This window comes from Lysobacter sp. N42 (assembly GCF_004344885.1).
Window position 1 is genome coordinate 56,038 of the sequence record NZ_SKFB01000009.1, and the last position, 55,952, is coordinate 111,989.

Consider the following 55,952-nt stretch of genomic DNA (forward strand, 5'->3'; position numbering starts at 1 on the left):
GCGCGGTGGCCAGCGACCAGGTGTCGCCGATGACCGGCGTGAGCGCCTGCGCGGCCGCGTCGTCATCGGCCGCCTGCAGCGCGTAGATCGTGGCCAGGGACGAGACGGCCACCTCGCGCGCGGCCAGGCCGGGGATCAGCGCGACGGAGATCTGCCAGTTGAAGCCCAGCGGGGCGAAGACCACGGCCATGGCCTCGCCGATGCGGGCGGCGAGGCTGTAGTCGATCGGATTGCCCGTGGCGCCCTCCGGCGGTGCCGGGAAGTTGAGCAGGAACCACAGCAGGATCGTGAGCGCGAGGATGATGCCGCCCACCCGGCGCAGGAAGACCCATGCCCGTTCCCAGAGCCCGATCAGCAGGTCGCGCACGTGCGGCACGCGGTAGCTCGGGAGCTCCAGCATCAGCGGGTGCTCGCCCTTGTCGCGGCGCCACTTCTTCATGACCCACGACACCGCGAGCGCGCTGAGGATGCCCGCGGCATACAGCGCGAACAGCACGAGGCCCTGCAGGTTGAGCACGCCGGCCACCTGCCGCTGCGGGATGAACGCACCGATCAGCAGCGCGTAGACCGGCAGCCGTGCCGAACAGGTCATCAGCGGCGCGACCAGGATCGTCGCGAGCCGATCGCGCGGATCCTGGATCGAGCGCGTGGCCATGATGCCCGGGATCGCGCAGGCGAAGCTCGACAGCAGCGGAATGAAGGACCGCCCCGACAGGCCCGCGGCGGCCATGGTGCGGTCCAGCAGGAAGGCGGCACGGGGCAGGTAGCCCGATTCCTCGAGGGCGAGGATGAAGGCGAACAGGATCAGGATCTGCGGCAGGAACACCACTACGCCACCCAGGCCGGCGATCACGCCGTCGACCAGCAGGCTCGCGAGCGGGCCCTCCGGCAATGCCGCGGCCGTGGACTCGCCGAGCCAGGCGGTGCCGGCCTCGATCAGGTCCATCATCGGCGTCGCCCAGGCATAGACGGCCTGGAAGATCAGGAACATCACCACGCCCAGCGCGAGCAGGCCGAACACCGGGTGCAGCAGCCAGCGGTCGAGGGCGTCGTCGACCGCCGCCGTGCGCCGCGGCATGCGAACGGCGGCCTCGAGGATGGCGCGCGTGCGCGCATGCAGCGCGTCCACGTCCTGCGCCATCGGTGCGACATGCGGCTGCACGGCGCCATTGGCGTCGAGCACGCGCACCAGCTCGGCCGCGCCGCCGCGCCGCACGGCCACTGTCGGCACCACCGGCACGCCGAGCTCGCGCTGCAGCGCGTCGATGTCGATCTCGATGCCGCGACGGCGCGCGGCGTCCATCATGTTCAGCGCGACCACCATCGGCCGGCCGAGCTCGCGCACCTCGAGGGCGAAGCGCAGGTGCAGGCGCAGGTTGGTGGCGTCGACGACGCAGACGATCACGTCCGGGGCCGGCTCGCCCGGGTAGAAGCCGCGACAGAGGTCGCGGGTCACCGCCTCGTCGAGGCTGGCGGCATGGAAGCTGTAGGCGCCGGGAAGGTCGAGCACCACGTACTCGCGGCCCGACGGCGCCGCGAAGCGGCCTTCCTTGCGTTCGACCGTGACCCCGGCGTAGTTCGCCACCTTCTGGCGGCTGCCGGTGAGGCGGTTGAACAGCGCGGTCTTGCCGCAGTTCGGGTTGCCGACGAGGGCCAGGCGCAGGGTCGTCTCCATCGCCGCCTCAGGCCACGGCCGTGTCGCGCACGGCCTCCGCCACGACGGGCGGCATGCCCACGGCCGCCTGCACGCGGACGCGCGCGGCCTCCTGCCGCCGCAGCGCGAAGCGGGTGAAGCCGATCTGCACCAGCAGCGGCTCCGCGCCGACCGGACCCGCGGCCAGCACTTCGACCGGCTCGCCGCCGACAAAGCCCAGCTCGCGCAGGCGGCGCGCGATCGGGTCCTGGGGCGCGGCATCCTCCACGCGGGTAACGGTGGCGGGCGTACGGTAGGGCAGCTCGGACAGTCGCACGGCGGAGCGTCGTCCAAATGGGAATCGTTCTCGATTCTAGCACCGGGCGCGACGCCGCAGCCGCTATGATCGCGGGCTTTCCCCGGGCGTCCGTTCATGAGCCATCCCCTCCTCCACCTGCGCGACGGGGCGGTCGCCCGCCTGCGGCTCAACCGCCCCGAACTGCACAACGCCTTCGACGCGACGGTGATCGCCGCGCTGACCGGCGCCCTCGACGCCGTGGCCCGCGACCCGGACGTGCGCGTGGTGGTGCTCGAGGCCGAGGGTGCATCGTTCTCCGCAGGCGCCGATCTGAACTGGATGCGCGGCATGGCCGCCGCCAGCGAGGAGGAGAACCGCCGCGATTCGCTGGCGCTGGCCCGCCTGATGCGCACGCTCGACGAACTGCCCAAGCCGACGATCGCCCGCGTGCATGGCGCGGCCTTCGGCGGCGGCGTCGGGCTGGTGGCCTGCTGCGACATCGCGCTGGCCACGCCCAATGCCCGGTTCGGCCTGACCGAAAGCCGCCTCGGCCTGCTGCCGGCGGTGATCTCGCCTTACGTCATCGCCGCCATCGGTCCGCGCGAGGCGCGACGCTGGTTCGCCACCGCCGAGATGTTCGACGCCGCCACGGCGCAGCGCATCGGCCTCGTGCACGAGATCGCCGCCGACGAGGCCGCGCTGGATGCGGCCGTGGCCCGCCAGGTCGACCTGCTGCTCAAGGCCGGTCCGATCGCCGCCGCCTCGGCCAAGGCCCTGGTGCGCCGCGTCGCCGCCGAAACCGACCGCGACCGCCTGGATGCCGACAACGCGGCCCTGATCGCCGGCCTGCGGGTGTCGGACGAGGGCCAGGAAGGTCTGGCGGCATTCCTCGACAAGCGCCACGCGCGCTGGATCGGCTGAACGAAGGAATCGAGGCACCGCATGTTCGACACCGTCCTCATCGCCAACCGCGGCGAAATCGCCTGCCGGGTCATCCGCACCTGCCGTGCCCTGGGCATCCGCACCGTGGCCGTGTACTCCGAGGCCGATGCCGACGCACAGCACGTGCGCCAGGCGGACGAGGCGCACTGCATCGGCGGCCCGCGCCCGCAGGACTCCTATCTGCGCGGCGAGGCCATCATCGAGGTCGCGCTCAGGACCGGCGCACAGGCCATCCACCCGGGCTACGGCTTCCTCAGCGAGAACGCCGACTTCGCCGACGCGGTGGAAGCGGCGGGGCTCGTCTTCATCGGCCCGTCCGCCGCGTCCATGCGGAAGATGGGCAGCAAGGCCGGCGCCAAGGAGCTGATGCAGGCCGCCGGCGTGCCGGTGGTGCCGGGCTATACCGGCGAGGACCAGTCCCCTGACGTGCTGCAGCGCGAAGCCGACCGCATCGGCTATCCGCTGATGATCAAGGCCGCGCACGGCGGCGGCGGCAAGGGGATGCGCATCGTGCGGTCGCACGATGAATTCCTGCCGAACCTCGAGAGCTGCCAGCGCGAGGCGCGCAATGCCTTCGGCCGCGACCGCGTGCTGCTCGAGCGCTACATCGAGAAGCCGCGACACATCGAGATCCAGGTCTTCGCCGATCGCCACGGCAACACGATCCACCTGTTCGAGCGCGAATGCTCGGCGCAGCGCCGCTACCAGAAGGTGCTGGAGGAATCGCCCTCCCCCTTCCTCACGCCCGCATTGCGCGCCGCCATGGGCGATGCCGCGGTACTGGCCGCGCGCGCGATCGACTACGCCAACGCCGGCACGGTCGAGTTCATCGTCGGCCAGGACGGCGCCTTCTATTTCATGGAGATCAACACGCGCCTGCAGGTCGAGCATCCGGTCACCGAGATGGTGACGGGGCTGGACCTCGTCGAATGGCAGCTGCGCGTCGCCGCGGGCGAAGCACTGCCGCGGCGCATGGACGAACTGTCGCAGGCCGGCCATGCGATCGAGGTGCGCCTGTACGCCGAGGATCCCGACGCCGGCTTCCTGCCAGGCTCGGGCCGCCTGCAGCGCCTGCGCCTGCCCGATGCGGCGCCGAGCGTGCGCATCGACTCGGGCGTGGTCGAAGGCGACGTGGTGACCATCTTCTACGACCCGATGATCGCCAAGCTCATCGTGCACTGCGCCGACCGCGCGCAGGCGCTGGCCCGCCTGCGCGACGCGCTGGCAGGCTGCGAGGTCGTCGGCCCGAAGTCGAACGTGGAGTTCCTCGAGCGGCTGGTGCGGCATCCCGCGGTGGTCGACGGCAGCATCGACACGGGCTATCTCGACCGCCACCTCGACGAATTCCTCGCGGCGCCCGAGCGCGACGACGCCCTGCTGGCCGTCGCCATCGCCGCGCAGCACCTGCTCCGCGAGGAGGCCGCGCGCGGCTGCAATGCCGCATCGGCCGATCCGACCTCCCCCTGGGCCGCCACCGACGGCTGGCGCCTCGTTGCGCCGGCACATTCGCGACATGTCTACGACGTCGCCGGCGAACGCGTCGAGGCCGACGTGGTGGGCGCGGCAGGAACCTATGCCATCGAGATCGCGGCCCGCCGCTTCGCCGTGGACGGCGCGCGCCTGGAGGGCGACGCGCTGTCGCTGCGGGTGGACGGCGCCGCGCGCCGCGTGCGCGTGCTGGGCGACGCGCGCACGACGACGGTCCACGACGGCCGGCAGCGGCTCGCCGTCACCCGCCTGCCCCTGCACGCGCTCGAAGGCTCGGGCGCGGAAGGCGGCGCCGACCGCGTGGCCGCGCCGATGCCCGGCCGCGTGGTCGTCACCCGCGTGCAGGTCGGTGAATCCGTCTCCGCGGGGCAGGAAGTGATGGTGATCGAGGCCATGAAGATGGAACTGAGCCTCAAGGCCCCACGCGACGGCGTGGTGGGCGAGGTGCGCGCCGCCGCCGGCGACTTCGTCGACGCCGACGCCGTGCTGCTGACGCTGGAGGCCGCTGCATGAGCGATTTCGTCCGCATCGTCGAGGTCGGCCCGCGCGACGGCCTGCAGAACGAGAAGGCCATCGTGCCGACTGCCGCCAAGATCGAGCTGATCGACCGGCTCTCGGCGACCGGCCTGCGCGTGGTCGAGGTCACCAGTTTCGTGAGCCCGAAGTGGGTGCCGCAGCTGGCCGACGCCGCCGAGGTCTACGCGGGCATACGCCGCCACGCCGGCGTCGACTATCCGGTGCTGGTGCCGAACCTGCAGGGCTACGAGCGCGCACGCGAGGTCGGGGTCACCCACGTGGCGGCGTTCACCGCCGCCTCCGAGGAGTTCAACCGGCGCAACACCAATGCCGGCATCGAGGAATCGCTGCAGCGGTTCCTGCCGGTGATGGAGCGCGCCAAGGCCGATGGCGTGCGCGTGCGCGGCTACGTCTCGACGGTGCTCGGCTGCCCGTACCAGGGCGAGGTGCGCGTTTCCGACGTCGCCCGCGTGGCCGGCAGGCTGCATGCGATGGGCTGCGAGGAGGTCTCGCTGGGCGACACCATCGGCACCGGCACGCCGGCCAAGGCGCGGCGCATGCTGCGCGCGGTGGCCAACGAAGTGCCGATGGAGGCGCTGGCCGTGCACTTCCACGACACCTACGGCCAGGCACTGGCCAACATCCTCGCGTGCCTGGAGGAAGGGGTGCGGGTGGTCGACAGCGCGGTATCCGGCACCGGCGGCTGCCCGTATGCCAAGGGCGCGAGCGGCAACGTCGCGACCGAGGACGTGGTCTACATGCTGCACGGCATGGGGGTGCAGACCGGCATCGACCTGCCGGCGCTGGTCGCCACCGGCCACTGGCTGGCGGCGCTGCTCGGTCGCGAAACGGCGAGCAAGGTCGGCCGCGCGATGGGAGCCGGCGCATGAGTGCGCCCTATTCGATCCGGCCCATCGAGCCGCGCGACGATGCCGCCATCGCATCGATCATCCGCAGCGTGATGCCCGAGTTCGGCGCCAGTGGCGACGGCTTTGCGATCAACGACCCCGAGGTCGACTGGATGTCGCGCGCGTACGCGGCGCCGCGCCGGGCGTACTTCGTCGTCGAGGCCGGTGGCCGCGTCGTGGGCGGTGGCGGCGTGGCCCCGCTGGACGGCGGCGATGCGTACACCTGCGAGCTGCGGAAGATGTACTTCCTGCCCCAAGCCCGCGGGCTCGGCGCGGGCACGGCGCTCATGGCCCGCTGCCTGGACGCCGCCCGCGGCGCCGGCTTCCGGCGTTGCTACCTCGAGACGCTCACCGGCATGGACGCGGCGATGCGCCTTTACGAACGCAGCGGCTTCCATCGCATCGACGCGCCGATGGGCGACACCGGCCACGGCGGCTGCAACACCTTCTACCTGCGCGAACTCTGAGGCGGCGCGCCCGCTAGAATCGCGCCCTTCGCATTCCGGGAGCGTCCCATGCAGATTTCCAGCGTCCGTGCCGTCATCACTGGCGGCGTGTCCGGCCTCGGCTTCAGCGTCGCCCAGCGCTTCGTGCGCGAGGGCGGCCGCGTCGCGCTGTTCGACGTCAACGACGACAAGGGCGCCGCGGCGGTGGCCGAGCTGGGCGAGGCGAACGCGCGCTATTTCCGCACGGACGTCACCGACGAAGCCGGCGTGGCCGCCAACGTCGCGGCGGCACGCGACTTCCTCGGCGGGCTCAATGCAGTCGTCAACTGCGCGGGCATCCTCGGCTCCGGCCGCATGCTCGGCAAGGACGGCCCGATGCCGCTCTCGCAGTTCGCCTCGACCGTGATGGTCAACCTCGTCGGCAGTTTCAACGTGGCCAAGGCCGGTGCGGCCCTCATGCAGGGCAACGAGGCCGGTACGGACGGCGAGCGCGGCGTGATCATCAACACCGCCTCGGTGGCGGCCTACGAAGGGCAGATCGGCCAGGCGGCGTATTCGGCGTCCAAGGGTGGCGTGGTCGGCATGACCCTGCCGATGGCACGCGAGCTCGCGCGTTTCGGCATCCGCGTGGTCACCATCGCACCGGGCGTGTTCTGGACGCCGATGGTCGACGGCATGCCGGAGGCGGTGCAGCAGTCGCTCGCCGCGTCCATCCCCTTCCCCTCGCGGCTGGGCAGGCCCGAGGAATTCGCCGACCTCGCCGCCTACATCCTCGGTAACACCTACCTCAACGGCGAGACGATCCGCCTCGACGGCGCCACGCGGCTGGCGCCGAAGTAACGAGGTCGGGATTCGGGTTCGGGGATCCGGGATTCGCAAGCGCGGCCCGCGTCCCCCTACGGATCCCGCTCCAACCAATCCCGAATCCCGAATCCCGAATCCCGGCTCCCCATGAAGGCCTACGACATCAAGAAGGGCAACGTCGTCGAACACAACGGCGGCGTCTACCAGATCCGCGACATCGAGCGCAGCAGCCCGCAGGGCCGCGGCGGCAACGTGCGCTTCCGCTTCACCATGTACAGCGTCCCGGGCGGCAACAAGCTCGACGCCAGCTTCGACGGCGACGACGAGCTGCGCGAGGTCGACCTCGCCCGCCGCCAGGCCACGTTCTCGTACATGGACGGCGATGCCTTCGTGTTCCTCGACGACGAGGACTACACGCCCTACACGCTCGACGCCGACGTCGTCGGCGACATGGCCGGCTACATCGTGCCGGACCTGTCAGGCTGCTACGTGCAGATCATCGACGACGCCCCGGTGGGCCTGCAGCTGCCGCAGACGGTGACGCTCGAGGTGGTCGAGACGCCGCCGGAGCTCAAGGGCGGCACGGCGACCAAGCGCCCGAAGCCGGCGAAGCTGTCGACCGGCATCGAGATCATGGTCCCCGAGTACATCGCCAACGGCGAGCGCGTGCTGGTCAACACCACGACGGGCGAGTTCGCCGGCCGCGCGGACTGACCCGGCGCACCGCCCCGGCCTCGCGCGGCGCGGTGCGCCGCGCGGGCGCCGTCAGGCCGGCGTCCGCTCCAGCCACTTGCGCGCCATGCGCCGCACCGAGTCGTCGGCGCCGGGGTCGTCCACCAGCTCGGCGACCACGCGCCAGGCGAGGTCCAGCGATTCCTCGCCGACCACGAAGTCCTCGTGCTCGCCCGCGCGCACCACGAAGCGCGCGTCGTAGTGCCAGTGCGCGGGCACGTCGCCGCGCGCCGGGATCCAGTGGCGGTCGAGGTCGAACAGCCCGGGCTCGATCGACAACCCCGCCAGCCCCGACTCCTCCTCCGCCTCGCGCAGCGCCACGCGCGCGAGGTCGTCGTCGCCGTCGGCATGCCCTCCGAGCTGCAGCCAGCGCCCCAGCTTGCGGTGGTGCGTGAGCAGCACGCGCGCGCCGCTTCGGTCGACCAGCCAGGCCGAACCGGTGAAGTGGCCGGCCAGGCGCTCGCGCGCATAGGCCTGCGCGCCCTCGCCCAGCAGGGCGCGGAAGTGGTCCACCGACGCCTGTTCATCCGGCCAGCGCGCAGCGTAGGCGTCGAGCATCGCCGACAGTGCGGCGGGGAATTGATGCGATGCGGCGGATGCGGACATGCGCGTGACCGTCGGGCGGCGCGCGATTATCCGCCACGCTCGCGCCTTGTGCCTGTGCAGCGGCACGGGGTATGTTCCGCCGGCCCACGCAAAGCGTGGACCGGACGCGCTGCGTCCTCACCGAACAAGCCCCTGGGGAGATGGCAATGCTTTTCTGGCGCGTCAAGCCGCTCGACAAGATCCTGGAAACCGCGGAGAAGAAGTCGCTCAAGCGACAGCTCGGCGCCTTCCAACTCACGATGCTCGGCATCGGCGCGATCATCGGCACGGGCATCTTCGTGCTCACCGCGGAAGCCGGCCAGAAGGCGGGCCCGGCGATGATGGTCGCCTTCGTCATCGCCGCGATCGTCTGCGGACTGGCGGCGCTCGCGTATGCCGAGCTGGCGTCGATGGTTCCCGTCTCGGGCTCGGCCTATACGTACACCTACGGCGTGCTGGGCGAGGGCCTGGCCTGGACCGTCGGCTGGGCACTGGTGCTGGAGTACGCCATCGCGGCCGGTGCGGTGTCGGTGGGCTGGTCGGGCTACGTCAACGGGCTTCTCGAAAGCGCCGGCATGGGGCTACCTGACGCACTCAAGACCGGCCCGATGGATGGCGGCAGCTTCAACCTGCTGGCCTTCCTCGTCGCGCTGCTCGTGACCGGGCTGCTGGTGATCGGCACCTCGAAGTCGGCCAAGGTCAACGCGGTGCTCGTGCTCATCAAGGTCGCGGCGCTGACGGCATTCATCGCGATCGCCGTGCCAGCCGCGCAGGACGCGAACTTCCAGCCCTTCTTCCCCACCGGCTGGGGCAGCCCGCTGGGCGGCGTCGGCGTGCTCGGCGCCGCGGCGTCCATCTTCTTCGCCTACGTGGGCTTCGATGCGGTGTCGACCGCGGCGGAAGAGACCAAGAACCCGAACCGCAACATCCCGATCGGCCTGATCGGCTCGCTGGGCGTGTGCACGGTGTTCTACCTGCTGGTCGGCTACGGCGCCGTGGGCGCATCCGGTTCCGACCCGATCATGGTCAACGGCGTCGCCCTGCATCCGGGCAGCCCTGAACTGGCCGCGGCCTGCAAGGGCAGCGAGGAGCTGGTCTGCAGCAAGGAACCGCTCGCCCACGTGCTGCGCCAGCTCGGCTTCGCCGGCTGGGGCAATGCCATCGGCATCGCCGCGGGCCTCGCGCTGCCGTCGGTCATCCTGATGATGATCTATGGCCAGACGCGCATCTTCTTCACGATGGCCCGCGACGGCCTGCTGCCGGAGCGCCTGTCGAAGGTGCACCCGCGCTTCCACACCCCGCACGTGATCACCGTGATCACCGGCGTTTTCGTGGCGGCCTTCGCCGCGCTGTTCCCGGTGGGCGTGCTGGCCGACATCTCCAATTCCGGCACGCTGTTCGCGTTCGTGATGGTGGCCGCAGCGGTGATGGTGCTGCGCGTGCAGCAGCCGGACCGCCCGCGTCCCTTCCGCACGCCGATGGTCTGGCTGGTCTGCCCGCTCGCCATCGCCGGCTGCCTGCTGCTCTTCCTCAACCTCTCCATGTACACGCTGAGCATGTTCTTCGGCTGGGCGATCATCGGCCTGATCGTGTACGCGCTGTACGGCTATCGCCGCAGCCACCTCGCGCCGGGCTACCGTGGCCCGGACGGCGGCCCGACCATCCCGCCGGAACCGAAGTTCCACGAGGGTCCGCAGGCCTGACGGGCCCTGCCACCGACAGTGGGCACGACGGCGCGGGCAACCGCGCCGTCGTCGTTTCGGCAGCCGAACGGCACGCCGCGCATGCGGGTCCACCACGCGCCCTGCCCTAAACTGTGCACATGACCGCCCCCGCCCCCTACGACTCCGGACGCCTGGCCGAATGCGCCGGCGAGATCATCGCCAACGTGCGCGAGCTCGCCGCGCTCGGCTGGACGCCCGCGACCAGCAGCAACTTCTCGCGTCGCATGGACGCCCGGCATGTCGCGATCACGGTCTCCGGGCGCGACAAGGGGCGCCTGGTCGAGGCCGACATCATGGTCGTCGACCTCAAGGGCCGGCCGGTCGCCACCACGCAGAAGTCCTCGGCCGAGACGCTGCTGCACACGCAGCTGTACGCGCGTTTCCCCGAGGTGGGCTGCGTGCTGCATACGCATTCGCTCACCCAGACGGTCGCCTCGCGCCTGTACGCCGCCGAGGGCCGCGTTCGCCTGGAGGGTTACGAGCTGCTCAAGGCCTTCGCCGGCAACACCACGCACGAGACGGCACTCGACCTGCCCGTGCTGCCCAATTCGCAGGACATGCCCGAACTCGCCGCCCAGGTCGAGTCGCTGCTCGACGCCGGCCCGCTGTGGGGCTACCTGATCGAAGGGCATGGCCTCTACGCCTGGGGGCGCGACATGCCGGAGGCGCGCCGCCACCTGGAAGCCTTCGAGTTCCTGCTCGCCTGCGAGCTGGAGATGCGGCGCCTGGCGCCGCCCGCCGCGCCGGTCGACCCGGCGTTCTGACCCCATCGCACCGGAACCACGCACCATGAGCCGCCTGCGCATCTTCGACGAGTCCACACCGGACCAGCCGCTTTTCGTGTCCACGGATGTGGAGGCCATCACCCGCGAGCTGGCGCCGCTGGGCGTCGGCTTCGAGCGCTGGGAGGCCGCCCAGCCCGTGCAGGCCGGCGACCCGCCGGAGCGCATCATGGAGGCCTACCGCGCCGACATCGATCGCCTGGTCGCCGCGCGCGGCTTTCGCAGCGTGGACGTCGTGAGCATCTCGCCCGACCATCCCCAGCGCGAGGAGATGCGCAGGAAGTTCCTCGACGAGCACTTCCACAAGGAAGACGAGGTGCGCTTCTTCGTCGCAGGCTCCGGCCTGTTTACCCTGCACGTGGGCGGCAAGGTCTACGAGCTCAAGTGCGAGGCCGGCGACCTCGTCTCGGTGCCCGATTCCACGCACCACTGGTTCGACATGGGCCCGGAGCCGAGCTTCGTCGCCATCCGTTTCTTCACCGAACCCGACGGCTGGGTGGGCCACTTCACCGGCACGGACATCGCGCAGCGTTTCCCGCGCTACGAACCCGGCCAGGCCGGATAATCCACGCCACGCACCACCCGAGGCCCGGCCCCGCGCCGGGCCTCGCCATTTCGATCGAGCCCGACCATGCCCATCCGCGCCATCCTCACCGACATCGAAGGCACCACGAGCAGCATCTCCTTCGTCAAGGACGTGCTGTTCCCCTACGCGCGCCGCGCGCTGCCCGGGTTCGTTCGCGAGCACGGCCACGAGCCGGAGGTGCGCCGCTGGCTGGATGTCGTGGCCACGGAGAACGGTGCGGTCTGCAGCGACGACACCATCGTCGAGATCCTGCAGGGCTGGATCGACGAGGACCGCAAGCACACCGCGCTCAAGGCGCTGCAGGGGATGATCTGGCGCGCCGGCTACCGCAACGCGGACTTCACCGCGCACATCTATCCCGACGCGGCCGCGCAGCTGCGGGAGTGGCATGACGCCGGGATTCCGCTGTACGTGTATTCCTCCGGCAGCGTGCCGGCGCAGAAGCTGTTCTTCGGCCACAGCGATGCCGGGGACCTGACGCCCCTGGTCTCGAACTGGTTCGACACCGAGATCGGCGGCAAGCGCGAAGCCGCCAGTTATGCGCGCATCGCCGAGGCCCTCGCCGTCGCGCCGGGCGACGTGCTGTTTCTTTCTGACGTGGTCGAGGAGCTCGACGCCGCGCGCGAGGCCGGCATGCAGACGGTCCTGCTCGACCGCCGCGAGGACTATCCGCAGCCGCGCACCGGCGAGGCCACGCACGGGCATCGCCGCGTGGAGAGCTTCGCGGACGTGGGCATCTGAGAGGCGTCGCAGCCTGCCGGCGCCGGCCTGCGCGCAGCCGACGCCGCGGGCATCGCGCCCGCGCAGCCCCGCCCGGAATCGGCGCCGCCGTCAGCGCGCCACTTCGGCCAGCTCGTAAGCGGTTTCCGCGCGCTGCTCGCCACGCCAGGGATCGAACGCGCGCACCTCGACGCGATGCCGCCCGGGTGCCAGGTCCGTGGCCAGCGCACCGCGCCATAGATGGGTCGACGGCTCGGCTTCCGGCGAACGGTCGAAGCCACGCAACGCGCGCGCCTCGTCGTCGCGGACGTTCTCCGCCAGCAGCCGCGGGTCGGCACGTTCGACGCGCGTCATCGGCTTCCATTCTCCCGCGTCGATGCGGTACTCGACGCGGGTCGCGGCCGTGCCCATGAACACGTTGGCATAGACCGCCCACGCAGGGTACGCCCCGCGGCGCAGGACGCGTGGCGCATGCAGGGCCATTGCGCCGGTCGACGCGGGCGTTTCTTCCAGGCGTGCGGGCTGCCATGCCAGCCGATAGCTGCCGTCGGCGGCCACGTGCAGTCGTGCGTGACCATTGGGCGTTCCGTCGGCCATCGTCGCGTCGGGGATGCCCGCCGCATTGGCCACGCCGGACCAGAACGCGCCGCTGGCCGCGCCCACGTTGTACTCGTGCAGCGGCGTGGCACCCGGCCAGCCCGAGCGCGCATCGTGGAAGACGTGGCGCTGCACGTGACCATGGCCGCTCAGCACGAGCACGCGCGGAAAGCGCGCGAGCAGGCCGAAAAGCCGCGCGCGGTCGGCAGCGCGGAAGGTTTCGCGCCCGGGCTCGTCGAACATCGGGATATGCAGCGCCAGGACGAGCAGGCGCCGCGGATCGGCCGTCCGCAGGTAGCGCTCGAGAAAAGTGAACTGGTCGTCGCGGAGGCCGCCGATGTACGCCGGGCGCTGGCCGGGCCGGTAGACGACGTCGTCGAGCACGACGACGTTCGCCTCGCGCTCCTCCCAGGCGAGCGTGTCGGGGCCGAAGTGGTGACGGAACGTGCGCAGCGAGTCGTCGTCGGCCGCCGCGTCGAAATCGAGGTCGTGGTTGCCGGGCGCGTGCAGCCACGGGATGCGGATGCGGGTCGTGACGGCCTTCAGGTCCGGATACAGCGAGAGGTCGTCGTCCGCGACGTCGCCGAGCACCAGCCCCAGCCGGGCCGCCCCGCCGTCGCCGGCGCGCAGCGGCTCGACGATGTCGCGTGCGTAGTAGTCGAGCTGCGTGCGGTTCTTCGTCTGCGGGTCGGCGAACACGAGCACGTCGAGCCCGGGCGCGCGGCGCGGCTGCGGCCGAAGCAGGAACGTCGGGCAACCGGCGTCGGCGTTGCCGATGCCGCCGAAACGGAGCACGGGCGCCTGCGGCTCCGGCACGTGCCGCCAGAACACCGGCAGGCCGTCGGCCCCGGTGACGAACGCGTGGCCGGCGGGCTTGATGACGAACCACGTGCGGCCGGGCACCGGGGCGAGCCGGAAACGGCCCTCGCGATCGGTGGCCACGATGTCCACGCCATCGGAGACGCGCACGCCGGCCATGCCGGGTTCAGACCGGCCCGCCCGGCCGTCGCCGTCGAGATCGAGCACCACGCGCCCCTCGCCGCAGGGCGCGCGTGCCTGCGCGAGGGCGGGCATGAGCAGGAGGGCGGCCAACAGCGGGAGGAGGCGTGGCATGGTGCGGCTCCGATGGACCGCGCACAGCCTAGTGCGGATGGGCCTTCGGTGCAGCCGCCATGCGCGCAAACGCGGGCACGGGTTCACGTCGTCCGCAGTGGAGCGCATGTCGCACCTCGAGGCGAAGCCACGGCCCTTGGCGAGGAACCTGCCCGGACGCGCATCCGTTGCGCCGCACTCGAGACGTCGATGCGCGCCCGGGCGGGCATCGGCCAGGGCGCGTGACCCGGGATGGACTCAACCTGCGGCGTGGCGCCGGCGCAGCACGTCCAGCGCATCGTCCAGCGACATTCCCCGCGCATGCAGCAGCACGAGCAGGTGGAACAGCAGGTCGGCGGCCTCGCCCGCGAGCGCGGCCTCGTCCTGCACCACCGCGGCGAGCGCGGTTTCCACGCCCTCCTCGCCCACCTTCTGCGCGATGCGCCGCAAGCCGCCTTCGAACAGGCGCGTGGTGTAGCTGCCCACGGGTCGCTCGGCCGCACGCCGGGCGACGAGGCGGTCGAGCACGGCGAGGAAGTCGCCCGGCGCCGCGGGGAAGCAGCTTTCGCGCTCGAGATGGCACGTCGGGCCGCGCGGATGCGCGAGCACCAGCAGCGTGTCACCATCGCAGTCGAGCTGCATGTCGACCACGTCGAGCACGTTTCCGGACGATTCGCCCTTCGTCCAGAGCCGCCCGCGCGTGCGGCTGAAGAGCGTGGCCCGGCGCGTGTCCAGCGTGCGCGCCAGCGCATCGCGGTCCATCCAGCCGACCATGAGCACCCGCAGGGTGGCGGCGTCCTGCACCACCGCGGCCACGAGGCCGCCCTGCTTCTCCCAGTCGATTGCGGCTACGTCGAACGACGGTGCCAGCGGCATGGCCTCAGTCAAGGCGCACCTCGATGCCCGCGCCACGCAGCGAGCGCTTGAGTTCGGGGATGCGCACCGCACCGGAGTGGAAGACGCTGGCGGCGAGCGCGCCGTCGACATCGGCCCGGGCGAACACGTCGGCGAAGTGCGACGCATCGCCGGCGCCGCCCGAGGCGATCAGCGGCACGCTGCAGACCTCGCGCGCCGCACGCAGCTGTTCGATGTCGTAGCCGCCACGCACGCCGTCGCTGCCCATGCAGTTGAGCACCACCTCGCCCGCACCCAGGCGCTGCGCCTCGAGGATCCAGTCCAGCGTGCGCCGGGCGAGCGCGCGGGTGCGCGCGGGATCACCGGTGTACTGCCGCACGCGCCATTCGCCGTCGGCGTCGCGCAGGCTGTCGACGCCCACCACCACGCACTGCACGCCGAAGGCCTCGGCCAGCTCCGCGATCAGCGCGGGCCGCTCCAGCGCCGGCGTGTTCACCGACACCTTGTCGGCACCGGCATGCAGCACGCCGCGTGCGTCCTCCACCGACCGGATGCCGCCGGCCACGCAGAACGGGATGTCGATCAGCCTCGCCACCCGTTCCACCCAGCCGCGGTCCACGCTGCGTCCCTCGGGGCTTGCGGTGATGTCGTAGAACACGAGTTCGTCCGCGCCCGCGTCGCGATAGCGCAGCGCGAGCTCCACGATGTCGCCCATGTCGACGTGGTCGCGAAAGCGCACGCCCTTGACCACGCGGCCGTCCCGCACGTCCAGGCAGGGAATGATGCGGCGGCTCAGCATGCGACGCCCTCGCCGCCCAGCAGCGCGAATGCATCGGCCAATGCGAAGCGGCCTTCCAGCAGCGCCTTGCCCAGCACAATACCCGCGCAGCCTGCCGCACGCGCGGCGACCACGTCGCCCGGCTCGCGCGCGCCGCCCGAGGCCTGCAGCGCCACTTCGGGCGCGAGCGCGTGCAGACGGCGGTAGAGCCCGATGTTCGGGCCGCCGAGCATTCCGTCGCGGCCGATGTCGGTGCACAGCAGGTGGCGCAGGCCCGCGTCGCGATAGAGGTCCAGCACGTGCTCCAGGCGCGCGCCGCTGCCCTGCGTCCAGCCGGCGGTGGGAAGCGTCCACCGGCCGCGGGCATCGGCACGCGTGTCCAGCGCGATGGTGATGCGCTCCACGCCGTATCGCGCGAGCCAGGCGCTCACCAGGTCGGGCCGCCGGACCGCGAGCGAACCGATGACCACGCGATCGACACCCGCCCGCAGCAGGCGTTCGACGTCGGCCTCGCCGCGGATGCCGCCGCCGCTCTGGATGCGCAGCCCCGTCTCGGCACGCAGCCGCTCGAGCAGCGGCGCGAGCGTCCATCCTCCGTCGCGCGCGGCATCGAGGTCGACCAGGTGCAGCCAGCGCGCACCGTCGCGCTCGTAGTCCGAGGCCAACCGGACCGGATCCGCCGCGTAGCGCGTCTCCCGGTCGTAATGGCCCTGCACCAGCCGCACCACGCGCCCGCCACGCACGTCGATGGCGGGGTAGAGCTCGAAGCCGCTCATGCGCGCATCTCCAGGAAATTGGCGAGCAGCCGTGCACCCACGGCCGCGGAACGCTCGGGATGGAACTGTGCACCCATGCGGTTGCCTTGTCGGACGACGGCCGAGAACGCCTGGCCATGCGTGCAGGCCGCGAGCGTGTACTCGCCCACCGGCGCGGCATAGCCGTGCACGAAGTAGGCGCTGGCGCCGTCCTCGATGCCCTCGAGCAGCGGATCGCCATGCAGGATCGATAGCCCGTTCCAGCCCATGTGCGGCACGCGAAGGCCCGGCGCCGCCGGCATGCGCCGCACGCGGCCGGGCAGCAGGCCCAGGCAGTCGACGTCGCCTTCGTCGGAGCCCTCGAACAGCAGCTGCATGCCCAGGCAGACGCCCAGGACCGGCTGGCGCAGCGAACGCACCAGTTCGACCAGGCCCAGCTCGCGAAGGCGGGCCATGCCCGCCGCGGCCGCGCCCACGCCCGGCAGGACCACCCGGTCGGCGGCGGCGATCTCGGCCACATCGGCACTAATGCGCGCGTCCACTCCGAGCCGTTCGAAGGCGTAGCGCACCGAGCCGATGTTGGCGCCGCCCGCGTCGATCAGCACGACGTTCACAGCACGCCCTTCGTCGAAGGCAGCTCGCGCCCCTCGCGTGCGATGGCCTGTCGCAGCGCACGGGCCACCGCCTTGAAGCAGGCCTCGACCTTGTGGTGGTCGTTCTCGCCAACCACCTTGAGGTGCAGGTTCAGCGCGGCGGTCTCGCAGAGTGAGCGGAAGAAGTGGGCGACGAGTTCGGTCGGCAGGTCGCCTACCCGCTCGCGGCCGAAGGCGCCTTCGAAGACGAAATACGGGCGCCCGGAGAAGTCCAGCGCGGCGCTGGCCAGCGTTTCGTCCATCGGCAGGGTGAAGCCGTAGCGCCCGATGCCGCGCTTGTCGCCGAGGGCCTGGCGCAGGGCCTGGCCGAGCGCGAGCGCGCTGTCCTCGACGGTATGGTGCTCGTCGATGTGCAGGTCGCCCTCGCAGCGCAGCGACAGGGCGAAGCCGCCGTGCTTGCCGAGCTGCTCGAGCATGTGGTCGAAGAAGCCGAGCCCCGTACGCACCTGCGGCTCGGCGGCCCGGTCCAGGTCGATGTCCACTTCGATCCGTGTCTCGCGGGTCGCACGGGTGATGCGTGCCGTACGCGGCGCGTCCGCGAGCGCATGCGCGATCGCCGGCCAGTCCCAGTCGCCACCGAACTGCGGCGTGCGCAGCTGGAACGCGCGGATTCGCAGGTTCTCGGCGAAGCGGACGTCCGTCTCGCGGTCGCCCACCACGGCCGAGCGCGACCAGTCGATGGTGCGATCCTGCAGATAGGGCAGCGCGAGCCCGATCTGCGGCTTGCGCGTGGGGCTGTTGTCCTGCGGGAAGCTCCTGTCGATCAGCACGTCGCGGAAGACGATGCCCTGGCTCTCGAATACCTGCATCATCAGCTGGTGCGGGCCGAGGAAGCTCTCGTACGGATAGCTGTCGGTGCCCAGCCCGTCCTGGTTGGTGACCATCACGAACTCGTAGCCGGCGTCGCGCAACTTCAGCATCGCCGGGATCACGCCCCGCACGAAGCGCAGCTTGGAATAGGCGTCGATCTGGAAGTCGGCCGGCTCCTCGATGAGCGTGCCGTCGCGATCGACGAACAGGATGGGCCTGCTCATGCCGTCACCGCCGCTTCGGCGATGGCTTCGACCACGCGGTCGTTCTGCTCCGGCAACCCGATCGTGATGCGCAACGCGTCGCCGAGGCCCGGTGCGGCGCGCATGTCGCGCACCACGATGCCGGCGGCGAGCAGGCGCTCGAAGGCCGACTGTGCGTCGTCAAAGCGCACCAGCAGGAAGTTGGCGGACGACGGATACACGCGGCGCACGCCCGGCAGGCCGGCAAGCCGCGCAGCCAGCCGCGCGCGCTCGGCGACCACCACGGCGACGTTCGCCCGCGTGGCGGTGATCTCGGCCGCTCCCAACGCCTGCAGCGCCGCGTGCACGCAGGGCGCCGCCAGCGGGTACGGGGCCTGGCAGCGGCGTAGCGCGGCGATGAGCCCGGGATCGGCGATCACGCTGCCGATGCGCGCGCCCGCCAGCGCATGCGCCTTCGACAGGGTGCGCAGCACTGCAATGTTGGCGTGCGCCGCAAGCAGCGCCACGGCGGAAGGCGAATCGGCGTATTCCTGATAGGCCTCGTCGACGACGACCAGTGCCCGCCCGCGCAGGCGCTCGGCCAGGGCGGCGACGCGCTCCAGCGGCAGGGCCGTGCCGCCCGGGTTGCCGGGCGAGCAGAGGAAGACCAGCCGGGCGTCGCTTTCCAGCGCCGCACCGGCCACGGCGTGGAAGTCGCATTCCAGGCCGCCGGGCGTGTCGCGCAGCGGAGCCTCCACGACCTGCACGCCATGCAGCCGTGCGCTCACCGCGTACATGCCGAACGTGGGCGGCGTGACGACGACCGCGCCCTGCCCCGGCATGCACAGCGCACGCACCAGCAGGTCGATGGCCTCGTCGCTGCCGCGGCCGGCCAGCAACTGCGCGGGCGCGCAGCCGTACAGTTCGGCCAGGCGCGCGCGCAGCGCGTCGGGCTGCGGATCCGGATAGCGACGCAGCACCCCCGCGCTTTCGCCCGCGTTCGGCCAAGGCGATTCGTTCGCGTTGAGCCAGACGTCGCCCGCCACCGATTCGGTGCGCGCGGACCGGTAGCCGGCGAAGTCGCGCAGGTCCTCGCGCAGGAGGTCCGTAATGCTCATGCCGCCTCCAGCCGCAGCGCGACCGCACGAAGGTGCGCGTCGAGCCCTTCGGCGCGCGCCAGCTCGACCGCGCAGGGACCGATCGCCGCGATGCCTTCGCGCGCCACCTCCTGCACCGTCATCGCGATCTGGAAGCTCGCCACGCTCACGCCGCCGGTGAAACGCGCGGCGCCGCCGGTGGGCAGGACGTGGTTGGTGCCGCTGCAGTAGTCGCCCAGCGCCTCGGGCGCGAAATCGCCGAGGAAGACCGACCCTGCGGCTTCCACGCACGGCAGCCAGGCGCGCGGATTGCGCAGGGCGAGGATCAGGTGTTCCGGCGCGTACGCGTTGCTGATGTCGAAGGCGTCCTCGAGGCGCTCGACCTCGATGAGGCGGGAGGCAGCCAGCGCCCGCCGGGCGACGTCGGCGCGCGGCAGCGACGCGAGCTGGGCGTCGATCTCCCTCTGCACCGCATCCACGAACACCGCGGAATCCGACACCAGCAGCACCTGCGAGTCGGGCCCGTGTTCGGCCTGCGAGAGCAGGTCGGATGCGACGAAGGCGGGGTTGGCGCCCGCATCGGCGATGACCAGCACCTCCGACGGCCCTGCAGGCATGTCGATGGCCGCGCCACCCTCGCCCATCGCCACCTGGCGCTTGGCCTCCGTCACCCAGCCGTTGCCCGGGCCGAAGAGCTTGTCGCACTTGGGGATGCTGGCGGTACCGAACGCCATGGCGGCGATCGCCTGCACCCCGCCGATCCGGAACACGCGCCGGATCCCGCAGCGCGCCGCCGCCGCCAGCACGGCGGGGGCGACCGAGCCATCCCGGCGCGGCGGCGTGCATACGGCGATCTCGGCGCAGCCTGCCAGGCGTGCGGGCACGCCGAGCATGAGCGCGGTCGACGGCAGCGGCGCGCTGCCTGCCGGGACATACAGCCCAACGCGGCGGATCGGGCGCAGGACGCGCTCGCAGACCACGCCGGGTGCGGTTTCCAGCGAATAGCCCTGTGCCATGCCGGCACGATGGAAGGCCTCGATGCGCCGGGCGGCGGCATCGATCGCGTCCCGCAGCGCCGCCGGCAGGCCGCGAACCGCGGCGTCGATCTCCTCGTCGGCAACCTGCAGGCTGTCGACGTCGACGCCATCGAAACGCGAGGTCAGCTCGCGCACGGCGGCATCGCCCCCGCGTCGCACCTGCGCGATCAGCCCGGCCACCGATGCGGTCACCGCCGACGACACCGCCTGCGCGGGGCGCTGCAGCAGGGCCTCGCGCGTCGCGGCGTCGGTCTCCGACCAGCGTACGCGCCTCATGCCAGCATGCTCTCGACGGGCAGCACCATCAGGCCCTGTGCGCCTGCGCGCTTGAGGTCCTCCAGCCGCTGCCAGGTCAGGCGGCCATGGCAGAGCGCCTGCAGCGCGAGGCGGTCGGCGCCGTCGACCTGCAGCAGCGTGGGCTCCTCGGCGTCGGGCAGCAGCGGCAGGAGCGCGGGGATCGCGCTGCGCTGCGCCTGGAACATGAGCAGGCGGCTGTTTCGGGTACGCACCGCGCCGTCGAGGCGCCGCAGCAGCATCTCCGCGAGCGCCGCGCGCTCGCCCTCGAACTCGGCCACGGGGCCGGCGAGGACCGCCTCGCTTTCCAGCAGGGTCGCCACCGGCTTGAGCTGGTTCGCCGCGAGCGTGGCGCCGCTGGAAACCAGGTCGCAGACCAGGTCGGCCTGCCCCAGGCGCGGCGCGATCTCGACCGACCCGGTCAGCGTCACCACTTCGGCCGCGATGCCCTGCTCCTGCAGCCATTGCTGCAGCAGCGCCGGATAACTCGTGGCGATGCGCCGGCCCGCGAGCTGCCCGGCGCCGCGCCATTCCCAGCCGTCGGGCACGGCCAGCGCGAGGCGGCAGCCGCCGAAGCCCAGCGGCCGCAGCTCGCGGAAGGCCGAGGCCTCGCCGCGGCGCACGCGCTCGGTGTCCTGCTCGCACAGCACGTTGCGGCCGACGACGCCGAGGTCGCAGACACCGTCCGCGATGAGGCCGGGGATGTCGTCGTCACGCACCAGCAGCAGGTCGATCGGCAGCGCCTCGCCGTAGCAGAACAGGCGGTCGCGGCTCTCGCGCCAGCTCAGGCCGCAGGAGGCCAGCAACGCGCGGGCGGGGTCGGCCAGGCGGCCGGACTTCTGGATCGCGATGCGCAGGCGGTCGCGGGGTTCGATGCTCATGCTCATGGGTTCACTTGGCGCGGGCAGTGCGCTTGACGGCCGCGCCATAACCGCCGGCGCCGCGTTCGAGGGTTCGGGCGACGCGCCCGATGGTGGTCACGCTGACGAGCGTGCGGTCGTGGATCTCGCGGTAGGGCACGCCATCCAGCAGGTAGGGCACCACGCGCCAGCGGTCGGCCATGGCCTCCAGCTCGGCCGGCGTGCACAGGTCGTCGAGGAACGCACGCACCTCCGCCGGCGACTTCAGCGCGTGCAGCGCCGAGGCGAGCGCGTCGAGGGCGTCCTGCTTTTCCTGCTCGGTGAGGGGCGGCCGGCGCTTCATGACGATCCAATGTATTAATACGTTAATACAATAATGGCAGCGGACGGGCGGCGTCAATGCCCGCTTCCCGCGGCCCGGCAGGGGTCGCGATGTGCGAAGCAGCAAGGAATGCGGACGGACGCGCCGCGTGGTAGCGCGAAGGCGCAGGTGCCAGGCGGGAGCGACGCGCAGGCGGACGGTGCCTATGCCGGCTGAACAGCCCGACGGCCCGCCTGCCCTCGCATGGAACGGCATGGCGGCGCGCGGCCGGCCCGGTCGCCGGAAACGAAAAAAGCCGGACGCGGGTCCGGCTTTCTCGAATCGATGGTCGGGGAGACAGGATTTGAACCTGCGACTTCTACGTCCCGAACGTAGCGCTCTACCAGGCTGAGCTACACCCCGACGGCAGAGCCCGAAATTCTAGCGGCCTCACCTGCCCTCCACAAGGGGGCCGGGCGCCCGGGCGAGTCGCCGGCGGCGCGCCGGTAAACTGTCGCGTCCAGCGCATTCGCGGAGTTCCGCTTGATCAAGCCACGCACGCCGGCCGGAGTCCTCGAGCTCCTGCCGCCCGACCAGATCGCCTTCCAGCGCATGCTGGACACCATCCGCCGCAACTTCGAGCGCTTCGGCTTCCTGCCGGTGGAAACGCCGGTGATGGAGCTGTCGGAGGTGCTGCTGACCAAGTCGGGCGGCGAGACCGAGCGGCAGGTCTACTTCGTGCAGTCCACCGGCGCGCTCGAAAAGGCGGGCGACGGCATGCCGGAGATGGCGCTGCGCTTCGACCTCACCGTGCCGCTCGCCCGCTACGTCGCCGAGCACGAGCACGACCTCGCCTTCCCGTTCCGACGCTACCAGATGCAGCGCGTCTACCGCGGCGAGCGCCAGCAGCGCGGGCGCTTCCGCGAGTTCTACCAGTGCGACATCGACGTCATCGGCAAGGACTCGCTCTCGGTGCGCTTCGACGCGGAGCTCCCTGCGGTGATCCACGCCGTCTTCTCCGAGCTCGACATCGGTGAGTTCACCATCCAGCTCAACAACCGCAAGCTCATGCGCGGCTTCTTCGAGCAGCAGGGCGTGGCCGATCCGTCCCTGCAGGCGCTGGTGCTGCGCGAAGTGGACAAGCTCGACAAGCGCGGCGCCGATTACGTGCGCGAGACGCTGACCGGCGAGGGCTTCGGCCTGCCGGCGGACGCGGTCGCGCGCATCCTCGACTTCGTCGGCATCCGCTCCACCTCGCATGCCGACGCCATCGCCATCCTCGACCGCCTCGGGGCAGGCGGCGAAGGCAATGAGCCGCTCGCCCAGGGCATCGCCGAGCTGCGCGAGGTGCTGGAGCTGGTGCGGGCGATGGGCGTGCCGGAGTCGGCCTATGCGCTGAACCTGTCGATCGCCCGGGGCCTGGACTACTACACCGGCACCGTCTACGAGACGACGCTGAACGACTACCCGCAGATCGGTTCGATCTGTTCGGGCGGCCGCTACGAGAATCTGGCGAGCCACTACACCAGGTCCAAACTCCCCGGCGTCGGCATCTCGATCGGCCTGACACGCCTGTTCTGGCAGCTGCGCGAGGCCGGCCTGCTGGGCCCGGCCTCGAGCACCGTGCAGGTGCTGGTGACGCAGATGGACGCGGCCCACCTGCCGCATTGCCTGGCCATCGCCGGTGAGCTGCGCCATGCGGGCTTCAATACCGAGGTGGTGATGGAAGCGTCCAAGCTCGCCAAGCAGTTCCGCTACGCCGACCGCGCGGGGATCCGCTTCGTGGTGGTGCTGGGCGACGACGAGCTGGCCGCGGGCAAGGTCACGGTGAAGGACCTGCGCCGGGAGGACCAGTTCCAGGTCGACCGTGCCGAGCTGGCCGCGACCTTGCGCGTCGAACTCGCGCAGCCGCCGGTGGTGGGCGCATGAAGCCGGTGCGTCTCGATGGCCGCTCGCTGACGCGTGCGCAGGTGCTGGCGGTGGCATTCGGCGCGCCGGTCGAACTCGACGAGGCGCAGCTGCCGGCGGTGGCGCGGGCGGCCGATTTCCTCGCCGAGCAGGTCGCGCGCGAGGAGCCGATCTACGGCGTGTCCACCGGCTTCGGTAGCAATGCCGACCGCCTGCTGGGCTCCTACCGCCTGCGCCAGGGCGGCGCGGTGAATCCGCACGAATCGCTGCATGCCGAGCTGCAGAACAACCTGATCGTCACGCACGCGGTCTGCGTGGGCGAGCCCTTCGCGCCGGAAGTGGTACGCGCGATGCTGTGCATCCGCATCAATACGCTGATGCGCGGGCATTCGGGCATCCGCGTGGAGACGCTGCGGGCGCTGGCGGCCATGCTCAATGCCGGCGTCGTGCCCGTGGTGCCGCAGCTGGGCTCCGTGGGCGCGAGCGGCGACCTGGCACCGCTGTCGCACCTGGCCATCGTGCTGCTCGGCGGCGGCGAGGCGTTCGTCGATGGTGAGCGCATGCCCGGTCGCGACGCCCTTGCCCGCGTCGGCCTGGAGCCGGTCACGCTCTCGTACAAGGAAGGCCTCGCCCTCAACAACGGCACCGCGCAGATGCTGGCCACCGGCGTGCTGGCGCTGGCGAAGCTGGAGGAGCTGGTCGACACCGCCGACCTCGCCGCCGCGATGACCATCGACGCCTTCGCCGGCCGCCTCGGCGCGTTCGCGTCCGAGGTGCATGCGCTGCGCCCGCATCCGGGCCAGGTCGACGTGGCCGCCCACCTGCGCGCGCTGCTGGCTGGCTCCACGCTCGCCGACATCCCCTACCACCTCGTGCCGCGCTTCCGGCCCTGGCTGCCGGAGAGCTGGGAAACCGGGGAAGCACGCGAGCTGCGCTTCGACATCGGCTGGGACTGGGTGCCCACCTCGCAGCGCCACGGCCGCGAGAAGTTCTACGCCCGGTTCCGCCCCTTCCGCGGTGGCAAGAAGCACCAGCCGCAGGACAGCTATTCGCTGCGCTGCGTGCCGCAGGTGCACGGCGCGGTGCGCGATGCGCTGGCGCAGGCCGCGCGCGTGCTCGAGATCGAGCTCAACTCGCTCACCGACAATCCCATCGTGTTCCCTGACGCCGAGGCCGAGCACGTGGAGCAGCAGGTCGTCTCCGCCGGCCACTTCCATGGCATGCCGCTGGCGCTGGCGATGAGCTACGTGAAGGCGGCGATCCCGGTGCTTGCGAGCATCTCCGAGCGCCGCCTCAACAAGCTGGTCGACCCGGCGACGAACGACGGTCTGCCCGCGTTCCTGATCGGCAACGAGGACGCCACCGAGTCGGGCTTCATGATCGTGCAGTACACCGCCGCGGCGATCGTCAACGACCTCGCCAGCCGCGCGATGCCGGCGTCGGTGTACTCCATCCCGACCAGTGCGAACGCCGAGGACCATGTCTCGATGGGTGCCAACGAGGCGCGCCACGTGCTCGCCATGGCCGACGATCTGGGCAAGGTGCTGGGCCTGGAGCTCTACACCGCCGCGCAGGCGCTGGACCTGCGGCGCGACATGATCAACGCGGCGCGCGCCCTTGCACGCACCGCATCGGCCGGGCAGCTCGCGTCCAAGGTCGCCGGCGCGCCGCGCGCGGGAACGCCCGACCACGCGGTGTTCGTCGAGGAGGTCGAAGGCCTGCGCGCCGAACTGGCGGCCGCCGACGAGTTCCGCCCCGGCGCCGCCGTGGACGCCGCGCATGCCGCGATCCGCGAATCCATCGCGTTCATGCCCTTCGACCGCGCCATGGACGGTGATGTACAGGCCGCGGTGCAGCTGGTGACGAGCGGGCGCGTGCTGGCAGCGGCACGGCGCGCGCTGGCAGCGCACTGACACACCCGCTTGCGGGACCCACTGCGTCGGTCGGCCGACGCGGTGGGTAGCCGTCGCGTGGCACGACGGGTTCCCGGCGGAAAGCCACTGTCGCAGCCATCCGGTAGCGTCCGCAGGTCCAGCGAACGATCACCGACGCCTTAACACTTCAGCTCGGCGACCCGCTGGTGGCGACCGGGTTCACATCCGCCGCTGGCCGGCTGCCTCTTTGGCATCAACCAGTTGCGCCCTGGCCGGCCGCATTGGTTCGTGACGCAGTTCACGATTCAGCCCACGTTGCCTTCACGCACTTCTCGGAACACTCCGTCCGCATTGGCGTTGTCCACGATGTGCCGAGGAAACCGAACGTGCGCCCCATCCCTACCGCGCTCGCCGTCCTCCTCCCCCTCGCGTGGATGCCCTGCATCGCGCAGGAGACCACCGTACCGGGCGGTACGGTTTCGCGCACCGCGGCCGACGGCGCGTCGGCGCCGGTGCGGCGCACGCCGCCGGCGCTCCCGCCCGTCACGCACCGGAGCGTTCGCGACAGCCTGCTGGCACGTGCCGAAGCGCATCGCGAGCGCGAGGAATGGGTGGATGCGCTGGCCATCTACGAGCACCTGCTCGCCGCCGACCGGCGCGACGACGTGGCCTGGCGCATGCGCGCGCTCACGCTGGCCGACCTGGGCGCGGCGCATCGCGCTGCCGAGCTGCTTGCCGAGTGGCCCGACGCGTTCGCCGATTACCAGCGCGACCGCATCCGGGGCGATGCCGTCGCACGGCAGATCGGATGGGGCGGCACCTACGCCGAACGCGAGCAAGACCGCGACGTCGAGATGCAGCGGGCACTGGAGGCGTTGCGTACGCTGCAGACGCGCACCGACCTGACGAACTGGGAGCGCACCCGCCTGCGTATGGATTCGCTGACCGCGCTCAACGCCCTGCGGCGCTACGAGGAAACCGTGGCCGAGTACGAGGCCCTGCAGCGCGACGGCGTGGATCTGCCTGCCTACGTCCACGGCCCGGCGGGCGATGCGCTGCTGGCGCTGCGACGCCCCGAGGAAGCCGCGGCCGCGCTGAAGAAGGCCATTGCGCTCGACCCGTCGGATGTCGACACGCGCATCCTGCTGGCCTATGCCTACCTCGAGCAGGAACGCTTCGACCTCGCGCTGCCGCTGGTCGACGAGCTGGTGAAGTCGCAGCCGGCCTGGCCCTACCGGGTCGGCGCACGAACCGGTTACGAGAACTGGGACCGCTACAAGGCCGCGGTCGCGCAGGCCTCGATGATCTCCTTCGCCCACGATCACGCCCGCGCGCAGGCGCTGCTCGACGAGCTGGTGCGGATCGGCCCGCGGCATTCGGGTACGCAGGCCGCCCTCGGTGCGGTGACCCATCGCCGCGCCCGGCCCACCGCGGCCCTCGAGCGCTACGACATGGCGCTGACCCTCGACCCGCGCAATCGTGACGCCGCCATCGGCCGCGTCTCCTCGCTCCTCGACCTGCAGCGCATGGAAGAGGCCCGCCTCGCCCACCGCGACGTGCAGGCGCGTTTCCGCGACGACCTGCACGTGGCGCGGCTCGATCGCGAGGTCGCCCTGCGCACGGGCCCGGAAGGCCGCATCAGCTGGGTACAGGGTCGCAACGACGGCGACGCCCCCGTCGGCTCGCCCTTCGGCGCGCGCGACCGGCGCGTCGAGCTGGAGGCCTGGACGCCGATCATCGGCAACCGCTGGCGCCTGGGCCTGCTCGGTGACGAGGTGCGTGCGGAGTTCGACCCCGACACCGTCCGCTACCGCCGCTTCGGGGCGGGCGTGGATTACCGCTACGACCGCCTCGGCCTGCGCGCGGCCGTCTACGACGTCAGCGAGCCCGACGAGGGCAGCGCCTGGACCTTCGGCGCCTCCTGGCGCATCAACGATGCCTGGCGCGTGGGTGCGTCCGTGGCGAAGAACGATGTGGACACCTCCATGCAGGCGCGCCGCGCCGGCATCGAGGCCGACTCGGTGGCGGTGGCTGCGTCGTGGACGCCCAGCGACCTCGCCGCCGTGGACGGCGAGCTCAAGCGTTTCCGCTACGACGACGGCAACGAGCGCGACCAGGCCTCGGTCTTCGGGCGCTGGCGCCTGCACACGGCCCCGCACCTGCTGGTCGACGGGCTGGCCTCGGGCTGGTGGAGCCGCGCCTCCGAGACCGGCCGCCCCTACTTCAACCCCGAGCGCGACGCGATGGCCACCGTCGGGGTGCGGCTGGACCACATCCTCTGGCGGCGGTACGAGCGGCACCTGCGCCAGCGCTTCGAGGTGAACGTCGGGCCGTACTGGCAGGAGGGCTTCGGCACGCGCTGGGTGCCACAGGCCGCGTACCGCCACGAGTGGCGTCCCGCGCAGGGACATACCTTCGAGTACGGCGTGTCGTGGTCGCGGCCGGTCTACGACGGCAACCGCGAACGCCGCATCGCCTTCGAGGCGAGCTACCGGTGGGGGTTCTGATGCGCCTGGTCCTGCTCCTGTCCGTCCTGCTTCTTGGTCTGCTGCTTCCCGGCCGCGCCGACGCGCTGCTGGTGCTGAGCTACCACGACATCCGCGACGACGTGGCCCCCAAGGGCGACCCCGATCCCTTCGCCGTGTCGACCCGCAACTTCGCCATGCACCTGGACTGGCTGCGCGCGCACGGCTACGTGCCGGTGAGCGCGCAGGCGGTGCGCGAGGCGCGCGCCGGGCGCCGCAGCCTGCCCGACAAGGCGGTGCTCATCACCTTCGACGACGGCCTGCGCAGCACCTACACGCATGCCTACCCCCTGCTGCGCAGCTACGGCTATCCCGCGCTCGTCGCCGTGGTGACCAGCTGGATGGACCTGCCGGCGGACGCGCGCGTGCCCTACGGCTCGCGCGACTTCACGCGCGAGGACTTCCTCACCTGGGAGCAGCTGCGCGAGATGCAGGCCAGCGGCCTCGTGGAGGTCGGCTCGCACAGCCACGCGCTGCATTCGGGTGTTCCCGGCAACCCGCAGGGCAACCAGATGCCCGCGGCGATCACGCGCCGCTGGGAGCGCGGCTACGAGCCCGAAGCCGCCTACCGCGAGCGCATCCGCAAGGACCTTGCCGAAAGCGCGCGGCTGATCGAGAAGCATCTCGGCCGCCGACCGCAGGTCATGGTCTGGCCCTATGCCGCCTACAACCGCGTGTCGAATGCCATCGCCGCCGACCTGGGCATGGGCATGTCCTTCGACCTGGAAGGTCGCAGCGCGGGGCTCGACCGTGCCGGCCCCGGCGCGGACGGATCGGGCGGCGACAGCCTCGCGCGCCTGCTGATGTACGACAACCCCGACATCACGGACTTCGTCTACGAGCTGCGCCGCGACGTGCGCCGCAACGGCATCCGCGCGATCCAGGTCGACCTCGACTACGTCTACGACCCGGACCCCGCGCAGACCGAGCGCAACCTCGGCGTGCTGGTGGAGCGCATCCACCGCATCAGGCCCACCCATGTCTACCTGCAGGCCTTCGCCGACCCCGATGGCGACGGCGCCGCCGAGGCGCTCTACTTCCCGAACCGGCACATGCCGATGCGCGCGGACCTGTTCAACCGCGCGGCCTGGCAGCTGCGCACGCGCGCCAACGTGGCGGTCTACGCGTGGATGCCGGTGCTGGGATTCGAGCTGCCCGACGCGGCGCGCCAGCAGCGCCTGCGCATCGCGGCGAGCAACCCCGCCGAGATCCCGCGGCTCGACCCCACCCGCCCCGAAACCGCCGAACTCGTCGGCGACCTCTACGAAGACCTTGCGATCTCGTCGCACTTCACCGGCCTGCTCTTCCACGATGACGCCTACGTGCGCGAGGACGAGACGCTCGCCGACGGCAGCACCGGTGCGGCCCGCACGCAGCGCCTGATCGACTTCACCGGCCGGCTGGAGGCACGCGCCGAGCACTGGCGGCCGAAGCTGGTCACCGTGCGCAACCTCTTCGCGCAGCCGGTGCTGCAGCCCGCGAGCGAGGCATGGTTCGCACAGCAGCTGCCGGCCTTCAACCGCGCCTACGACTACACGGCGCTGATGGCCATGCCCTACATGGAGAACGCTGCCGATCCCACGGGCTGGCTGGAGACCCTGGTCCGGCGGGTAGCCGCCAGCCCGCAGGGTCTGGACCGCACGATTTTCGAGTTGCAGGCCACCGACTGGCGCGTTTCCCGGCCGGTGCCCGTAGACGCGATGGAAGCACAGGCCAGGCGGGTGCTGGCGCTCGGGGGCCGCCACCTCGCCTATTACCCGGACGATTTCCTGAAGGACCGCCCTCCCCTCGAAAGCGCGCGCGCCGTGATGTCCGCGCGCGCCTTCCCATACCTCGAGCGGTGAGACGATGCCCAGAATCGACCTCCTCGGCCTGTTCTTCGACTTCGCGTTCTACTACCCGATCGTGATGTCGCTGTTCTGGATGGCGGGCGGAATCTACTACTACGTCCGTCGCGAACGCCGCGGGCCGCGCCCCGACCAGCCACCGGCCATGGAGAGCTACCCGATGGCGTCGATCCTCGTTCCCTGCCACAATGAGGGCGCGAACGTCGACGACACCATCGTGGCACTCGCCGCGCAGCGCTATCCCAACTTCGAGATCGTCGCCATCAACGACGGCAGCACGGACGACACGGCGGCCCGCCTCGATGCGCTGGCCGGGCGCTATCCCATGCTCCGCGTGATCCACCTGGACCGCAACATGGGCAAGGCCAACGCGCTGCGCATGGGCACCATCGCCGCGCGTGGCGAATATCTGGTCTGCATCGATGGCGACGCGCTGCTCCATCCCGACGCCACCCAGTGGCTGGTCTGGCACCTCACCAGCGGCCCGCGCGTGGGCGCGGTGACCGGCAACCCGCGCATCCGCAACCGCTCCACCCTGCTCGGCCGCCTGCAGGTGGGCGAGTTCTCCTCGATCATCGGCATGATCAAGCGCGCCCAGCGCAGCTACGGGCGGCTGTTCACCGTCTCGGGCGTGGTCGCGGCCTTCCGCAAGACCGCCCTGCATCGCGTCGGCTACTGGTCCGACGACATGGTCACCGAGGACATCGACGTCAGCTGGCGGCTGCAGCTCGACCACTGGGACATCCGCTACGAGCCCAACGCGCTGGCCTACATCCTGATGCCCGAAACCTTCAAGGGCCTATGGAACCAGCGCCTGCGCTGGGCCAAGGGCGGCGTGGAGGTGCTGCTGCGCCACGCGGGCTCGATGCGCAGCTGGGCGTCGCGACGCATGTGGGGCGTGATGCTTGAGTACGTCTTAAGCGTGGCCTGGTCGTACGTGATGCTCGCCATCATCGTGCTGTGGCTGCTGGGCTACCTCATCGACATGCCGGCCGAGCTGGAGACCAGCGGCCTGATCCCCCGCTGGCACGGCGTGGTGCTCGGCATCACCTGCATGCTGCAGTTCGCCGTGAGCATGCTCATCGACCGGCGCTACGAGCGCGGCATCGGGCGCAACTACTTCTGGATCATCTGGTATCCGATCGCGTACTGGCTGCTCAGCCTGTTCACGACGATCGTCGCCGTTCCCAAGGTGGTGTTCAGCCGCCGCAAGCAGCACCGCATCGCAACGTGGACCAGCCCCGACCGAGGTTACCGATGAACGCCACCGCCTCCCCCGCGCAGGACCCCTACATCACCCATCCGCGCGAGCCGGCCCCGGGCCGCGTCCGCACCGTGCAGGGCGTGATCACGCTGCTGGCCTGGGTGGTCTACGCCTGGCTGTGGCTCCCGGTGATCACGGTGATCGCCTGGATGCTGGGCGTGCGCACCAGCTACGTGGAGCTGTTCGTGCGCAACTACGAGTTCGACCAGGACACCTTCGGGATCCTGTTCACCTTGGCGGTGGTCGCCACCGTCGTGCTGATCGGCTGGGCCGAGTACAACCGGCACAAGTTCTCCGGGCGCGATCGCCGCGCGCCCGCCGTGAACGTGGGCGCCGAGGACATCGCACGCTCGCTGGGCACGCCCGTTCACGTGTCGCAGGAACTGGTCCGCGCGAAGTCGATCACGCTGGCCATGGGCGACGATGCACGGCCCACCGGCGTGCATCGCCATACGCCGATGTCCGGGCTGCTCTAGGACGCGATCGCGTCGAGCCGCGCGCGCACCGCGTCCAGCGCGGGCGCGCCCGGTGCTCCCGGAGACACCCGGGCGCGCAGGCTGCCCACCGCATCGCCGGCCGCCCAGCGCGCGGGGTCCGCGGCCTGCACGTAGGCCTCGCGGAAGGGAATGCCCTGGCGGGCCAGGTCGATGGCGAGGTCGGTGGCGTACATCGACGGCTCGAGCGCGGCGTCCAGTGCTTCGACGCGCCATTCGAGGCTGCGCAGCAGCTCGGGCAGCAGGGCGAGCGCGGCCAGGCCATGCTCGATCCCCCGCACCACCGGGCCCTTGGTGAACTGCAGGTCGCGGTGGTAGCCGCTGGGCAACGACAGCACCTGCTCGATCTCCGCCCGCGCGGCGGCTACCGGTGCGTACGAGGCGCGCAACAGTTCGATGGCGTCGGGGTTGCGCTTGTTCGGCATGATCGAGCTGCCGGTGACGTAGCGCGCCGGCATCCGCACGAAACCGAACTCGCTGGTGGTGAACAGGCTGAGGTCCCAGGCGAGACGGCGCACGTCCAGTAGGGCCGCGCCCACGGCCTCGAGCGCCGCCATCTCGAACTTGCCGCGCGACAGCTGCGCATAGCCGGGGCTGGCCTGCATGCGGCCGAAACCCAGTGCGCGGCCGGTCGCCTCGCGCGGCAGCGGCAGGTTGATGCCGTAGCCGGCCGCCGTGCCCAGTGGATCGGCGTCGATCCACTCGCGCGTCTGGCGCGCCCGCCAGGCGTTGTCGACGAAGGCCTCCGCCCATGCCGCCCACCACGCGCCGGTGGACGACACCACCGCGCGCTGCAGGTGGGTATAGCCCGGCATGGGCTGCAGCATCTCGTCCGCCGCGCGGTCGAGGGCCACGCGCGCGCAGTCGACGCAGAGCGCGCGCAGCGCGTCGAGCCGGTCCAGCAGCCACAGGCGCGTGGCCACGAGCACCTGGTCGTTGCGGCTGCGCCCGGTATGGATGCGGCGCCCGGTGTCGCCGAGTTCCTCGATCAGCACGGCCTCGATCGCCGAGTGCCCGTCCTCGTAGCGCTCGTCCAGGACGAACCGCCCGGCCTCGACGTCGCCGTCCAGCCTCGACAGCACCCCGTCGATGCGCGCGAACTCCTCCGCGGACAGGATCCCGATGGCCGCGAGTCCGCGCGCGTGCTCGCGGCTGGCGCGGATGTCGTAGCGCAGGAATTCGCGGTCGAGCACCACGTCGTCGCCGGCGAGGAATCGCTGGATTCGCGCGTCGATCTCGACGCCGTCCTTCTGCCAGAGCAGCGTACTCATGCACCATCTCCTGCCGCATGCGGAATGCCCGCGGTCTCGTCGATACCGAAGGCGAGGTTGAGGTTCTGCAGCGCCTGCGTGGCCGCGCCCTTGAGGAGGTTGTCCAGCGTGGCGACGACGACCAGGCGACGGCCGTCGGCCGACAGCGCGAAGCCGCCGACGTCGGCGTGGTGCCGGCCGGCGATGCGGCTCACCCACGGAGCGTCCTCGACCACGCGCACCAGCGGCTCCCCGTCGTACCGTGCCCCGTAGCGCGCCCGCACTTCGTCCAGCGTGGCCGGCGCCGACAGGTGCAGGTTCGAGGTGACCGTCAGGCCGCGGAAATGCGGCGCGACGTGCGGCATGAACTCGACCGGATGGCCGAGCTGCCGCGCGACCTCGCGCTCGTGAACGTGGCCGGTTAGCGCATAGGGCATGAGGTTGTCGCGCAGCAGCACGGGGTCGTTCTTCGGCGACGGCGACGTTCCCGCACCCGAGTAGCCCGAGACGCCGAAGCACTGCACGGCGCCCTCGAGCCGGTCGAGCATCGGCGCGATCGACAGCTGCATCGCGGTGGCATAGCAGCCCGGGTTGCTGATGCGACGCGCGCGCGGGCCGCGTCCGCTGAGCTCGGGCAGGCCGTAATGCCATGCGGGGTCGAAGCGGTAGTCGGCCGAAAGGTCGACCAGCACGGTCGACGGCGCCTCCCGTTCGATCGCAGCCACGTACTCGGCCGCGCGTCCATTCGGCAGTGCCAGGACCACGGCCCCGCCATCCAGCAGCGGCAGCCCGTCGGGCGTCGAGGCCACGTAGTGCAGGTCGGCCGGCATGCCGGGAACGTGGTCCGCCACCGGCTGCCCGGCGCGCTCGCGCGACGCCACCCATGCCAGGTGGAAGCGCGGATGCGCCGCGAGCAGGCGCATCAGCTCCTCGCCCACGTAGCCCCGCGCGCCGACGATGCCGACGGGAATGCGTCCGGCGCTCATGCGGCCTCCAGGCGTGCGTCGAGCCCGTCGCGAACGGACGGCCATTCCGAGCGCAGGATGGAATAGGCGACGGTGTCGCGCAGGGAACCGTCGCGATGGCGCATGTGTGCGCGCAGCACGCCGTCGCGGCGTGCGCCGAGCCGCTCGATGGCCGCCTGCGAGCGCAGGTTGCGATGGCTGGTCTCGAAGGCCACCGCCTCGCACTGCATCACGTCGAAGGCCTGTCCGAGCAGGAGCCGCTTGGCCTCGGTGTTGAGCGCCGTGCGCTGTGCACGCGCGGCGTACCAGGTGTAGCCGATGCTCAGGCGCGGGACCGCGCTGTCGAGTTGGTAGTAGCGCGTGGAACCTACGACGCTGCCGCCGCGGTCCACGACCGCGAACGGCAGCGCCTCGCCGGCCGCCTGCATCTGCAGCGCGCGCGCGACGTAGGCCTCCGCCCCGTCGGCGTCGGGCACGCCCGTATAGGCCAGACGCCACAGCTCGCCGTCCGCCGCCGCCTGCGCGAGCGCGCGGGCGTGGTCGGTGCGCAGCGGCAGCAACGTGACATGCCGCCCCGCGAGGGTCGGTGGCATGCGCCAGGGATCAGCCGCCATGGCCGGCCTCCAGCGTGGGTGGATGCGCGTCGCAGTGCGCAACGGCCTTCTCGATCGCCTGCATGGAATCGAGCCCGTACCAGAACACCTGCCAGTGCGTGCGGCGGATCGAGCCGTCGGCCTGCGCGAAGTAGAAGGGATTGACCGGGTTGCCGTGGCGCGAGCGCCAGAACAGCGTCGGCGTCTGGTCGCGCATCACCTGCCAGACCGCGCGTCCGAGGCCCTCGCCCTGCGCCTCGTCGAGCACGGCGAACTTGTCGAGGTAGGGCACGCCGTCCTCGAGCGTCACGATCATCGCGGCGCGGTAGTTCTCGCTGACGTAGGCGCGGTGCAGTCGCGTGCGTTCGAAGTAGTCGGGCAGCAGGCGGCGGCCGAAGGCCGATTCGATCAGGTCGCGCAGGCGCGCCGTGTCCAGTTCGTTCCAGGACGAGGCCGTGAGCACGCGCTCGCCGCGCCGCACCAGGGTGCCCGAGCCCTTGTGCGTGAACAGCTCCTTGGCGAGTTCGGCCGGCCGGGTGATCGACACCGACGATGAATGCGGCAGCGCGTCCAGCAGTTCGCGGATCTGCTCGATCTTCAGCCGCATCCCGCCCGTGAGCCAGGGCTGGCGCATGAGCTGCTCGTACTCGGTGGACAGGTTGATCGAATCGATGACCTGCCCCTGGCCGTCCAGCAGCCCGCCGGTGCCGGTGAGGAAAACGATCTTGTAGGGCTGCAGCGCGCGCACCAGTTCATTGGCCGCGAAATCGGCATTGATGTTGACGATCTGGCCGGTCGCCGTTTCGCCAAGACTGGCGATGACCGGGATCGAACCCACGCGCAGGCTGGCGTGGATGGGCGCAAGCTCCACGCGCTGCACGCGACCCACCAGGCCCAGCCTCTCGCGGTCGATGTACTCGGCCTCGAAAACCCCCGAGACGATGGACGTGGAACGCGCGCCGGCTTCCTGCAGCGCCTCGGCCAGGCGCAGGTTCTCGGCATGGAAGACGCGGCGCACGATGGCCAGCGTTTCCGGCGAGGTGACGCGCAGGCCGTCGACCGTCTGCTTCTCGATGCCGGCCGCGGCGAGCTGCGCGTCGAGCTGCGGCCCCGCGCCATGGATGACGATGGGCGTGAGGCCGACGTCCTGCAGGAAGGCCAGTGACGAGGCCAGCGCATCGAGATCGTCGCGCAGCACCGCGCCGCCCACCTTCACCACCGCGAAACGCTCGGCATCGAGCTGCGCGAAACGCCGCAGGTACTGGTCGATCTCCTTCGCGCTGCCCATGCTCGAGAGCAGGCGCACGATGGTCTGGCGGGTCTGGATGTCGTGCACCGGGGTCATGCCGCGGCTCCCAGGATGCGCGCGACGGATCCGGCGTAGCGCTCGAGCTGGGCGATTTCCACCCATTCGTCCGCCGTGTGCGCCTGCGCGATGTCGCCGGGGCCGTAGACGAACGTGGTCAGCCCCGCCTCGGAGAACAGCGAGGCCTCCGTCCAGAAGTCCACGGCGTTGCCGATGGGCAGATCCAGCGCGTCGGCCAGGTCACGTGCGGCCAGGCGCGCGCGCTCGGCGCCGTCCAGCCCACCGGCGGGCAGCGCCGGCCCGCGGAAGGTTTCGGTGTAGGAGTCGATGGCGCCGTCGTCCGCCAGCGCCTGCAGGCGCGCATGCAACCCGTCGGTCGACATGGAGGGCAGCGGGCGGAAGTTGAAGCGCAGCTCGGCGCTGGGCGCGATCACGTTGCCCTTGATGCCGCCGGCCATCGTGCCGATGTTGAAGCGCAGGCCGGTCAGGCCGCCGAACCGCTGGTGCGCCTCGCCCTGCACGAGGTCGAGCGCCGCCGCGCCCCAGCGCATGGCGCGGTGCACGGCGCTGGCCTCCAATGCGTCGGCGACCGAAGCGTGGCCGGCCTGCCCGCGAAAGCGCACCAGCGCCGAGCTGATGCCACGATGCGCGAGCACCGCCTCGCAATGCGTCGGCTCGGCCACGATGGCCTCCCGGAAGCCGTGGTCACCGGCAAGGAAGGCACGGATGCAGCGCGCATCGTTGGCTTCCTCGTCCGTGCTGAACAGGAACGCCGCGTCGCCCGAGGTCACCGCCGCCGCCGCGACGAGCCCGGCGGCCGCACCCTTGATGTCGCAGGCGCCGAGCCCGATGGCCCGGTCGCCTTCGATGCGCAGGCGCAGCGGGTCCGCCGTCCACGCCTCCGACGACGGCACCGTGTCCAGGTGCACGTTGAAGACCCGCGCGGGTTCGCCGCGCACGGCTAGCATCGACACCGCGCCGGCGCCGTGGTCGGTCACCTCGATGCGGAAGCCCGGCAGGTGTTCGCGCAGGTAGTCGAAGATGCCGCCGGTGCCGATGGCACGTGGCGGATTGCGCGTGTCGAAGCCGACCAGGGCCTCGAGATGCGCCAGCACCGCCTCACGCATCGCCGCCGGCTCCGTTCACCTGGGCCCAGAGCGTGCTGCTCATGCCGAACAGCTTGATGAAGCCCTCGGCTTCCTCCACGCCCCAGTCCGCCGATTGCGCGTAGGTCGCGCCCTTCGAATGCAGCAGGTGCCTGGACGTCACCGCGACCGCGTCGACCCGCCCGCCGCGCGTTTCCAGCACCACTTCGCCGTCGACCATGCGCTGCGACGAGGCCAGGAACGCTTCCAGGTCGGTCTTGAGCGGGTCGTGGAAGAAGCCCTCGTACACGAGCTCCACCCACTTGCGCGCCACCTCGGGCTTGAACCGGTTCTGCTGCTTGGTGAGCACCGCCTCCTCCAGCGCACGATGCGCGACGAGCAGGCCGGTCAGGCCCGGTGCCTCGTACACGATGCGCCCCTTGAGACCGATGGTGGTGTCGCCGGTGTACATGCCGCGGCCCACCCCGTAGGGCGCGAGCTTCGCGTTGAGCGCGGCGAGGATGCGATGGCCTTCCATCGCTTCGCCATCGAGGGCTACCGCCTCGCCCTGTACGAAGCGGATCGCGATGCGCAGCGGTGCCGCCGGCCATTCCTCGCGCGGCGCGCACCAGCCGCGCGCGCCTTCGCCGGGCGCTTCCCAGCGGTCGATCTCGCCGCCCGACAGCGTCACGCCCAGCAGGTTCTCGTTGATGGTGTAGCTCTGCTGCTTGGCGCGCACGCCGAAGCCGCGCTCTTCCAGATAGGCCTGCTCGTAGGCGCGCGTCTGCGTGTGCTCCTTCTGGATCTCGCGGATGGGCGCCACGATGCGGTAGTCGCCGCTGGCCTTCACCGCAAGGTCGAAACGCACCTGGTCGTTGCCCATGCCGGTGCAGCCATGCGCGATGGCGTTCGTGCCCAGCTCGCGGCAACGCTGCAGCGCGGCGTCCACGATCAGGTAGCGGTCGGATACCAGCAAGGGATACTGGCCCTGGTAGGCCTCGCCGGCGTGCACGAAGGGCCTGACGAAGCCGGCCCAGATCGCCGGGCCGCCGTCCACCGTGACGTGGCTGGCCACGCCCAGCTCGGCGGCGCGCTGCTCGATGTAGGCGCGCTCCTCCGCGTCGACGCCGCCGGTATCGGCGAACACGGTGTGCACGGTCCAGCCGCGTTCCTTCAGGTAGGGCACGCAGAAGCTGGTGTCGAGGCCGCCGGAGAAGGCGAGGACGATGTCGCGGGATTCGTTGGGTGACATGGCGGGTTCCGGAGTCGAATCGAAATCAGGCGCGCTGGCCGATGAGCGCGGCCATTACCGCTTTCTGCACGTGCAGGCGGTTCTCGGCCTCGTCGATGGCAATGCAGGCGGGCGAGTCCATCACGGCGTCCGTGGCCTTGACGTTGCGGCGCAGCGGCAGGCAGTGGCTGAACACGCCGTTGTTGGTCAACGCCATCTTCCGCTCGTCGACGATGAAGTGCCTGTACTGGTCGCGGATCGGCTTCTCGGGCGCCCAGTTGCCGAAGTAGGGCAGCGCGCCCCAGCTCTTGGCATAGACGACGTCGGCGCCGGCGTAGGCGCTGTCGATGTCGTGGCTCACGGTGAGCGAACCGCCGCTCTCGGCGACGTTCTGCTCGGCCCAGCCCATGTAGCGCTCGTCGAGCACGTACTCGGGCGTCGGGCACAGCAGCGTCACGTCCATGCCCAGCCGCGTGGCGATGGTCAGCGCGGAGTTCGCGACGGCGGTGTTGAGCGGCTTGGGGTGGTAGGTCCAGGTGAGCACGTACTTCCTGCCGCGCAGGTCGGTGGTGCCGAAGTGCTCCTGCAGGGCCAGCGCGTGGGCAAGCTCCTGGCAGGGGTGCGTGATCGTCTCCATGTTGATCACCGGCACGGTCGAGTACTTGGCGAAGGCCTTGAGCACGCGATCCTCGCGATCCACCGACCAGTCCACGAACTTCGGGAATGCGCGCACGCCGATCAGGTCCACGTAGCGGGCCAGCACGCGCGCGACCTCGGCGATGTGCTCCTCCGCCTCGCCGTCCATCACCGCGCCGAGGTCGAACTCGATGGGCCAGGCGTCCTTGCCCGGCTGCAGCACGATGGCATGGCCGCCCAGCTGGAACGCGCCCAGTTCGAAGCTCGTGCGCGTGCGCATGGACGGGTTGAAGAAGACCAGGGCGATCGACTTGCCGCGCAGCTGGTCGCCAAAGCGCTCGCGCTTGAAGCGCGCCGCGTCGGCCAGCAGCGCGTCGAGCTCGGCGCGGGACCAGTCCTGGGTGTTGAGAAAATGCTTCATGTCGGACTCCGGGAAGAAATGCCGGGCCCGTAAACGCACGAACCCAGCGCGGGGCTGGGTTCGGAAGGATCCTGTCAGCGAACGACGCTCAGGACAGGGAAAGCTCGACGAAGCCCAGCCGGTTGTCGGTGGAGCGTCGGCGCGCGCGCGAGGTCATGCCCGCCGCCATCCAGGCGGAGGTGAGCACGTCGGCGTCGGCGTAGAAGGCGTTCATCGAGTCGCGCATGCTCGCATGCGGGGGCGGGCCCCGCAAGCGCCGCTCAGGGGGCCGGCATCACGGAAATGCGGATGCGCAGCAGGTGGCCGGGGTCCTCGGCCAGGCGCGAGCGGTACTTGGAGCCGCGGTAGGTGTAGTCGACGTCGTAGGCGATCGGGCGGCGGAACTCGCGCTCCACCGGCACGCTGCGGCAGTTGCGGCGCGCCGCGGGCGCATCGTCGCGGTTGAAGGCGCCGCGAACGGCCCCGACCACCCGGCGGATCCGCGACCGCTCCTCGGCGGTCATGCCCGTGCAGCGCGTCTCCACGCTGGTGGCGGTGAGCGTCTGGTAGACGGGCGTCACCCGCAGCACCTTGGCGTACTCGTAGCGCACGTTCTCGCGCTGGACGACCGTCGTCTGCGCGGCGGCCGTGCCGGCGAGCAGCAGGACGAGGACGGGCAGCTGCAGGGCAAAGCGCAAGTCGGGAACTCCGGCCGGTGCGGACCGCGGCAGTGTATTCGCCCCGGGGTGGCGCGCGCTGAACCTCCCCTGTCACCCGCCCCGCGGCGGCGGGAACGCCGGGCGGCCTACAATGCGCGGCTGACCCGAGGGCCCGCCATGTCCCTGCAGCTCTACAACAGCCTCACCCGCCGCGTCGAAGCCTTCGAGCCGCTGGATCCAGCGCGCCCGACCATGTACGTCTGCGGGCCGACGGTCTACAACTACGTGCACATCGGCAATGCGCGCGGGCCGGTGGTGTTCGGCGTGCTCGCGGACCTGCTGCGGCGCCGCTACGGCACGGTGGCCTACGCGCGCAACATCACCGACGTCGACGACAAGATCAACGCCGCCGCCCGCGAGCAGCAGGTGCCGATCTCGGCGATCACCGACCGCTTCGCCCAGGCCTACCGCGACGACATGGGTGCGCTGGGCGTGCGCCTGCCCGACATCGAGCCCACCGCCACCGGCCACATCCCGCACATGATCGCGATGATCCAGCGGCTGATCGCCTCGGGCCACGCCTACGCCGCCGAGGGCCACGTGCTGTTCTCGGTCGCCAGCTTCGACGGCTACGGCAAGCTCTCGCGCCGGGACCGCGACGAGATGCTCGCCGGCGCGCGCGTCGAGGTGGCCCCGTACAAGCGCGACCCCGGCGATTTCGTGCTGTGGAAGCCCTCAGGCGACGACCTGCCCGGCTGGGACTCGCCCTGGGGCCGCGGCCGCCCGGGCTGGCACATCGAATGCTCGGCGATGGCGGAAGCGCACCTGGGCGAAACCATCGACATCCATGCCGGCGGCGTGGACCTGCAGTTCCCGCACCACGAGAACGAGATTGCGCAGAGCGAATGCGCCCACGGCGGCAAGCCCTTCGCGCGCTTCTGGCTGCACAACGGCATGCTCAACTTCGGCGGCGCGAAGATGAGCAAGTCGCTGGGCAACATCGAGAAGGTGCACGACCTGGTGCGCGCGCATCCGCCGGAGGCGCTGCGCTATGCCCTGCTGTCGGCGCATTACCGCCAGCCGCTGGAATGGTCGGATGCGCTGATCGAGCAGAGCGTGCGCACCCTGGACCGGCTCTACGGCACGCTGCGCGACCTCGCCGACGTGCCGGCCGAGGCGCGCATCCCCGAGGCGGTCGAGGCCATGCTCGACGACGACCTGGGCACGCCGCAGGTCCTGGCCGAGCTCGCGCGCATCGCCGCCGAGGCGCGCAAGGCCACGGGCGACGCCGACCGCTCGCGGCTGAAGTCCGACCTGCTGGGCGCGGGGCTGGCCCTCGGCCTGCTGCAGCAGTCACCGGCGGACTGGTTCGCGCGCGGCGCCTCGGGCGACGATGACGCGCGCATCCAGTCGTTGGTCGACGAGCGCAGCGCCGCCAAGAAAGCACGCGACTTCGCCCGCGCCGATGCCATCCGCGACCAGCTCGCGGCCGAAGGCATTCTCCTGGAAGACACCCCGGCCGGCGTACGTTGGCGCCGCGCCTGACCCCGCACCGAACCGCATCGACGTGACCGACCGCCATTTTCCGCTCGAACCCACGGCCGCCGAGGCGCAGGCCGCGATCCGCGACGAGTTCGCGTTCTTCTCGGACTGGGCCGAGCGCTACCAGTACCTCATCGACCTGGGCCGTCGCCTGCCGCCCCTGGACGATGCGCTGCGCACCGAGGAAAACCGGCTGCTGGGCTGCCAGTCCAAGGTATGGATCGTCTGCGAGGGCGATGCGGGACGGCTGGACTTCACCGCCGCCAGTGACTCGGCGATCGTCTCCGGCCTGATCTATCTCGCGCTTCGCGTCTATTCCGGGCGCGCGGCCGCCGAGATCCTCGCCACCGAGCCCACGTTCGTGGCCGACATCGGCCTGTCGCGGCACCTGTCGCCCACGCGCAGCAACGGCCTGAGCGCGCTGCTGGCCTTCATCCGCGAAAGGGCGCAGCAGGCGGCGTGAGCGCGGCCGACGCCCCGGAGACGCCGCCGGCCCATCCGCTGCGCGTGCCGGGCTTCGCCGCGCTGATGGGCTACCGCATCCTGACGATCCTCTCCTACCAGATCGTGGCCGTGGCGGTGGGCTGGCAGGTCTACCAGCTCACGCGCGATCCGCTGAAGCTGGGGCTGATCGGGCTGGCGGAGGTCATTCCCTACTTCTGCGTCGCGCCCTTCGCCGGCTACCTGGTCGACCACCTGCCCCGCCGCAAGCTCGGCATCGCCGCCTGCCTGGGGCTGGCGGCCACCGCGCTGGTGCTGGCGCTCGTCACCTCCCTGGACGGCGCCGCGCGCAACGTCTGGCCCGTCTACGCGGCGATCGCACTCACCGGCGGCGTACGCGCCTTCCTGGGGCCGGTCTACAACGCGCTGTTCGGCCGGGTCCTGGTGCGCGCGCAGTACACGCGCGGTGCGGGCATCGCCAGCATCGTGTTCCAGTCGGGCCTGGTCGTGGGGCCGGCCATCGGCGGCGTCCTGGTGGGGCTCGGCGACGTGCGCATGGCCTACGGCATCGCGGCGCTCTGCGCGCTGGGCGCCGCGGCTTTCGTAGGCTCGGTCCGCGTCACCGAGCCTGCTCCCACCCTGCAACGCGGGCCCGTGTTCGCGAGCATCGCCGAAGGCGCACGGTTCGTCTTCGGCCATCAGATCCTGCTGGCCGCGCTGGCGCTGGACATGTTCGCGGTGCTGTTCGGCGGCGCGATCTCGCTGGCGCCGGCCTTCATCGCCGACGTGCTGCATGAAGGCCCGGAGGCGCTGGGCATCCTGCGCGCCGCGCCGGCGCTGGGTTCGGTAGCCGTCGGCCTGTGGCTCGCGCGGCATCCCCTCGAGCGCCATGCCGGGCCCGTGCTGCTGGCGGCGGTCGCCGGCTTCGGCCTGTGCATGATCGGCTTCGCGCTCTCGCAGGTGCTATGGCTGTCGGCGCTGATGCTGCTGCTGTCGGGCATGTTCGACGGTGTCTCGGTGGTTCTGCGCTCCACCATCCTGCAGCTCGCCACGCCCGACGAGATGCGCGGGCGGGTGTCGTCCATCAATGGCATCTTCATCGGCTCGTCCAACGAGCTGGGTGCGTTCTGGTCCGGCTCGATGGCGCGGCTGCTCGGCCTCGTGCCGTCGGTCGTGTTCGGTGGGCTGATGACCCTGGGCGTGGTGGGCGCCACCGTGATCAAGGCGCCGAAGTTGCGGCGGCTGGACCTGCGGGAGCTCCGGTGAGGCGAAAGGCCGGTCGCCCGATGACGCATCCCCTCAGCGCGCGGCGTCAGCCGCGACGCATTTCCTTCGTTCCGGTCACTGGCCGGCGCTGCCGGGTGTTCATCGTCGACCAAGCAGCTGCATCGTCGACAGCCGCACCGCCGACGCGTCGCCGGTATTGTCAGCCTCGTCCTGCGCGATCCCGCCGCGCGCGCAGCGAGCGGGCGATGCCGTATAGGCTGACCATGACCCAGGCCAGCTCGAGCAGGAACACCGAGAGGTTGAAGCTGCCCCACAGCGAAACCAGCACGCCGGCCGCACCGAAGAGATTGAGCAGCTGGTAGCGCAGGCTGTCGCCGGCCAGGCGCCCGGCCTGCAGCAGCAGGAAGGCGAGCAGGATGGCCAGCGTGCCGGCGAGCCCGACCAGGTCGTACCACTCGAGGTTCATCCCGACACCCGCTGGCGCACCGCTTCGAACAGCGTGATGCCCGCGGCGACCGACACGTTGAGGCTCTCGACGCCGGTGGCGGCCGCACCCGGCATGGGGATCGCCACCAGGCCATCGCAGGTCTCGCGCGTGAGCCGGCGAAGGCCTTCGCCCTCGCCGCCGAGCACCAGGCCCACGTTGCCGCGCAGGTCGACGTCGTAGAGCGAGGCCCGTGCCTCGCCGGCGAGCCCGTACAGCCACACGCCCATCTGCTGCAGCTCGCGCATGGCGCGCGAGAGGTTGGTCACCGGAACCACCGGCACGGCGCCGGCCGCGCCGGCGGAGGTCTTGCGAACGGTCGCGTTCACCTGCACCGAGCGGTCCTTCGGGATGACCACCGCCGTTACGCCCGAGGCGGCGGCGCTGCGCAGGCAGGCGCCGAGGTTGTGCGGATCCTGCACGCCGTCGAGCACCAGCACGAGCGCACGCCCTTCGGCCGCCTCGACCAGCCCCTGCAGTTCGTTCTCCGACCACGTGCGTGCCGCGACGTAACGCGCGACCGCGCCCTGGTGGCGCAGGCCGCCGGCCACGCCGTCCAGGGCCTGCTGGGCCACCCGGCGCACGGGAATGTCCAGCCGCCGCGCCTGCGACTCGATCTCCTGGATGCGCGGATTCTTCGACCCCGCCTCCAGCAGCACCTCGCGTACGTGCTCCGCGTCGTTCTGCAACGCGGCCGAGACGGCATTGATGCCGGCGATCCACTGGTTCTGCTTGCTCATCCGGGCATTGTGACGCGCCGGCCCCGCGGGCGCACCCGGCGCAGGCGCAGTTCTTCCGCCACAGACGCCCGCAGCCCGGGCAAGCGCAGCCCACCCGAGCCGACCGACACGCGCCAAGCGCGTGACCCGCGTGCGCCGCACTGGCCGGGGTCGACGCCGGCGACATGCCATGCGGCATGCCCGCCACGCGACCCGGCGCGCGACATGCGAGGCCGCACGAACCACCGTATAGCCCGCGACCCGGCTCTCGCGCCTATGCGAGGACCAGGGCTACGGACCCCGTCAGTACGGCTGCTTCACCCGCTTGGCCGGCTTCCCGCGCGGCGGCAGCGGTTTCACCCCGTCCTCCTCGACCAGACGGAAATCGATGCGCCGATCCTCCACGCTGGCCTTGAGGACCACGATGCCCACGCGGTCGCCGAGCCGGTACTCGCGGCCGCGGCGCTCGCCCGTGAGGGTCTTGCGGATCGGGTCGAAGTGGTAGAAGTCGTTGGGCAACTGCGTCACGTGGACCAGGCCGTTGACCATGGACCCGTCCAGTTCGACGAAGAGCCCGAAGCTGGTCACGCCGCTGATGACGCCCTCGAACTGGCCGCCCACGTGCTGCTCCATCCAGGCCGCACGGTAGCGCTCGTCGACCTCGCGCTGGGCCTCGTCGGCCCGACGCGAGCGTTCCGAGCATTCCAGCGCCAGCTGCGCCATCGCACTGGGCGAGTAGCGGAACTTCTCCGGCTTCGCGCCGCTCAGTGCGTGCTTGATCGCGCGGTGCACGAGAAGGTCCGCATAGCGGCGGATCGGCGAGGTGAAGTGCGCATAGGCATCCAGCGCCAGGCCGAAATGCCCCACGTTCGAAGGCGCATAGACCGCCAGCGACTGGCTGCGAAGCAGCACCGATTCCAGCAGCGCCGCATCGGGGCGGTCGCGGATTCTGCGCAGCAGGCCGGTGAAGTCCTTCGGCCGCACCTTGGCCCAGGCCGGCAGCGAAAGCCCGAATTCCTTCAGGAACTCCAGCAGGTCCTCGTACTTCTGTTCGGGCGGGCGCTCGTGGATGCGGTACGGCGCCGGGATGTCACGCTCGATGAGGAACTTCGCCGCCTCCACGTTGGCGGCGATCATGCACTCCTCGATCAGCTTGTGCGCGTCGTTGCGCTGGAGCATGCCGGCCTGAACCACCTCGCCCTGCGGGCCGAGCACGAAGCGCACCTCGCCGGATTCGAATTCGATCGCGCCGCGCTTCTCGCGGGCGCGCAGCAGTACGTGGAACAGGTCGTACAGGTTCTCCACGTGCGGCATGAGCGAGCCGATGCGCTCGCGGGCGTCCGCGCGCGCCTCGTCGGTCACGTCGTCACCGATCGCGTTCCACACCTGCGTGTAGGTCAGGCGCGCATGCGAGTGCATGACGGCCTCGTAGAAGCGCGAGGACGTGACCACGCCCTTGCGGTCGACCTGCATGTCGCAGACGAAGCACAGGCGGTCGACCTTCGGCTTGAGCGAGCAGATGCCGTTCGACAGGGTCTCGGGCAGCATCGGCACCACGAAGCCCGGGAAATACACCGAGGTGGCGCGCCGCGAGGCTTCCTCGTCCAGCGGCGTGCCCACCCGCACGTAGTGCGAGACGTCCGCGATCGCCACCACCAGCCGGAACCCGTCGCGATTGGGCTCGGCATAGACCGCGTCGTCGAAGTCCTTGGCGTCCTCGCCGTCGATGGTGACCAGCGGCAGGGCGCGCAGGTCGACGCGACCGAGGGCGGTTTCCTCGTCCACATGCAGCGGGATCACTGCGGCCTGCTCGAGCACGGGCTGCGGGAACTCGTGCGGGATGTCGTGGCCGTGGATGGCCGCCTGCACCGCAAGCGATGCGGTCAGGCGGTCGCCCAGCACGGTCAGGATGCGGCCGATCGGCGAATGCTTGCCGTCGGGCATCTCGGTGATCTCGGCCACCACCAGCTGGCCGTCCTGCGCCTCGCCGCGCGCATCGGGCGGGATGAGGATGTCCTGCTGGATGCGGCGGTCGTCGGGAATCACGAAGCCGATGCCGGCGCGCACGTCGAAGCGGCCGATCAGGCGCGTGAGGCGTCGCTCGAGGATCTCGACGATGCCGCCCTCGCGGCGACCGCGGCGGTCGATGCCGGTGACGTTGGCCAGCACGCGGTCGCCGTGCATGACCTTGCGCATCTCGAACGGCGGCAGGAACAGGTCGTCGCCGTGCCCGGGGTCGGGCTTGAGGAAGCCGAACCCGTCCGGGTTGGCGATGACCACGCCGGGGATGAGGTCGACCGCCTGCGCGGGCACGAACCCGCCCTTGCGGTTCTGCAGCAGCTGGCCGTCGCGGATCATCGCCCGCAGGCGGAAGCCCAGGGCCTCGAAACGCTCGCCGTCGTCGATGCCCAGCTGCTCGGCGATCACCTCCATCGGCAGCGGGCCATCGGCGCTGGCGAGCAGGGCCAGGATCATCTCGCGCGAGGCGATGGGGTTTTCGTAGCGCGCGGCTTCACGGCCGGCGTAGGGGTCCGATGCCGGCCGGCCGCGCCCCACGCGTTGCGGCGCTGGCGCCTCGGGCATCCACGGCGGGCGCTTGGTCGAGGGGCCGGCGCGGCGCGCGGTCGCGTCCTTGCGCGCCTTGGGTGCAGAGCCACGGCCCGGGGTCGCGCCGGGGCCGGGGCCGCGCTTGCCGCCGCCGGCGCCTGCGGCGGAACCGCTTCGTCTGGTTGTCTTCTTCTTCATGAACGGGATCGTCTCACACGTTCATGAAGGCGACGTGCGCCGGCGGCCCGCACGAATGATGCGCCCGGCTGCCCAGGCGACGGCCCCGAGGACGATCAGGCCGATGCCCACGAGGGCCGCGACGAAGCCGCGCGTGCCCGACTCGAACACCGCCGCCTCGAAGTTCATTCCGAGCACGCCGGCGATGGTCGCGGCCAGCCCCATCGCCACGGTCACCACCGTGAGGGTGTGCATGGCCTGGTTGGTGCTCTCGGCCGCACGCGAGGTGTAGAGGTCGAAGCTCCCGTTGACCAGTTCGCGACCGGCCTCGATGGACTGCATCACACGCGAGTAGCGGCTGCTGATCACGCGGCAGGCGCGCGCCGCGTCGTGCGACTGGCCCGGTTCGAAGTCCGGACGCGCCAGCGCATCGAACAGGTCGCGCTGTGCGGCCAGGTGACGGCGCAGCTGTGAAGCCAGGTGCCGCAGCCGCTGCAGCTCGGCCAGGTGCGAGGGGCGCGGCTGCTTCAGGATCAACAGTTCCAGATGGTCGAGCGCGCTTTCGAAGGCATCGCGGGCGTCCAGATAGTCGGTCAGCATGCGGTCGAGCAGCGCCATCGCGAATACCGTCGACTCCAGCTGCCCGACGCGCAGGTGGTCGGCCTCGTTGTCGAGCACCTCGTCGATGAAATCGACCGGGCTGCGCCGCACGGTGACGACGATATTGCGCGCCAGCGCGATCGACAGCGGAATCGCCACCGGCGCCCGGGTGGGACGCCAGTTGATCGCGCACACGTAGAGGTGGCGCCAGCGTCCTTCCAGCAGCAGGCCGACCGCACCACCATGCTCGGGCTGCAAAGCCGGGATGTCGACGCCGAGCACGCCGAGCGCTTCGGGCGGCGTGTCGGGGGCCACCACGTCCACCCATACCAGTTGCTCGTCGGAAGGCTCGGCCCAGCGCTCGAGTTCCGAGCCGGGCAGCTCGCGCGCGTCGCGGTCGCGCTCGAACAGCAGCACGCGCAGTCGAGGCTGGGAGGCGAGGCCCGCGGAGCCGTCCTGCGGTTCGCGTTGGTCGTGATCCTGGGTCGTCATGCGGGCGTCCCGGCTTCTCGAATCCTTAGCATTCGCGCTGATATGACTAGCGGCCGTGACGGCTGCGCGGCAGCCGCGATTACGAGAGCCGCCCATGCACAATCCCGACATGCCCACGCCCACGTCCGAAAAGGACATCGACGAAGCCGTCAAGGAAACCTTCCCCGCCAGCGATCCGCCGAGCTTCATGTCCGGCTCCACCGCGGCCCCCACCGCGGCCACGGTCGACCACGCCGCGCGTGCCGCCGAATCGACGGTCACCATCTACCGCGTGGTCGGCGACGACCAGCGCGACAAGCCCTTCGGCGCGGGCGCCGCGCAGGGCGCGGGCCGCTGGACCAGCCAGGACGCACCGGCGGTCTATGCCTCCACCACGGCGGCCACCGCACTGCTCGAGTTCCTGGCGCACTGCGAGTCCGCGCCGCCGGCCGAGATCCACATCGCCTCGGCGCACATTCCGAAAGACCGCATCACCGAACTCACCTCCTACCCGGCGCAGTGGCGCGAGCGTCCGTACCGCCCGGACGTGCAGGCGATCGGCGACGACTGGGTGCGCTCGCACCGGTCGCTGGGCCTGCAGGTTCCCAGCGCGCTCTGCGACGGGGCCTGCAACGTGCTCATCAATCCCGCGCACGTGGACGCCCCCCTCCTGCAGCACGTCGAACTGCATACGATGCGGCTGGACGAACGGCTTCGGCGCATCGGCCGCTGAAGCGCATCCGGACACGAAAAACCCGCGGAATCCCGCGGGTTTTTCAATGCGACCGCCCCGTGCTCAGTGCTTGCGGTCGCCGCGGTCGCCCTGCCCGGGACCTGCGTCGTTCTTGGCGTGGCGCTTGCGGTCCTGCGAAAGCGAACGACCGACGTCGTCAACTTCCTTGAAGCGACCCTTTTCGTCGCGGCGGACATAGCGCTTGTCACCGGGGGTGGGCTCGATGAGTTCTCGCTTGGTCATGACGCTCGATCCTCGGGGATGTGCCCCGAATCTCGCGCACCGGCGGTGAAAGCGCCGACAATGCGCTCATTACTGCAGCCGGCGGGACACGCTTGCCGCCCAAGCGGCCGGACCTGCGAAGCCGTGAATGAACGGGCCATCACCCTTCTTACGTGACGGGCGTGTGAAGAACTCCATCCGCGTGCGCCTGCCGTCATACTCTGCGGCAGGTGGCCTGGTGCGCACCGGGGGTCCTCCGGGGGAGAGGGTGTTGGGTAGATTGCTTTCCGCACTGTGCACGGGCGCGGTGCTGCTGTCATCGCTCGTCAGCGCCGTGCACGCAAGCCCTGCAGGCGAGCTGCTCGCGCGTGCCGATGCGGTGCGCAGCGCGGACCGGCAGGAGTTCGACGTCCTGCTGTCACGGGCGGGTCGCCTGCGTGGGCAGGCCACGGCAAACGAACGCGACCTGCTCGACTACCTGCTGGCCTACCAGGCCGTGCTGGACGGCCGGTACGCCGACGCCCTCCGCAGCTCGCAGCGGCTCTACAAGGACGGACGCGATCCCGACATCCGCTACCGTGCCGCCCTGCTGGTGGCGAACACGACCGCGATCACGCGTGACCACGTGACCGGGCTGCGCTATCTGTCGTTCGCTTTCGCACTGGCGGGACAAACCAGGACGCCCGAGTTGCGCCTGCACGGCGACGTGGTCGCGGCCGCGCTCTATACGCAGTTCGGGCAGCCCGAGCTCGCATTGCGTTATGCCAGCCGCGTGCTCGCGCAGAATCCGCCGCTACGGGTAGCCTGTTTCGCGCATGAGAACCGCGCGCGTGCCCTTGTCGAGCTGCGACAGGGCGTGACCGAGGATTTCGCCCGCGCCGCAGCAGCCTGCGAACGTGCGGGCGAAACGTTGCTGCGCAGCCTGGTGTACAGCAGCGAGGCGCGCTTCCTTGCCGCCTCCGGTCGCCAGCGCGCGGCCGTCCGGCGCATCCTCGACACCCTGCCCGCGGCGAACGAAGCGGCCTACACCCGCCTTACGGGCGAGCTCCATGCCACGCTGGCGGAGAGCCAGCTGGCGCTGGGCAACACGTCCGCCGCGATGAAAGCGGCGAAGGAAGTCCTGAGAGTGGGGCGGCAGGAGCCGCACTGGGCGCCCTTCGTCACGGCGCACCGGGTGCTGTACCAGATCGCCGAGCGCAGCGGCGACCACCATGCCGCGCTCGAGCATTACCGTGCCTACCACGAGGCCGAGCGGGCGCGGCTGGACGAGGTCAAGGCGCGCGAGTACGCGTTCCAGATGTCGCGCCTCGACGCCCTGCGGCGCGAGCAACAGGCCGAGGCGCTGCAGCAACGCAACCGCGCACTGGTGCTCCAGCAGCGGATCTCCGTCGAGCGCGGCCGGAGCCTGCGCATGGCCGTGGTGCTGCTGGGCCTGCTCGTGGTGATCGTGGCGTACTGGGCCTGGCAGTACCGACGCACCCACCACACGCTGCGCCGCCTGAGCCAGACCGACACGCTCAGCGGGGTCGCGACGCGAGGCCATTTCGCTGCCGAGGCCACGGCGATCATCCTCGACTGCGCGCGACGCAAGTGCCCGGTGTCGGTCCTGCTGCTGGACGTGGACCACTTCAAGCAGATCAACGACCAGTGCGGCCATGCCGTCGGCGACTGGGTGCTTCGGAACATCGCGCAGGCCTGTCAGTCCGCCTGCCCACCGGGCTCCCTTGTCGGCCGCATGGGCGGCGAGGAGTTCGCGGTGATCATGCGGGGGGTGTCGGGTGGGCAGGCCGTCGAGGTTGCCGAGCGGCTGCGCGTGAGCGTGCGTGCGATCGATGCCTTCGCGGGCGGGTGCCACCTGCAGGTGACCGCGAGCGTGGGCGTGGCCTGCAACCAGCGATCGGGCTACGACTACGAAGCGCTGCTGGGCGCCGCCGACAGGGCGATGTACTCGGCCAAGCGCGGCGGACGCGACCGCGTCGGGCAAGCTTGCGCTCTAGACCGCTGCGCCTGAAGTGCGGCGCGCGTACGGCTGCTAGGACTTGTTCCGAGGCGCGCGGACGCCGCTGCGGCCACGATATCGGCCGGCGGCCTGTGCGGCCGCCGCGCCCTCCCCGCCCGGCGAGCCCATGTCCTGCCCTACCGTCCGACCCCGGCTACACCAGCCCGCGACGCGCCGCCAGCTGGCGAAGCTCGTGGTCCGTGGACACGCCGAGCTTGCCGTAGATGCTGCTGCGATGCGCGTACACCGTCTTGGGGCTTACGCCCATCGTCTTCGCCACGCGCGCCACCGAGTGCCCGCGAGCGATCAGCAGCCAGACCTGCGATTCGCGCGCGGTGAGTTCGGGCGCAGGGCTGTCGGTACTGCTTCGCATCGAGATGGCGCGCAGGTCGCGGCTGAGGTACTGCCGGCCGGCCAGCACCGCATGCACGGCGTCGACGATCTCGTCCGGGCCGGAGCGCTTGGTGACGTAGCCCCGCGCCCCCGCGGCGATCGCGTCCTGCACGTACAGGGCGCTGTCGTGCATGGACAGCACGATGACCGGCAGTGAGGGGCGCACGGTGAGCACGTGGCGCAGCAGCACCAGGCCGTCGGCATCCGCCAGCGACAGGTCCAGCACGAGCACGTCCGGTGACTCGCTGCGCATCTGCGCGGCGAGCTCGGCCGCCGAACCCAGCTCGACCGCCTGCCAGCCGGGCTGCATGTCCAGCAGTTGCCGGAAACCCGCGCGCACGATGGGGTGGTCGTCGACCAGTACGATCTTCAGGGGCTGCATGCCGTGGTAGCTCCAGCAGGACGCGGTGGTATTGGAGCGCTTCTCGCACGCGCCCGTCGAGTCCCGGCTGCGACGGTGGCGACGGTCATAGCGTATCCGTTCGCGTGGATCGCCCTCTTCATGGCCTCCACGACCGACGGGTTCTTCCCCGCCGGCCTGCGCGTGGCCGCGCTGTGGCTCACCCCTTCACGCTACTGGCCGGCGCTGGCGGCCGCCGAATGGTCCGCCACCCTGGCCATTGCCGCCACGACCGATGTGCACACGTCGCTGGCCACCAAGCTGGTCGGCATCTTCATGCCATGGCTCGTCTACGCCGCCGCGGTACGCGAGGTGAAGCGCCTGGCCGCGCAGCGCGAGCTGGAAGGCACGTCCTACTGGGTACCCTTCACCGTGGTTGCCGGCCTGCTGGGTGGCATAGGCAACGGGCTGCTCCTCACAGGCCTGCAATGGCTCGACCGTGAAGCGCTGGCCGATCCACTCGACGTGCTGCTTCGGTTCGCACTGGGCGACTATGCCGGCGTCATCGCCTTGGCACCCCTGCTGGTACTTGCCGCCGAACACCGGAAAGCGCCGGGACGCGTGCGCGACTACCTCCTGCACGGCCTCGTGCTCGCTCCCCTCGCCGGCCTGGCCGTCACCCTGATGCCGGCCATCGCATTCCCGGAGCGCTTCGACTGGGTTCCCGTCGCGGTACCGCTGCTCGCCATCGGGGCGCTGGGCGGCCGGCGGCCGGCCGTGGTCGCGCTGGCGCTGGTGACGCTGGCGTTCGTGTCGGTGGACATCGCGCCATGGAAACCCGAAGACGTGCAGCGGACGCTCGCGATCACGGGCACGGCCGCGCTGCTGCTCGGGGCGCGTCGCGACGCCATGCACCGCCAGCGCGAGCGGCTGCTCGCGAACATCGACGAGCTGCGGCTCAAGACCCAGGCGCTGCGCGACGTGGCTACCCGCATCGCCACCCAGCGCGAAACCGAGAGCCGCCAGCTGGGGCTCGAGCTGCACGACGAGGTGGGCCAGGACATGACCGCGCTCGCCACGCGCCTTCGCATCGCCGAACGCAATGCCATGGACGATGCCACGCGCCAGGAGTTCCAGCTCCTGCAGCGCATGGTCACCACCGCCCACGGGCACCTGCGCAGCGTCATCCGCCACCTGCACCCCATCGCCCTGGAGCAGTTCGGCCTGAGCCGGGCGCTCTCCGACGGCCCGCTGGCGGAGATCGCCCGCGACGCGGACGTGGACTACGGCTGCCAGCTCGACGGCCCCATCGACGAGCTGCCGCTGCACGTGGCCACCGCGATCTACCGCATCTGCCAGGAGGCCGTGACCAATGGCGTGCGCCACGGGTGCGGCGGGCGCATCCGGATCAACCTTCGCGCATGGGACGACGGCGACAGCCGCAAGCTCGATCTTTCGATCTGCGACGACGCGGGCCAGATCGTGGTGGCCAATGGCGGCAACGGCGGGCTGGGCCTGCAGGGCATCCGCGACCGCGCGCACGCACTCGGCGCGTACTACCGGTTCGACCCGGGCTTCGGCCAGCCGCGGCACCGGCTCATGCTCGCGCTGCCCCTGCCCGGCCCGGGCGACTCGGCGGTGCGTGGCACAGCTAACGGGCATACGGACCGTACCGCTTCGGTGGACGGAGCGGCCCTGTTCCTGGCGATCCTTGGCTCGACGATGATGGACTGAGCGGAGCCGCCGGGGCGCTGCACGCAGCAGCGCCACGCAACGACGGTGCGAGGAACCGGGTATGCCGGCTTCATAGGCCGCAAATACAGGTCAGCCGCCGCGGTGCATGCCAGCGATGTCGCCGGAGATGCCGGGGAACGCCGGCAGCAATGAAAAAAGCCCGCCGTTGGGCGGGCTTTCTCATCGCTCGACCGCGAGGGTCGAGACAGGCCATCGGCCAAATAGTGGTGCCCAGGAGAGGACTCGAACCTCCACGGTTTTACCCGCTAGTACCTGAAACTAGTGCGTCTACCAATTCCGCCACCTGGGCCCGGCCGGCGAGGTCATCACCGGCGAGGGCGCGTATGTTCGCCGCCGGTGGGCGCGATGTCAACGGTCCGCTCGCGGCAGGTTCAGGGCAGGCCGCGGTCGCGGCGGCTGAGACCTGCCGTTGCGATGCTGAACGCGTCCAGCGCGCACGTAGAATCCCATGCGAAATCGCTCCCCCGCGGGCCGCGCCCGCGCCATCGCGAGCGCCGCTCGCGTCGCATCCAAGGCGTCCATGACCGACTCCCCCCGCTCCACCTTCCACGGCTTCGAGCAGATCCCGCTGCGCGAGTACGCCGAGCGCGCCTACCTCGACTACTCGATGTACGTGGTGCTCGACCGCGCCCTGCCCTTCATCGGCGACGGCCTGAAACCCGTGCAGCGCCGCATCGTTTACGCGATGAGCGAGCTGGGCCTGAATGCAGGCGCCAAGCCCAAGAAGAGCGCGCGCACCGTCGGCGACGTGATCGGCAAGTTCCACCCGCACGGCGACAGCGCCTGCTACGAGGCGCTGGTGCTGATGGCCCAGCCGTTCTCGTACCGCTATCCGCTGATCGAGGGCCAGGGCAACTTCGGCTCGCAGGACGATCCCAAGTCGTTCGCGGCGATGCGCTACACCGAGAGCAAGCTGACGCCCATCGCCGACGTACTGCTCGGCGAGCTGGCGCACGGCACCGTGGACTGGGACCCGAACTTCGACGGCACGCTGGAGGAGCCGAGCTGGCTGCCCGCGCGCCTGCCGCACCTGCTGCTCAATGGCACCACCGGCATCGCCGTGGGCATGGCCACCGACGTGCCGCCGCACAACCTGCGCGAGGTGGTGAGCGCCTGCGTGCGCCTGCTCGACGACCCGGATGCCACCACGCGCGACCTCTGCGAGCACGTGCAGGGCCCGGACTATCCGACCACGGCCGAGATCATCACGCCGCGCGCCGACATCCTGCAGATGTACGAGACCGGCTGCGGCTCGGTGCGCGCACGCGCGACGTGGGTGAAGGACGGGCAGAACGTCATCGTCACCGCGTTGCCCTACCAGGTGTCGCCCAGCAAGGTGATCGAGCAGATCGCGCAGCAGATGCGTGCCAAGAAGCTGCCGTGGCTGGAGGACATCCGCGACGAGTCCGACCACGCCAACCCCACCCGCATCGTGCTGGTGACGCGCAGCAACCGCGTGGACGTCGAGCCGCTGATGGGCCACCTGTTCGCGACCACTGACCTGGAGCGCACCTACCGCGTCAACTTCAACGTCATCGGCCTGGACGGCAAGCCGCAGGTCAAGGGCCTGAAGGCGCTGCTGGCGGAGTGGCTGCAGTTCCGCAGCGACACGGTGACGCGCCGCCTGAGCCACCGCCTCGAGCGCGTGGAGCGCCGGCTGCACCTGCTCGAAGGCCTGCTGGTCGCCTTCCTCAACCTGGACGAGGTGATCCGCATCATCCGCAGCGAGGACGAGCCCAAGCCGGTGCTGATGGCGCGCTTCGGCCTGACCTCGGAGCAGACCGATTACATCCTCGAGACCAAGCTGCGCCAGCTGGCGCGCCTGGAGGAGATGAAGATCCGCGGCGAGCAGAGCGAGCTGGCCGCCGAGCGCGAACGCATCCAGGCGATCCTCGGCAGCCGCGCCAAGCTGCGCAAGCTGATCAAGGACGAGCTGCTGGCGGACGCGAAGAAGTTCGGCGACGACCGGCGCTCGCCGCTGGTGGCGCGTGGCGAGGCGAAGGCGATTTCCGAAACCGAGCTCGTGCCCAGCGAGCCGATGACGGTGGTGGTGAGCGCCAAGGGCTGGGTGCGCGCGGCCAAGGGCCACGAGATCGACGCGGCCGGGCTGAGCTACCGCGAGGGCGACGAACTGCTGGCCGCGGTGCGCACGCGCAGCACCGCGCAGGTGGCGTTCCTGGATTCGACGGGCCGCAGCTACTCGAGCGTGGTGCATTCGCTGCCCAGCGCGCGCGGCAACGGCGAGCCGTTGACCGGGCGCTTCTCGCCACCCGCCGGCGCGTCGTTCCAGGCGCTGGCCAGTGGCGAGGCCGAGCAGCATTTCCTGCTGGCGACCAGCCACGGCTACGGCTTCGTGACGAAGTTCGAGAACCTGGTCAGCCGCAACAAGGCGGGCAAGGCCATGCTGTCGCTGACGCCGAACGCGTCGGTGCTGCAGCCGGCGCCCGCGCAGACCGGCAAGGGCCACCGCGTGGTCGCCGCGACCAGCGCCGGGCACCTGCTCGCCTTCCCCATCGGCCAGTTGCCGGAGATGGACCGCGGCAAGGGCAACAAGATCATCGACATTCCCAAGGCCAAGCTGGGGACCGAGCGCGTGGTGGATGCGGTGGTCGTCGGGCCGGAGCAGTCACTGGTCGTGCTGTCGGGCGCGCGCACGATGACGCTGTCGTACAAGGACCTGGAGACGTACATGGGCCAGCGCGGCGCGCGTGGCGGGCTGCTGCCGCGCGGCTGGCAGAAGGTGGACGGGTTGCTGGTGGAGTGAGGGCGCGGCGGGTCGCGTGACGGCGT

The 55,952-nt window shown here is 71.0% G+C and carries 51 protein-coding genes and 2 tRNA genes (1 of these 53 running past the window's edge); 23 read left to right on the forward strand and 30 right to left on the reverse strand.

Features of this window, described 5'->3' with window-relative positions; translation table 11 throughout:
• Nucleotides 1-1,675, reverse strand: the 5' portion of a protein-coding gene (locus EYQ95_RS14660) for a ferrous iron transporter B (protein WP_132327963.1). 173 nt of this gene lie to the left of the window's left edge; the window shows 1,675 of its 1,848 coding nt (coding positions 1-1,675); it begins with the start codon at nucleotides 1,673-1,675; the stop codon falls past the left edge of the window.
• A gap of 7 nt (nucleotides 1,676-1,682) precedes the next feature.
• Complete coding sequence (locus EYQ95_RS14665; protein ID WP_132327964.1) at nucleotides 1,683-1,970, reverse strand: FeoA family protein; 288 nt, start codon at nucleotides 1,968-1,970, stop codon at nucleotides 1,683-1,685.
• Between the two features lie 96 nt (nucleotides 1,971-2,066).
• On the opposite strand from EYQ95_RS14665, the gene EYQ95_RS14670 reads away from it, so the two are divergent.
• The 6 genes from EYQ95_RS14670 (at nucleotide 2,067) to yeiP (ending at nucleotide 7,749) form a co-directional block, all read left to right on the forward strand.
• Complete coding sequence (locus tag EYQ95_RS14670; RefSeq protein WP_132327965.1) at nucleotides 2,067-2,852, forward strand: enoyl-CoA hydratase-related protein; 786 nt, start codon at nucleotides 2,067-2,069, stop codon at nucleotides 2,850-2,852.
• 21 nt (nucleotides 2,853-2,873) lie between these two features.
• Complete coding sequence (locus EYQ95_RS14675) at nucleotides 2,874-4,874, forward strand: acetyl/propionyl/methylcrotonyl-CoA carboxylase subunit alpha (protein ID WP_132327966.1); 2,001 nt, start codon at nucleotides 2,874-2,876, stop codon at nucleotides 4,872-4,874.
• A complete protein-coding gene (locus EYQ95_RS14680; protein ID WP_132327967.1) occupies nucleotides 4,871-5,767 on the forward strand; it encodes a hydroxymethylglutaryl-CoA lyase in 897 nt (298 codons plus the stop codon). The genes EYQ95_RS14675 and EYQ95_RS14680 overlap by 4 nt, the downstream gene beginning before the upstream one ends.
• Complete coding sequence (locus EYQ95_RS14685) at nucleotides 5,764-6,252, forward strand: GNAT family N-acetyltransferase (RefSeq protein ID WP_132327968.1); 489 nt, start codon at nucleotides 5,764-5,766, stop codon at nucleotides 6,250-6,252. The genes EYQ95_RS14680 and EYQ95_RS14685 overlap by 4 nt, the downstream gene beginning before the upstream one ends.
• Before the next feature lie 48 nt (nucleotides 6,253-6,300).
• Nucleotides 6,301-7,071 (forward strand): SDR family NAD(P)-dependent oxidoreductase, encoded by a 771-nt coding sequence (locus EYQ95_RS14690; RefSeq protein ID WP_132327969.1) that lies wholly within the window; start codon nucleotides 6,301-6,303, stop codon nucleotides 7,069-7,071.
• Between the two features lie 111 nt (nucleotides 7,072-7,182).
• Nucleotides 7,183-7,749, forward strand: a complete 567-nt coding sequence (gene yeiP, locus EYQ95_RS14695; RefSeq protein ID WP_132327970.1) for an elongation factor P-like protein YeiP — start codon at nucleotides 7,183-7,185, stop codon at nucleotides 7,747-7,749.
• Nucleotides 7,750-7,800: 51 nt separating this feature from the next.
• Here the strand turns inward: yeiP and EYQ95_RS14700 are convergent, their stop codons facing one another.
• Nucleotides 7,801-8,373 carry an NUDIX hydrolase gene (locus EYQ95_RS14700; protein ID WP_132327971.1) on the reverse strand — a complete coding sequence of 191 codons (573 nt, stop codon included), beginning with the start codon at nucleotides 8,371-8,373 and terminating at the stop codon, nucleotides 7,801-7,803.
• A 146-nt stretch (nucleotides 8,374-8,519) separates the two neighbouring features.
• Here EYQ95_RS14700 and EYQ95_RS14705 point away from each other — a divergent pair, with 146 nt between their 5' ends.
• The 4 genes from EYQ95_RS14705 to mtnC all read left to right on the forward strand — a co-directional run bounded on the left by EYQ95_RS14705 (nucleotide 8,520) and on the right by mtnC (nucleotide 12,185).
• Nucleotides 8,520-10,055 carry an amino acid permease gene (locus EYQ95_RS14705; protein WP_132327972.1) on the forward strand — a complete coding sequence of 512 codons (1,536 nt, stop codon included), beginning with the start codon at nucleotides 8,520-8,522 and terminating at the stop codon, nucleotides 10,053-10,055.
• Nucleotides 10,056-10,174: 119 nt separating this feature from the next.
• A complete protein-coding gene (locus tag EYQ95_RS14710) occupies nucleotides 10,175-10,840 on the forward strand; it encodes a methylthioribulose 1-phosphate dehydratase (protein ID WP_132327973.1) in 666 nt (221 codons plus the stop codon).
• Between the two features lie 25 nt (nucleotides 10,841-10,865).
• Nucleotides 10,866-11,423: an acireductone dioxygenase gene (locus tag EYQ95_RS14715; protein WP_132327974.1), complete on the forward strand. Its 558-nt coding sequence runs from the start codon at nucleotides 10,866-10,868 to the stop codon at nucleotides 11,421-11,423.
• Between the two features lie 66 nt (nucleotides 11,424-11,489).
• Nucleotides 11,490-12,185 carry an acireductone synthase gene (gene mtnC, locus EYQ95_RS14720; RefSeq protein ID WP_132327975.1) on the forward strand — a complete coding sequence of 232 codons (696 nt, stop codon included), beginning with the start codon at nucleotides 11,490-11,492 and terminating at the stop codon, nucleotides 12,183-12,185.
• Nucleotides 12,186-12,275: 90 nt separating this feature from the next.
• Here the strand turns inward: mtnC and EYQ95_RS14725 are convergent, their stop codons facing one another.
• The 11 genes from EYQ95_RS14725 to EYQ95_RS14775 all read right to left on the reverse strand — a co-directional run bounded on the left by EYQ95_RS14725 (nucleotide 12,276) and on the right by EYQ95_RS14775 (nucleotide 21,898).
• A complete protein-coding gene (locus EYQ95_RS14725; RefSeq protein WP_132327976.1) occupies nucleotides 12,276-13,874 on the reverse strand; it encodes a calcineurin-like phosphoesterase family protein in 1,599 nt (532 codons plus the stop codon).
• A gap of 237 nt (nucleotides 13,875-14,111) precedes the next feature.
• Entirely contained in the window at nucleotides 14,112-14,729 is a 618-nt protein-coding gene (hisIE, locus tag EYQ95_RS14730; protein WP_132328021.1) for a bifunctional phosphoribosyl-AMP cyclohydrolase/phosphoribosyl-ATP diphosphatase HisIE, read from the reverse strand.
• Between the two features lie 4 nt (nucleotides 14,730-14,733).
• Complete coding sequence (gene hisF, locus EYQ95_RS14735; RefSeq protein ID WP_132327977.1) at nucleotides 14,734-15,507, reverse strand: imidazole glycerol phosphate synthase subunit HisF; 774 nt, start codon at nucleotides 15,505-15,507, stop codon at nucleotides 14,734-14,736.
• Complete coding sequence (locus EYQ95_RS14740) at nucleotides 15,501-16,262, reverse strand: HisA/HisF-related TIM barrel protein (RefSeq protein WP_132327978.1); 762 nt, start codon at nucleotides 16,260-16,262, stop codon at nucleotides 15,501-15,503. The genes hisF and EYQ95_RS14740 overlap by 7 nt, the downstream gene beginning before the upstream one ends.
• A complete protein-coding gene (gene hisH, locus EYQ95_RS14745; RefSeq protein WP_132327979.1) occupies nucleotides 16,259-16,855 on the reverse strand; it encodes an imidazole glycerol phosphate synthase subunit HisH in 597 nt (198 codons plus the stop codon). Before hisH ends, EYQ95_RS14740 begins: the two co-directional genes overlap by 4 nt.
• Nucleotides 16,852-17,928 (reverse strand): bifunctional histidinol-phosphatase/imidazoleglycerol-phosphate dehydratase HisB, encoded by a 1,077-nt coding sequence (gene hisB, locus EYQ95_RS14750; RefSeq protein ID WP_132327980.1) that lies wholly within the window; start codon nucleotides 17,926-17,928, stop codon nucleotides 16,852-16,854. The genes hisH and hisB overlap by 4 nt, the downstream gene beginning before the upstream one ends.
• Entirely contained in the window at nucleotides 17,925-19,004 is a 1,080-nt protein-coding gene (gene hisC / locus EYQ95_RS14755) for a histidinol-phosphate transaminase (RefSeq protein WP_132327981.1), read from the reverse strand. The genes hisB and hisC overlap by 4 nt, the downstream gene beginning before the upstream one ends.
• Nucleotides 19,001-20,296 (reverse strand): histidinol dehydrogenase, encoded by a 1,296-nt coding sequence (gene hisD / locus EYQ95_RS14760; protein WP_132327982.1) that lies wholly within the window; start codon nucleotides 20,294-20,296, stop codon nucleotides 19,001-19,003. The genes hisC and hisD overlap by 4 nt, the downstream gene beginning before the upstream one ends.
• Nucleotides 20,293-21,201 (reverse strand): ATP phosphoribosyltransferase, encoded by a 909-nt coding sequence (hisG, locus tag EYQ95_RS14765; protein WP_132327983.1) that lies wholly within the window; start codon nucleotides 21,199-21,201, stop codon nucleotides 20,293-20,295. Before hisG ends, hisD begins: the two co-directional genes overlap by 4 nt.
• 4 nt (nucleotides 21,202-21,205) lie before the next feature.
• Complete coding sequence (locus tag EYQ95_RS14770; protein WP_132328022.1) at nucleotides 21,206-21,517, reverse strand: YerC/YecD family TrpR-related protein; 312 nt, start codon at nucleotides 21,515-21,517, stop codon at nucleotides 21,206-21,208.
• 304 nt (nucleotides 21,518-21,821) lie between these two features.
• A tRNA-Pro gene (locus EYQ95_RS14775) sits at nucleotides 21,822-21,898 on the reverse strand.
• Nucleotides 21,899-22,018: 120 nt separating this feature from the next.
• Here EYQ95_RS14775 and hisS point away from each other — a divergent pair.
• From hisS to pgaD, 6 genes are all read left to right on the forward strand, one after another.
• The gene (hisS, locus tag EYQ95_RS14780) at nucleotides 22,019-23,404 is read left to right on the forward strand and encodes a histidine--tRNA ligase (protein ID WP_132327984.1); all 1,386 of its coding nucleotides are present in this window, start codon (nucleotides 22,019-22,021) and stop codon (nucleotides 23,402-23,404) included.
• The gene (gene hutH / locus EYQ95_RS14785; RefSeq protein WP_132327985.1) at nucleotides 23,401-25,296 is read left to right on the forward strand and encodes a histidine ammonia-lyase; all 1,896 of its coding nucleotides are present in this window, start codon (nucleotides 23,401-23,403) and stop codon (nucleotides 25,294-25,296) included. The genes hisS and hutH overlap by 4 nt, the downstream gene beginning before the upstream one ends.
• A 347-nt stretch (nucleotides 25,297-25,643) precedes the next feature.
• The gene (gene pgaA, locus EYQ95_RS14790) at nucleotides 25,644-27,764 is read left to right on the forward strand and encodes a poly-beta-1,6 N-acetyl-D-glucosamine export porin PgaA (RefSeq protein ID WP_132327986.1); all 2,121 of its coding nucleotides are present in this window, start codon (nucleotides 25,644-25,646) and stop codon (nucleotides 27,762-27,764) included.
• A complete protein-coding gene (gene pgaB / locus EYQ95_RS14795) occupies nucleotides 27,761-29,626 on the forward strand; it encodes a poly-beta-1,6-N-acetyl-D-glucosamine N-deacetylase PgaB (RefSeq protein ID WP_370451260.1) in 1,866 nt (621 codons plus the stop codon). The genes pgaA and pgaB overlap by 4 nt, the downstream gene beginning before the upstream one ends.
• A 4-nt stretch (nucleotides 29,627-29,630) precedes the next feature.
• A complete protein-coding gene (gene pgaC / locus EYQ95_RS14800) occupies nucleotides 29,631-30,890 on the forward strand; it encodes a poly-beta-1,6-N-acetyl-D-glucosamine synthase (protein ID WP_132327988.1) in 1,260 nt (419 codons plus the stop codon).
• Nucleotides 30,887-31,369: a poly-beta-1,6-N-acetyl-D-glucosamine biosynthesis protein PgaD gene (gene pgaD / locus EYQ95_RS14805; protein WP_132327989.1), complete on the forward strand. Its 483-nt coding sequence runs from the start codon at nucleotides 30,887-30,889 to the stop codon at nucleotides 31,367-31,369. The genes pgaC and pgaD overlap by 4 nt, the downstream gene beginning before the upstream one ends.
• On the opposite strand, the gene EYQ95_RS14810 is transcribed toward pgaD, so the two are convergent.
• The 9 genes from EYQ95_RS14810 to EYQ95_RS14845 form a co-directional block, all read right to left on the reverse strand.
• Nucleotides 31,366-32,658 carry a lyase family protein gene (locus EYQ95_RS14810; RefSeq protein ID WP_132327990.1) on the reverse strand — a complete coding sequence of 431 codons (1,293 nt, stop codon included), beginning with the start codon at nucleotides 32,656-32,658 and terminating at the stop codon, nucleotides 31,366-31,368. The two genes, pgaD and EYQ95_RS14810, sit on opposite strands and share 4 nt — an antisense overlap.
• Nucleotides 32,655-33,623, reverse strand: a complete 969-nt coding sequence (gene argC / locus EYQ95_RS14815; RefSeq protein ID WP_132327991.1) for an N-acetyl-gamma-glutamyl-phosphate reductase — start codon at nucleotides 33,621-33,623, stop codon at nucleotides 32,655-32,657. Before argC ends, EYQ95_RS14810 begins: the two co-directional genes overlap by 4 nt.
• On the reverse strand, nucleotides 33,620-34,216 hold the full coding sequence (locus EYQ95_RS14820; RefSeq protein ID WP_132327992.1) for a GNAT family N-acetyltransferase: 597 nt from the start codon (nucleotides 34,214-34,216) through the stop codon (nucleotides 33,620-33,622). The genes argC and EYQ95_RS14820 overlap by 4 nt, the downstream gene beginning before the upstream one ends.
• Nucleotides 34,206-35,540, reverse strand: a complete 1,335-nt coding sequence (locus EYQ95_RS14825; protein WP_132327993.1) for an acetylglutamate kinase — start codon at nucleotides 35,538-35,540, stop codon at nucleotides 34,206-34,208. The genes EYQ95_RS14820 and EYQ95_RS14825 overlap by 11 nt, the downstream gene beginning before the upstream one ends.
• On the reverse strand, nucleotides 35,537-36,628 hold the full coding sequence (locus tag EYQ95_RS14830) for an acetylornithine deacetylase (RefSeq protein ID WP_132327994.1): 1,092 nt from the start codon (nucleotides 36,626-36,628) through the stop codon (nucleotides 35,537-35,539). Before EYQ95_RS14830 ends, EYQ95_RS14825 begins: the two co-directional genes overlap by 4 nt.
• Nucleotides 36,621-37,838, reverse strand: a complete 1,218-nt coding sequence (locus EYQ95_RS14835) for an argininosuccinate synthase (RefSeq protein WP_132327995.1) — start codon at nucleotides 37,836-37,838, stop codon at nucleotides 36,621-36,623. Before EYQ95_RS14835 ends, EYQ95_RS14830 begins: the two co-directional genes overlap by 8 nt.
• A 25-nt stretch (nucleotides 37,839-37,863) precedes the next feature.
• Complete coding sequence (locus EYQ95_RS14840; protein WP_132327996.1) at nucleotides 37,864-38,874, reverse strand: N-acetylornithine carbamoyltransferase; 1,011 nt, start codon at nucleotides 38,872-38,874, stop codon at nucleotides 37,864-37,866.
• Between the two features lie 88 nt (nucleotides 38,875-38,962).
• Nucleotides 38,963-39,100 (reverse strand): hypothetical protein, encoded by a 138-nt coding sequence (locus EYQ95_RS26385; RefSeq protein WP_165924744.1) that lies wholly within the window; start codon nucleotides 39,098-39,100, stop codon nucleotides 38,963-38,965.
• A 34-nt stretch (nucleotides 39,101-39,134) separates the two neighbouring features.
• Nucleotides 39,135-39,551 carry a hypothetical protein gene (locus EYQ95_RS14845; protein WP_370451258.1) on the reverse strand — a complete coding sequence of 139 codons (417 nt, stop codon included), beginning with the start codon at nucleotides 39,549-39,551 and terminating at the stop codon, nucleotides 39,135-39,137.
• Between the two features lie 138 nt (nucleotides 39,552-39,689).
• Here EYQ95_RS14845 and cysS point away from each other — a divergent pair, with 138 nt between their 5' ends.
• The 3 genes from cysS to EYQ95_RS14860 are packed head-to-tail and all read left to right on the forward strand — an operon-like array spanning nucleotide 39,690 to nucleotide 42,761.
• Nucleotides 39,690-41,057 carry a cysteine--tRNA ligase gene (gene cysS / locus EYQ95_RS14850; protein WP_132327997.1) on the forward strand — a complete coding sequence of 456 codons (1,368 nt, stop codon included), beginning with the start codon at nucleotides 39,690-39,692 and terminating at the stop codon, nucleotides 41,055-41,057.
• Nucleotides 41,058-41,079: 22 nt separating this feature from the next.
• Nucleotides 41,080-41,517 (forward strand): SufE family protein, encoded by a 438-nt coding sequence (locus EYQ95_RS14855; protein WP_132327998.1) that lies wholly within the window; start codon nucleotides 41,080-41,082, stop codon nucleotides 41,515-41,517.
• Nucleotides 41,514-42,761, forward strand: coding sequence for an MFS transporter (locus EYQ95_RS14860; protein WP_256432831.1), 1,248 nt, complete (start codon nucleotides 41,514-41,516; stop codon nucleotides 42,759-42,761). The genes EYQ95_RS14855 and EYQ95_RS14860 overlap by 4 nt, the downstream gene beginning before the upstream one ends.
• Before the next feature lie 160 nt (nucleotides 42,762-42,921).
• Here the strand turns inward: EYQ95_RS14860 and EYQ95_RS14865 are convergent, their stop codons facing one another.
• The 4 genes from EYQ95_RS14865 to EYQ95_RS14880 all read right to left on the reverse strand — a co-directional run bounded on the left by EYQ95_RS14865 (nucleotide 42,922) and on the right by EYQ95_RS14880 (nucleotide 47,741).
• Nucleotides 42,922-43,188, reverse strand: coding sequence for a hypothetical protein (locus EYQ95_RS14865; protein WP_132327999.1), 267 nt, complete (start codon nucleotides 43,186-43,188; stop codon nucleotides 42,922-42,924).
• Complete coding sequence (gene rlmB / locus EYQ95_RS14870) at nucleotides 43,185-43,946, reverse strand: 23S rRNA (guanosine(2251)-2'-O)-methyltransferase RlmB (RefSeq protein WP_132328000.1); 762 nt, start codon at nucleotides 43,944-43,946, stop codon at nucleotides 43,185-43,187. Before rlmB ends, EYQ95_RS14865 begins: the two co-directional genes overlap by 4 nt.
• A gap of 282 nt (nucleotides 43,947-44,228) precedes the next feature.
• Nucleotides 44,229-46,670 (reverse strand): ribonuclease R, encoded by a 2,442-nt coding sequence (gene rnr / locus EYQ95_RS14875; RefSeq protein ID WP_132328001.1) that lies wholly within the window; start codon nucleotides 46,668-46,670, stop codon nucleotides 44,229-44,231.
• Nucleotides 46,671-46,691: 21 nt separating this feature from the next.
• Nucleotides 46,692-47,741, reverse strand: a complete 1,050-nt coding sequence (locus tag EYQ95_RS14880; RefSeq protein WP_165924745.1) for a magnesium transporter CorA family protein — start codon at nucleotides 47,739-47,741, stop codon at nucleotides 46,692-46,694.
• Between the two features lie 94 nt (nucleotides 47,742-47,835).
• Between EYQ95_RS14880 and EYQ95_RS14885 the strand changes: the two genes are divergently transcribed.
• On the forward strand, nucleotides 47,836-48,453 hold the full coding sequence (locus tag EYQ95_RS14885) for an RES family NAD+ phosphorylase (RefSeq protein ID WP_132328003.1): 618 nt from the start codon (nucleotides 47,836-47,838) through the stop codon (nucleotides 48,451-48,453).
• Nucleotides 48,454-48,516: 63 nt separating this feature from the next.
• On the opposite strand, the gene EYQ95_RS14890 is transcribed toward EYQ95_RS14885, so the two are convergent.
• Entirely contained in the window at nucleotides 48,517-48,696 is a 180-nt protein-coding gene (locus tag EYQ95_RS14890) for a hypothetical protein (protein ID WP_132328004.1), read from the reverse strand.
• A gap of 250 nt (nucleotides 48,697-48,946) precedes the next feature.
• Here EYQ95_RS14890 and EYQ95_RS14895 point away from each other — a divergent pair, with 250 nt between their 5' ends.
• Nucleotides 48,947-50,686 carry a diguanylate cyclase gene (locus EYQ95_RS14895; protein WP_165924746.1) on the forward strand — a complete coding sequence of 580 codons (1,740 nt, stop codon included), beginning with the start codon at nucleotides 48,947-48,949 and terminating at the stop codon, nucleotides 50,684-50,686.
• 142 nt (nucleotides 50,687-50,828) lie between these two features.
• Here the strand turns inward: EYQ95_RS14895 and EYQ95_RS14900 are convergent, their stop codons facing one another.
• Nucleotides 50,829-51,449, reverse strand: a complete 621-nt coding sequence (locus EYQ95_RS14900; RefSeq protein ID WP_132328006.1) for a response regulator transcription factor — start codon at nucleotides 51,447-51,449, stop codon at nucleotides 50,829-50,831.
• Between the two features lie 75 nt (nucleotides 51,450-51,524).
• Here EYQ95_RS14900 and EYQ95_RS14905 point away from each other — a divergent pair, with 75 nt between their 5' ends.
• The gene (locus EYQ95_RS14905; RefSeq protein ID WP_132328007.1) at nucleotides 51,525-53,141 is read left to right on the forward strand and encodes an MASE1 domain-containing protein; all 1,617 of its coding nucleotides are present in this window, start codon (nucleotides 51,525-51,527) and stop codon (nucleotides 53,139-53,141) included.
• 225 nt (nucleotides 53,142-53,366) lie between these two features.
• Here the strand turns inward: EYQ95_RS14905 and EYQ95_RS14910 are convergent.
• Nucleotides 53,367-53,451 (reverse strand) — tRNA-Leu (locus tag EYQ95_RS14910).
• 231 nt (nucleotides 53,452-53,682) lie between these two features.
• On the opposite strand from EYQ95_RS14910, the gene parC reads away from it, so the two are divergent.
• On the forward strand, nucleotides 53,683-55,926 hold the full coding sequence (gene parC, locus EYQ95_RS14915; RefSeq protein WP_132328008.1) for a DNA topoisomerase IV subunit A: 2,244 nt from the start codon (nucleotides 53,683-53,685) through the stop codon (nucleotides 55,924-55,926).
• Nucleotides 55,927-55,952 lie beyond the last annotated feature (26 nt).

Bases quoted from the DNA above. Each gene is read 5' to 3' on its own strand.
- EYQ95_RS14670 (WP_132327965.1), top strand. From the start codon at position 2,067: ATGAGCCATCCCCTCCTCCACCTGCGCGACGGGGCGGTCGCCCGCCTG.
- EYQ95_RS14675 (WP_132327966.1), top strand. From the start codon at position 2,874: ATGTTCGACACCGTCCTCATCGCCAACCGCGGCGAAATCGCCTGCCGG.
- EYQ95_RS14680 (WP_132327967.1), top strand. From the start codon at position 4,871: ATGAGCGATTTCGTCCGCATCGTCGAGGTCGGCCCGCGCGACGGCCTG.
- EYQ95_RS14685 (WP_132327968.1), top strand. From the start codon at position 5,764: ATGAGTGCGCCCTATTCGATCCGGCCCATCGAGCCGCGCGACGATGCC.
- EYQ95_RS14690 (WP_132327969.1), top strand. From the start codon at position 6,301: ATGCAGATTTCCAGCGTCCGTGCCGTCATCACTGGCGGCGTGTCCGGC.
- yeiP (WP_132327970.1), top strand. From the start codon at position 7,183: ATGAAGGCCTACGACATCAAGAAGGGCAACGTCGTCGAACACAACGGC.
- EYQ95_RS14700 (WP_132327971.1), bottom strand. From the start codon at position 8,373: ATGTCCGCATCCGCCGCATCGCATCAATTCCCCGCCGCACTGTCGGCG.
- EYQ95_RS14705 (WP_132327972.1), top strand. From the start codon at position 8,520: ATGCTTTTCTGGCGCGTCAAGCCGCTCGACAAGATCCTGGAAACCGCG.
- EYQ95_RS14710 (WP_132327973.1), top strand. From the start codon at position 10,175: ATGACCGCCCCCGCCCCCTACGACTCCGGACGCCTGGCCGAATGCGCC.
- EYQ95_RS14715 (WP_132327974.1), top strand. From the start codon at position 10,866: ATGAGCCGCCTGCGCATCTTCGACGAGTCCACACCGGACCAGCCGCTT.
- mtnC (WP_132327975.1), top strand. From the start codon at position 11,490: ATGCCCATCCGCGCCATCCTCACCGACATCGAAGGCACCACGAGCAGC.
- EYQ95_RS14725 (WP_132327976.1), bottom strand. From the start codon at position 13,874: ATGCCACGCCTCCTCCCGCTGTTGGCCGCCCTCCTGCTCATGCCCGCC.
- hisIE (WP_132328021.1), bottom strand. From the start codon at position 14,729: ATGCCGCTGGCACCGTCGTTCGACGTAGCCGCAATCGACTGGGAGAAG.
- hisF (WP_132327977.1), bottom strand. From the start codon at position 15,507: ATGCTGAGCCGCCGCATCATTCCCTGCCTGGACGTGCGGGACGGCCGC.
- EYQ95_RS14740 (WP_132327978.1), bottom strand. From the start codon at position 16,262: ATGAGCGGCTTCGAGCTCTACCCCGCCATCGACGTGCGTGGCGGGCGC.
- hisB (WP_132327980.1), bottom strand. From the start codon at position 17,928: ATGAGCAGGCCCATCCTGTTCGTCGATCGCGACGGCACGCTCATCGAG.
- hisC (WP_132327981.1), bottom strand. From the start codon at position 19,004: ATGAGCATTACGGACCTCCTGCGCGAGGACCTGCGCGACTTCGCCGGC.
- hisD (WP_132327982.1), bottom strand. From the start codon at position 20,296: ATGAGGCGCGTACGCTGGTCGGAGACCGACGCCGCGACGCGCGAGGCC.
- hisG (WP_132327983.1), bottom strand. From the start codon at position 21,201: ATGAGCATGAGCATCGAACCCCGCGACCGCCTGCGCATCGCGATCCAG.
- EYQ95_RS14770 (WP_132328022.1), bottom strand. From the start codon at position 21,517: ATGAAGCGCCGGCCGCCCCTCACCGAGCAGGAAAAGCAGGACGCCCTC.
- hutH (WP_132327985.1), top strand. From the start codon at position 23,401: ATGAAGCCGGTGCGTCTCGATGGCCGCTCGCTGACGCGTGCGCAGGTG.
- pgaC (WP_132327988.1), top strand. From the start codon at position 29,631: ATGCCCAGAATCGACCTCCTCGGCCTGTTCTTCGACTTCGCGTTCTAC.
- pgaD (WP_132327989.1), top strand. From the start codon at position 30,887: ATGAACGCCACCGCCTCCCCCGCGCAGGACCCCTACATCACCCATCCG.
- EYQ95_RS14810 (WP_132327990.1), bottom strand. From the start codon at position 32,658: ATGAGTACGCTGCTCTGGCAGAAGGACGGCGTCGAGATCGACGCGCGA.
- argC (WP_132327991.1), bottom strand. From the start codon at position 33,623: ATGAGCGCCGGACGCATTCCCGTCGGCATCGTCGGCGCGCGGGGCTAC.
- EYQ95_RS14820 (WP_132327992.1), bottom strand. From the start codon at position 34,216: ATGGCGGCTGATCCCTGGCGCATGCCACCGACCCTCGCGGGGCGGCAT.
- EYQ95_RS14825 (WP_132327993.1), bottom strand. From the start codon at position 35,540: ATGACCCCGGTGCACGACATCCAGACCCGCCAGACCATCGTGCGCCTG.
- EYQ95_RS14830 (WP_132327994.1), bottom strand. From the start codon at position 36,628: ATGCGTGAGGCGGTGCTGGCGCATCTCGAGGCCCTGGTCGGCTTCGAC.
- EYQ95_RS14835 (WP_132327995.1), bottom strand. From the start codon at position 37,838: ATGTCACCCAACGAATCCCGCGACATCGTCCTCGCCTTCTCCGGCGGC.
- EYQ95_RS14840 (WP_132327996.1), bottom strand. From the start codon at position 38,874: ATGAAGCATTTTCTCAACACCCAGGACTGGTCCCGCGCCGAGCTCGAC.
- EYQ95_RS26385 (WP_165924744.1), bottom strand. From the start codon at position 39,100: ATGCGCGACTCGATGAACGCCTTCTACGCCGACGCCGACGTGCTCACC.
- cysS (WP_132327997.1), top strand. From the start codon at position 39,690: ATGTCCCTGCAGCTCTACAACAGCCTCACCCGCCGCGTCGAAGCCTTC.
- EYQ95_RS14865 (WP_132327999.1), bottom strand. From the start codon at position 43,188: ATGAACCTCGAGTGGTACGACCTGGTCGGGCTCGCCGGCACGCTGGCC.
- rlmB (WP_132328000.1), bottom strand. From the start codon at position 43,946: ATGAGCAAGCAGAACCAGTGGATCGCCGGCATCAATGCCGTCTCGGCC.
- rnr (WP_132328001.1), bottom strand. From the start codon at position 46,670: ATGAAGAAGAAGACAACCAGACGAAGCGGTTCCGCCGCAGGCGCCGGC.
- EYQ95_RS14880 (WP_165924745.1), bottom strand. From the start codon at position 47,741: ATGACGACCCAGGATCACGACCAACGCGAACCGCAGGACGGCTCCGCG.
- EYQ95_RS14885 (WP_132328003.1), top strand. From the start codon at position 47,836: ATGCACAATCCCGACATGCCCACGCCCACGTCCGAAAAGGACATCGAC.
- EYQ95_RS14890 (WP_132328004.1), bottom strand. From the start codon at position 48,696: ATGACCAAGCGAGAACTCATCGAGCCCACCCCCGGTGACAAGCGCTAT.
- EYQ95_RS14900 (WP_132328006.1), bottom strand. From the start codon at position 51,449: ATGCAGCCCCTGAAGATCGTACTGGTCGACGACCACCCCATCGTGCGC.
- parC (WP_132328008.1), top strand. From the start codon at position 53,683: ATGACCGACTCCCCCCGCTCCACCTTCCACGGCTTCGAGCAGATCCCG.